The 57,505-nt window shown below is 60.6% G+C and carries 50 protein-coding genes (1 of these 50 only partly in view); 19 read left to right on the top strand and 31 right to left on the bottom strand.

The window, feature by feature from the left end:
* Positions 1–337, bottom strand: the 5' end (the start) of a protein-coding gene (locus M2397_RS24335; protein ID WP_259244619.1) for a D-cysteine desulfhydrase. 659 nt of this gene lie to the left of the window's left edge; the window shows 337 of its 996 coding nt (coding positions 1–337); its start codon is at positions 335–337; its stop codon lies off the left edge, out of view.
* Positions 338–503: 166 nt separating this feature from the next.
* Between M2397_RS24335 and epsC the strand changes: the two genes are divergently transcribed.
* From epsC to mgrA, 4 genes are all read left to right on the top strand, one after another.
* Positions 504–1,430, top strand: a complete 927-nt coding sequence (epsC, locus tag M2397_RS24330; protein WP_145335788.1) for a serine O-acetyltransferase EpsC — start codon at positions 504–506, stop codon at positions 1,428–1,430.
* 383 nt (positions 1,431–1,813) lie between these two features.
* Complete coding sequence (betT, locus tag M2397_RS24325; RefSeq protein WP_167656032.1) at positions 1,814–3,775, top strand: choline transporter BetT; 1,962 nt, start codon at positions 1,814–1,816, stop codon at positions 3,773–3,775.
* A gap of 158 nt (positions 3,776–3,933) precedes the next feature.
* Positions 3,934–5,283 (top strand): OprD family porin, encoded by a 1,350-nt coding sequence (locus M2397_RS24320; RefSeq protein ID WP_259244618.1) that lies wholly within the window; start codon positions 3,934–3,936, stop codon positions 5,281–5,283.
* A 108-nt stretch (positions 5,284–5,391) separates the two neighbouring features.
* Positions 5,392–6,429: an L-glyceraldehyde 3-phosphate reductase gene (gene mgrA / locus M2397_RS24315; RefSeq protein ID WP_053140257.1), complete on the top strand. Its 1,038-nt coding sequence runs from the start codon at positions 5,392–5,394 to the stop codon at positions 6,427–6,429.
* A 65-nt stretch (positions 6,430–6,494) separates the two neighbouring features.
* On the opposite strand, the gene tauD is transcribed toward mgrA, so the two are convergent.
* The 7 genes from tauD to M2397_RS24280 form a co-directional block, all read right to left on the bottom strand.
* A complete protein-coding gene (gene tauD, locus M2397_RS24310) occupies positions 6,495–7,331 on the bottom strand; it encodes a taurine dioxygenase (RefSeq protein WP_259244617.1) in 837 nt (278 codons plus the stop codon).
* A gap of 11 nt (positions 7,332–7,342) precedes the next feature.
* Positions 7,343–8,179, bottom strand: a complete 837-nt coding sequence (gene tauC / locus M2397_RS24305; protein WP_259244616.1) for a taurine ABC transporter permease TauC — start codon at positions 8,177–8,179, stop codon at positions 7,343–7,345.
* The gene (gene tauB / locus M2397_RS24300; protein ID WP_259244615.1) at positions 8,176–8,955 is read right to left on the bottom strand and encodes a taurine ABC transporter ATP-binding subunit; all 780 of its coding nucleotides are present in this window, start codon (positions 8,953–8,955) and stop codon (positions 8,176–8,178) included. The genes tauC and tauB overlap by 4 nt, the downstream gene beginning before the upstream one ends.
* A 17-nt stretch (positions 8,956–8,972) precedes the next feature.
* On the bottom strand, positions 8,973–9,950 hold the full coding sequence (tauA, locus tag M2397_RS24295; protein ID WP_145335798.1) for a taurine ABC transporter substrate-binding protein: 978 nt from the start codon (positions 9,948–9,950) through the stop codon (positions 8,973–8,975).
* A 245-nt stretch (positions 9,951–10,195) separates the two neighbouring features.
* Complete coding sequence (gene gshA, locus M2397_RS24290; RefSeq protein WP_131696978.1) at positions 10,196–11,779, bottom strand: glutamate--cysteine ligase; 1,584 nt, start codon at positions 11,777–11,779, stop codon at positions 10,196–10,198.
* 214 nt (positions 11,780–11,993) lie between these two features.
* Positions 11,994–12,377 (bottom strand): PaaI family thioesterase, encoded by a 384-nt coding sequence (locus tag M2397_RS24285; protein WP_065925818.1) that lies wholly within the window; start codon positions 12,375–12,377, stop codon positions 11,994–11,996.
* Positions 12,377–14,713, bottom strand: coding sequence for a Tex family protein (locus M2397_RS24280; protein ID WP_259244614.1), 2,337 nt, complete (start codon positions 14,711–14,713; stop codon positions 12,377–12,379). Before M2397_RS24280 ends, M2397_RS24285 begins: the two co-directional genes overlap by 1 nt.
* Before the next feature lie 356 nt (positions 14,714–15,069).
* Here M2397_RS24280 and ompR point away from each other — a divergent pair, with 356 nt between their 5' ends.
* Positions 15,070–15,810: a two-component system response regulator OmpR gene (gene ompR / locus M2397_RS24275; RefSeq protein WP_015373500.1), complete on the top strand. Its 741-nt coding sequence runs from the start codon at positions 15,070–15,072 to the stop codon at positions 15,808–15,810.
* A 116-nt stretch (positions 15,811–15,926) separates the two neighbouring features.
* Positions 15,927–17,240, top strand: coding sequence for an ATP-binding protein (locus M2397_RS24270; RefSeq protein ID WP_115487864.1), 1,314 nt, complete (start codon positions 15,927–15,929; stop codon positions 17,238–17,240).
* 95 nt (positions 17,241–17,335) lie between these two features.
* On the opposite strand, the gene rimK is transcribed toward M2397_RS24270, so the two are convergent.
* From rimK to M2397_RS24255, 3 genes are read right to left on the bottom strand one after another with little or no spacing between them, the layout of a single operon-like run.
* On the bottom strand, positions 17,336–18,241 hold the full coding sequence (gene rimK, locus M2397_RS24265; RefSeq protein ID WP_003171022.1) for a 30S ribosomal protein S6--L-glutamate ligase: 906 nt from the start codon (positions 18,239–18,241) through the stop codon (positions 17,336–17,338).
* Entirely contained in the window at positions 18,238–18,702 is a 465-nt protein-coding gene (locus tag M2397_RS24260) for an ATP-dependent zinc protease (RefSeq protein ID WP_174245656.1), read from the bottom strand. Before M2397_RS24260 ends, rimK begins: the two co-directional genes overlap by 4 nt.
* Positions 18,703–18,734: 32 nt before the next feature.
* On the bottom strand, positions 18,735–19,514 hold the full coding sequence (locus M2397_RS24255) for an EAL domain-containing protein (protein ID WP_145335807.1): 780 nt from the start codon (positions 19,512–19,514) through the stop codon (positions 18,735–18,737).
* A 116-nt stretch (positions 19,515–19,630) separates the two neighbouring features.
* Between M2397_RS24255 and M2397_RS24250 the strand changes: the two genes are divergently transcribed.
* A complete protein-coding gene (locus M2397_RS24250; protein WP_131696975.1) occupies positions 19,631–20,038 on the top strand; it encodes an RNA-binding S4 domain-containing protein in 408 nt (135 codons plus the stop codon).
* Positions 20,039–20,101: 63 nt separating this feature from the next.
* On the opposite strand, the gene M2397_RS24245 is transcribed toward M2397_RS24250, so the two are convergent.
* Positions 20,102–20,905 (bottom strand): phosphatase PAP2 family protein, encoded by an 804-nt coding sequence (locus M2397_RS24245; protein ID WP_145335809.1) that lies wholly within the window; start codon positions 20,903–20,905, stop codon positions 20,102–20,104.
* 126 nt (positions 20,906–21,031) lie between these two features.
* Between M2397_RS24245 and hslO the strand changes: the two genes are divergently transcribed.
* Together hslO and M2397_RS24235 are read left to right on the top strand one after the other, a co-directional pair.
* On the top strand, positions 21,032–21,934 hold the full coding sequence (hslO, locus tag M2397_RS24240) for an Hsp33 family molecular chaperone HslO (protein WP_145335811.1): 903 nt from the start codon (positions 21,032–21,034) through the stop codon (positions 21,932–21,934).
* 179 nt (positions 21,935–22,113) lie between these two features.
* The gene (locus M2397_RS24235; protein ID WP_131696972.1) at positions 22,114–23,655 is read left to right on the top strand and encodes a phosphoenolpyruvate carboxykinase; all 1,542 of its coding nucleotides are present in this window, start codon (positions 22,114–22,116) and stop codon (positions 23,653–23,655) included.
* 57 nt (positions 23,656–23,712) lie between these two features.
* Here M2397_RS24235 and M2397_RS24230 read toward each other — a convergent pair whose 3' ends face one another.
* The 4 genes from M2397_RS24230 to M2397_RS24215 form a co-directional block, all read right to left on the bottom strand.
* Complete coding sequence (locus M2397_RS24230; RefSeq protein WP_259244611.1) at positions 23,713–24,576, bottom strand: DMT family transporter; 864 nt, start codon at positions 24,574–24,576, stop codon at positions 23,713–23,715.
* 173 nt (positions 24,577–24,749) lie between these two features.
* The gene (locus M2397_RS24225) at positions 24,750–25,106 is read right to left on the bottom strand and encodes a DUF1493 family protein (RefSeq protein WP_131696971.1); all 357 of its coding nucleotides are present in this window, start codon (positions 25,104–25,106) and stop codon (positions 24,750–24,752) included.
* Positions 25,107–26,186: 1,080 nt separating this feature from the next.
* Positions 26,187–26,786 (bottom strand): putative adenosine monophosphate-protein transferase Fic, encoded by a 600-nt coding sequence (locus M2397_RS24220; protein ID WP_131696968.1) that lies wholly within the window; start codon positions 26,784–26,786, stop codon positions 26,187–26,189.
* Positions 26,786–26,956 carry a YhfG family protein gene (locus tag M2397_RS24215; RefSeq protein WP_131696967.1) on the bottom strand — a complete coding sequence of 57 codons (171 nt, stop codon included), beginning with the start codon at positions 26,954–26,956 and terminating at the stop codon, positions 26,786–26,788. Before M2397_RS24215 ends, M2397_RS24220 begins: the two co-directional genes overlap by 1 nt.
* A gap of 176 nt (positions 26,957–27,132) precedes the next feature.
* On the opposite strand from M2397_RS24215, the gene M2397_RS24210 reads away from it, so the two are divergent.
* The 3 genes from M2397_RS24210 to M2397_RS24200 all read left to right on the top strand — a co-directional run bounded on the left by M2397_RS24210 (position 27,133) and on the right by M2397_RS24200 (position 30,936).
* Entirely contained in the window at positions 27,133–28,308 is a 1,176-nt protein-coding gene (locus tag M2397_RS24210; RefSeq protein ID WP_259244610.1) for a tetratricopeptide repeat protein, read from the top strand.
* 235 nt (positions 28,309–28,543) lie between these two features.
* Positions 28,544–30,481 carry an ATP-dependent DNA helicase RecQ gene (locus M2397_RS24205; protein ID WP_259244609.1) on the top strand — a complete coding sequence of 646 codons (1,938 nt, stop codon included), beginning with the start codon at positions 28,544–28,546 and terminating at the stop codon, positions 30,479–30,481.
* Between the two features lie 23 nt (positions 30,482–30,504).
* On the top strand, positions 30,505–30,936 hold the full coding sequence (locus tag M2397_RS24200; RefSeq protein ID WP_131696964.1) for a thioesterase family protein: 432 nt from the start codon (positions 30,505–30,507) through the stop codon (positions 30,934–30,936).
* A gap of 144 nt (positions 30,937–31,080) precedes the next feature.
* Here the strand turns inward: M2397_RS24200 and M2397_RS24195 are convergent, their stop codons facing one another.
* The 4 genes from M2397_RS24195 to M2397_RS24180 all read right to left on the bottom strand — a co-directional run bounded on the left by M2397_RS24195 (position 31,081) and on the right by M2397_RS24180 (position 35,929).
* Positions 31,081–31,554, bottom strand: coding sequence for a glycine zipper domain-containing protein (locus M2397_RS24195; protein WP_167655972.1), 474 nt, complete (start codon positions 31,552–31,554; stop codon positions 31,081–31,083).
* A gap of 205 nt (positions 31,555–31,759) precedes the next feature.
* Entirely contained in the window at positions 31,760–34,108 is a 2,349-nt protein-coding gene (locus M2397_RS24190; protein ID WP_131696963.1) for an FdhF/YdeP family oxidoreductase, read from the bottom strand.
* Positions 34,105–34,944 carry a formate dehydrogenase accessory sulfurtransferase FdhD gene (fdhD, locus tag M2397_RS24185; protein ID WP_131696962.1) on the bottom strand — a complete coding sequence of 280 codons (840 nt, stop codon included), beginning with the start codon at positions 34,942–34,944 and terminating at the stop codon, positions 34,105–34,107. Before fdhD ends, M2397_RS24190 begins: the two co-directional genes overlap by 4 nt.
* A gap of 97 nt (positions 34,945–35,041) precedes the next feature.
* Positions 35,042–35,929 (bottom strand): LysR family transcriptional regulator, encoded by an 888-nt coding sequence (locus M2397_RS24180; protein WP_048725293.1) that lies wholly within the window; start codon positions 35,927–35,929, stop codon positions 35,042–35,044.
* A gap of 132 nt (positions 35,930–36,061) precedes the next feature.
* On the opposite strand from M2397_RS24180, the gene lysM reads away from it, so the two are divergent.
* A complete protein-coding gene (gene lysM, locus M2397_RS24175) occupies positions 36,062–36,502 on the top strand; it encodes a peptidoglycan-binding protein LysM (RefSeq protein ID WP_053140321.1) in 441 nt (146 codons plus the stop codon).
* A 109-nt stretch (positions 36,503–36,611) separates the two neighbouring features.
* Here lysM and yrfG read toward each other — a convergent pair whose 3' ends face one another.
* Entirely contained in the window at positions 36,612–37,274 is a 663-nt protein-coding gene (gene yrfG, locus M2397_RS24170) for a GMP/IMP nucleotidase (protein ID WP_184745588.1), read from the bottom strand.
* Positions 37,275–37,361: 87 nt separating this feature from the next.
* On the opposite strand from yrfG, the gene nudE reads away from it, so the two are divergent.
* Positions 37,362–37,928, top strand: coding sequence for an ADP compounds hydrolase NudE (gene nudE / locus M2397_RS24165; RefSeq protein WP_131696960.1), 567 nt, complete (start codon positions 37,362–37,364; stop codon positions 37,926–37,928).
* Positions 37,925–38,761, top strand: coding sequence for a 3'(2'),5'-bisphosphate nucleotidase CysQ (gene cysQ / locus M2397_RS24160; protein ID WP_145335821.1), 837 nt, complete (start codon positions 37,925–37,927; stop codon positions 38,759–38,761). Before nudE ends, cysQ begins: the two co-directional genes overlap by 4 nt.
* A 65-nt stretch (positions 38,762–38,826) precedes the next feature.
* On the opposite strand, the gene M2397_RS24155 is transcribed toward cysQ, so the two are convergent.
* Genes M2397_RS24155 through rfbB form a run of 7 tightly spaced genes read right to left on the bottom strand, consistent with a single transcriptional unit; the run spans position 38,827 to position 45,891 of the window.
* Positions 38,827–39,282, bottom strand: coding sequence for a YiiD C-terminal domain-containing protein (locus M2397_RS24155; protein ID WP_167655968.1), 456 nt, complete (start codon positions 39,280–39,282; stop codon positions 38,827–38,829).
* Between the two features lie 26 nt (positions 39,283–39,308).
* Complete coding sequence (locus tag M2397_RS24150; protein WP_259244607.1) at positions 39,309–40,685, bottom strand: sigma-54 dependent transcriptional regulator; 1,377 nt, start codon at positions 40,683–40,685, stop codon at positions 39,309–39,311.
* Positions 40,682–42,490, bottom strand: coding sequence for an ATP-binding protein (locus tag M2397_RS24145; RefSeq protein WP_131696956.1), 1,809 nt, complete (start codon positions 42,488–42,490; stop codon positions 40,682–40,684). The genes M2397_RS24150 and M2397_RS24145 overlap by 4 nt, the downstream gene beginning before the upstream one ends.
* Positions 42,491–42,526: 36 nt before the next feature.
* The gene (gene rfbD, locus M2397_RS24140) at positions 42,527–43,396 is read right to left on the bottom strand and encodes a dTDP-4-dehydrorhamnose reductase (RefSeq protein WP_259244606.1); all 870 of its coding nucleotides are present in this window, start codon (positions 43,394–43,396) and stop codon (positions 42,527–42,529) included.
* The gene (rfbC, locus tag M2397_RS24135) at positions 43,393–43,938 is read right to left on the bottom strand and encodes a dTDP-4-dehydrorhamnose 3,5-epimerase (protein WP_145335831.1); all 546 of its coding nucleotides are present in this window, start codon (positions 43,936–43,938) and stop codon (positions 43,393–43,395) included. The genes rfbD and rfbC overlap by 4 nt, the downstream gene beginning before the upstream one ends.
* Complete coding sequence (rfbA, locus tag M2397_RS24130; RefSeq protein WP_145335833.1) at positions 43,919–44,812, bottom strand: glucose-1-phosphate thymidylyltransferase RfbA; 894 nt, start codon at positions 44,810–44,812, stop codon at positions 43,919–43,921. Before rfbA ends, rfbC begins: the two co-directional genes overlap by 20 nt.
* On the bottom strand, positions 44,809–45,891 hold the full coding sequence (gene rfbB, locus M2397_RS24125; RefSeq protein WP_259244605.1) for a dTDP-glucose 4,6-dehydratase: 1,083 nt from the start codon (positions 45,889–45,891) through the stop codon (positions 44,809–44,811). Before rfbB ends, rfbA begins: the two co-directional genes overlap by 4 nt.
* 153 nt (positions 45,892–46,044) lie before the next feature.
* On the opposite strand from rfbB, the gene M2397_RS24120 reads away from it, so the two are divergent.
* From M2397_RS24120 to M2397_RS24110, 3 genes are all read left to right on the top strand, one after another.
* The gene (locus M2397_RS24120; RefSeq protein ID WP_259244603.1) at positions 46,045–48,945 is read left to right on the top strand and encodes an aminotransferase; all 2,901 of its coding nucleotides are present in this window, start codon (positions 46,045–46,047) and stop codon (positions 48,943–48,945) included.
* Between the two features lie 121 nt (positions 48,946–49,066).
* A complete protein-coding gene (gene aguA, locus M2397_RS24115; RefSeq protein ID WP_259244602.1) occupies positions 49,067–50,173 on the top strand; it encodes an agmatine deiminase in 1,107 nt (368 codons plus the stop codon).
* Between the two features lie 234 nt (positions 50,174–50,407).
* Positions 50,408–50,623 (top strand): hypothetical protein, encoded by a 216-nt coding sequence (locus tag M2397_RS24110; RefSeq protein WP_259244600.1) that lies wholly within the window; start codon positions 50,408–50,410, stop codon positions 50,621–50,623.
* A gap of 77 nt (positions 50,624–50,700) precedes the next feature.
* On the opposite strand, the gene M2397_RS24105 is transcribed toward M2397_RS24110, so the two are convergent.
* Positions 50,701–52,773 (bottom strand): TonB-dependent siderophore receptor, encoded by a 2,073-nt coding sequence (locus M2397_RS24105; RefSeq protein WP_145335841.1) that lies wholly within the window; start codon positions 52,771–52,773, stop codon positions 50,701–50,703.
* A gap of 409 nt (positions 52,774–53,182) precedes the next feature.
* Here M2397_RS24105 and M2397_RS24100 point away from each other — a divergent pair, with 409 nt between their 5' ends.
* Positions 53,183–54,475, top strand: coding sequence for an OprD family porin (locus tag M2397_RS24100; protein WP_259244599.1), 1,293 nt, complete (start codon positions 53,183–53,185; stop codon positions 54,473–54,475).
* 202 nt (positions 54,476–54,677) lie between these two features.
* Here the strand turns inward: M2397_RS24100 and M2397_RS24095 are convergent, their stop codons facing one another.
* Complete coding sequence (locus M2397_RS24095; RefSeq protein WP_259244598.1) at positions 54,678–56,678, bottom strand: M48 family metallopeptidase; 2,001 nt, start codon at positions 56,676–56,678, stop codon at positions 54,678–54,680.
* Positions 56,679–56,919: 241 nt separating this feature from the next.
* On the bottom strand, positions 56,920–57,204 hold the full coding sequence (locus tag M2397_RS24090) for a DUF3077 domain-containing protein (protein ID WP_259244597.1): 285 nt from the start codon (positions 57,202–57,204) through the stop codon (positions 56,920–56,922).
* Positions 57,205–57,505 lie beyond the last annotated feature (301 nt).

Genomic DNA, 57,505 nt, shown 5'->3' with positions numbered 1-57,505 from the left:
TGCCCAGGTAGTTGGGGTCTTCGGTGCCGGTGGGGTTTTCCAGCAGGGCGACGCAGCCCAGGCCGAGCTTGGCGGCGAGGGCGGCGGTCTGGCGTACGTGGTTGGATTGGATCGCGCCGGCGGTCACCAGGGTATCGGCGCCCTGAGCGATGGCATCGGCTGCCAGGTATTCGAGTTTGCGCAGCTTGTTGCCACCCATGGCCAGTGGCGTGGTGTCGTCGCGCTTGACGTAGATGTCGCGTCCCAACCAGGTCGACAGCCGTTCGAGTTTTTCCAGGGCGGTGGCACCGCCGAGCAGTTCCAGGCGGTTAAAACGGTCGAGCTGTTGCTTGATCATGGCTACGCACGGTGGCTAAGGGATGGAGGGACTATAGGCAGGCACTTTTCATCGGGCAACCGTCAATCGCTTATGCCCGATGGTTCTTAGCATCACACCATTGGTTCTTAAGGGCGGCCAGGGTGCATACCGTAAAGTGATGGCCATTACGTCAGGAGTGAATACCGTGAGTGAGCGTTCCAGCCATTGGCAATTACAGACCATCGTCAGCCAACTGCGCGACGCCCGTGACCAGTGGCGAACGCGCAATGGCCGTTTGAGCGGCGAGCATGGCGGCCGTGAATTGCCCTCCCGGGAAGCCGTTGCGCAGATTCTCGAAGCCCTGTGTGGTGCGCTGTTTCCGATGCGCCTGGGGCCGGCGGACTTGCGTGAAGAGAGTGAAGATTTCTACGTCGGCCATACCCTCGACGTCGCGCTGAATGCCTTGCTGGCCCAGGCGCGTCTGGAGTTGCGTTATGCCGCGCGCCAGGGCGGCCAGGATGACAGCCAGATCGACGCCCATGCCATCCGGCTGATCCAGGATTTCGCCCTGGCCTTGCCATCCCTGCGCAGCCTGCTGGATACCGACGTACTCGCCGCCTACCACGGCGACCCGGCCGCACGCAGTGTGGATGAAGTGCTGCTGTGCTACCCGGGGATTCTCGCGGTGATTCACCATCGCCTGGCCCACCACCTGTACCGCGCCGGCTTGCCGCTGCTGGCGCGGATCAGCGCAGAAATCGCCCACTCGGCCACCGGTATCGATATTCACCCCGGCGCGCAGATCGGCCCGAGCTTCTTTATCGACCACGGGACGGGCGTGGTGATCGGCGAAACCGCGATCATCGGCGAGCGGGTGCGCATCTATCAGGCGGTCACGTTGGGGGCCAAGCGCTTCCCGGCGGATGAGGATGGGCAACTGCAGAAGGGCCATGCGCGCCATCCGATTGTCGAGGATGACGTGGTGATCTATGCCGGGGCGACGATCCTCGGGCGCATCACCATCGGCAAGGGGTCGACCATTGGCGGCAATGTATGGCTGACGCGCAGTGTGCCGGCGGGGGCGAATATTACGCAGGCGAATTTGCAGCATGATGATGGGGCGCAGAAGTAGACAACCTGCACCGGTCACCTGTGGGAGGGGGCTTGCTCCCGATGGCGGTGGTTCAGCCAGTGCATCTGTGACTGACAGACCGCTATCGGGAGCAAGCCCCCTCCCACAGTTTGACGGCATTCCACGCGGAGGCCGTATTTCATTCAGCAGTCGCTGAACGATTTCCTTTGCTCACCCGTCATACCACTCAGCCCTGCGATTAGTCCCAAACCGCCTATTTATGTTTAACTTGAACGCTTGTTCAAGTTAAACCCGGTGGTTCGCTGCCCGCTCACAACAGGAGGCTTACCTTTGCTGAGTCCGTTTTATACAGCCACATCCCTCACCCTCGGGGTGCACCGTTCATGAGTGCATCGTCTACCCCATCCAGCGGCCTGGTGCGCATGAATGCGCCGGTTTTCTACTTCGCCGCAACCTTCATTTTGCTGTTCGGCATCATTGTCATCGCTATCCCGCAACAGGCCGGTGCCTGGCTGCTGGCGGCGCAAAACTGGGCGGCCAACACGGTCGGCTGGTACTACATGCTGGCGATGACCCTGTATCTGGTCTTCGTGGTGGTCACCGCGCTATCGGGCTACGGCAAGATAAAACTCGGTGCCGACCACGACGAGCCCGAATTCAGTTACCTGTCCTGGGCCGGCATGCTGTTCGCCGCCGGGATCAGCATCACGCTGTTCTTCTTCTGCGTGTCCGAACCGCTGACGCACCTGGTGCAACCGCCCCAGGGCGAGGCCATGAATGCCGACGCTGCACGCCAGGCCATGCAGGTGCTGTTCCTGCACTGGGGCCTGCACGGCTGGGGCGTGTTTGCCTTTGTCGGCATGGCGCTGGCGTATTTCGCCTACCGGCATAACCTGCCGCTGGCGTTGCGCTCGGCGCTGTACCCGCTGATCGGCAAGCGCATCAACGGCCCTATCGGCTATGCGGTCGATGGCTTCGGCATCATTGCCACGGTGTTCGGCCTTGGTGCCGACATGGGCTTCGGCGTGCTGCACCTCAATTCCGGCCTCGACTACCTGTTCGGCATTGCCCACACCCAGTGGATCCAGGTCGGCTTGATCACCTTGATGATGGGCGCGGCGATTCTGGTCGCCGTCGCCGGCGTCGACAAGGGCGTGCGGGTGATGTCCGACATCAACATGCTGCTGGCCTGCGCGCTGCTGCTGTTCGTGTTGTTCGCCGGGCCCACCCAGCACTTGCTCAACACCCTGATCCAGAACATCGGTGACTACCTGGGCGCATTGCCGACCAAGAGTTTCGATGTGTACGCCTACGACAAACCGAGCGACTGGCTGGGCGGCTGGACGGTGTTCTACTGGGCCTGGTGGATCGCATGGTCGCCGTTCGTGGGCCTGTTTATCGCACGCATTTCCCGTGGCCGGACCATCCGCGAATTCGTGTTCGGCGTGCTGCTGATCCCGCTGGGCTTCACCCTGGCGTGGATGTCGATTTTCGGCAACAGCGCCATCGACCAGGTGCTCAACCACGGCATGACCGCACTCGGTCAGTCGGCCATCGATGACCCATCGATGAGCCTTTACCTGCTGCTGGAAACCTACCCGTGGAGCAAAACCGTGATCGCGGTCACGGTGTTTATCAGCTTCGTGTTCTTCGTCACGTCGGCCGACTCCGGCACCGTGGTGCTCTCTACCCTGTCGTCCAAGGGCGGCAATGCCGACGAAGACGGACCGAAATGGCTGCGGGTGTTCTGGGGCGCGATGACGGCACTGGTCACCAGTGCGCTGCTGTTTGCCGGCAGCATCGATTCGCTGAAATCGGCGGTGGTGCTGACCTCGCTGCCGTTCTCGCTGATCCTGCTGCTGATGATGTGGGGGCTGCACAAGGCTTTCTACCTCGAGTCGCAAAAGCAGATCGCCCAGTTGCATTCGCTGGCGCCGGTGTCGGGCTCACGCAAAGGCACCGGCGGTTGGCGCCAGCGTTTGAGCCAGGCCGTGCATTTCCCGTCGCGGGATGAGGTGTACCGGTTCCTTGAGACCACGGTGCGTCCGGCGATTGAAGAAGTGACGGCGGTGTTTGTCGAAAAAGGCCTCAACGTCGTGACCCAGCCCGACCCGTCCAACGACAGCGTCAGCCTGGAAATCGGTCACGGCGAAGAGCATCCGTTCGTGTACCAGGTGCAGATGCGCGGCTATTTCACTCCCTCATTTGCACGCGGTGGCATGGGTTCCAAACAGCTCAACAATCGTCGCTACTACCGGGCGGAAGTGCACTTGAGCGAGGGCAGTCAGGACTACGACCTGGTGGGCTACACCAAGGAGCAGATCATCAACGACATCCTCGACCAGTACGAGCGCCACCTGCAGTTCCTGCACTTGGTGCGCTGACGCTAAACTCCCCGCAAAGCCCCGTTCTACGGGGCTTTCTTAAACTTAATTTCATCCGTCAAGGCGCTGTTTTGACGCGTAACTGTCATCTGGTCACTGCGTAATTGTGTGAAGCGTTTGACGCTTTCATTTCAGAACAGTGACGGAGACCGGTACCCATGAAGACGTTTTTAAGCCCTGTGGTGGGAGCCGCCATGGCGAGCTTTATGCTGTCCGCCCATGCGGATTTTATCGATGACAGCCACGCCGACGTGACCCTGCTCAACCGCTATCTCAACCAGCAGGGACGTGACGTGGTCGGCAGCAATGCCAAGGCCCATAGCATTCGGGATTGGGGCCAGGGTTTCGAGTTCAACTTCAAGTCCGGCTACACCGAGGGGCCGGTGGGCTTCGGCCTGGATCTGCAGGCGTTCTATGGCTTGAAACTGGATTCCGGCGGCGACCTCAACGACAAGGATCACCAGGGTCGCTATCCCGGCAGCATGTTCCCGCTTGATAACGGCAAATCCGCCGACCAGTTCGGCGTGCTCAGCCCGACCTTCAAGATGCGCTTTGCCAAGGATGAGCTGCGCGTCGGCACGCTGTACGGCAACAACCCGGTGCTGGCCAACACCGACGGGCGCCTGTACCAGCAGACCAACACCGGTGTGCAACTGGTGTCCAAGGACCTCAGCGACTTCACCTTCACCGGCGGTGATATTTTCAAGACCAAGATCCGCAACGAAACCGGCGACCAGGGCATGATCACCGCCGGTGGGACCAAAGAAAGTGACCGCTTCCTGTTTGGCGGTGCGGACTACACCGGCATACAGAACACCACTGTCAGCCTGTGGTACTCCAACCTTGAGGATTACTACCAGCAGTTCTTCCTCGGCGCCAAGCGCCATGACGCCTTGTCGGTCGGTGCGATCGATACCGACGTACGCGTGTTCCGCAGCCTGGGTGTGGGCGGCAACGCCGACGGCGACAAGGACTTTGCCGCCGCGGGCCTGTACGGCGACGGCGTAAACAAGGGCCGCATCAACCAGTCCACCGTCAGTCTGCTGGAAAGCTACAGCCTGGACGGCCATACCGTCGGCCTGGGCCTCCAGAAAAACAGCGGCGACAGCGACTTCCCGTACCTGGATTCCGGCCTCAACAGCGGTGACGCTCGACAAGGCCCAGGCTCGGGTGCCGACACCCCGGCACTGACCAACATGCAGCTGAACAAATTCCAGCATGCCGGCGAACGTACCTGGCTGGCGCAGTACAAATATGATTTGGGCAAACTCGGTCTCAACGGCCTGACGTTCTCCGCTGCCTACGCCCACGGCGATGACATCCGCACCGCCCAGGGCACCACCAGCGAATGGGAGCGAAACGTGGCCGTGGCGTATCAAGTGCCCACTGGTACCCTCAAAGGCCTTGGCGTGACCTGGAAAAATGCCCACGCCAGCCCGGACATTACCGGCGCCACCGTGCAGGATGAAAACCGCTTCTATGTCAGCTATGTCGTTCCACTCTGGTAGGAAATTGCTGTAAAACGGAAGGGCAGACTTAAGCGATTCAGCTGGTTAAAAGGCCTGGGAATATCGTTATTCCCAGGCCTTATTTGCCTACGTCCAAGAGAGGATTCGATGACTTACATTGCTGCCGAAAACCGCTATGAATCTATCCCGTATCGCCGCGTAGGCCGCAGTGGATTAGTGCTGCCGGCACTGTCCCTGGGGCTGTGGCACAACTTTGGCGACAGCACCCCGATCGACACCCAGCGCGCCCTGCTGCGCACCGCGTTCGACCTGGGCATCAACCACTTCGACCTGGCCAACAACTACGGCCCACCCTATGGCAGCGCCGAGATCAACTTCGGTCGCCTGCTGCGCGAAGACTTCAAGCACTACCGCGACGAACTGATCATCTCCAGCAAGGCTGGCTGGGATATGTGGCCGGGCCCTTACGGCCAGGGCGGCGGCTCACGCAAATACGTGCTGGCAAGCCTGGACCAGAGCCTGCAACGCCTGGGCGTCGACTACGTGGATATTTTCTACTCCCACCGTTTTGATGCCGACACACCCCTGGAAGAAACCGCCAGCGCCCTCGCCACCGCCGTGCAACAGGGCAAGGCGTTGTACATCGGTATCTCGTCTTACTCCGGGGTGAAAACCCGCGAAATCGCCGCGCTGCTCAAAGAGTGGAAAGTGCCGCTGCTGATCCACCAACCGGCCTACAACCTGCTTAACCGCTGGGTAGAAAAAGACCTGCTGGACACCACCGAAGAACTCGGCGCCGGCGTGATTGCCTTCACGCCGCTGGCCCAGGGCTTGCTCACCGACAAGTACCTCAACGGCGTGCCGGCCGACGCACGGGTTAACCGTCCGGGGGGTGGTTCGTTGCAGGCCAAGCACCTGTCGGAAGCCAACATCGCCCACGTACGTGCGCTGAACGAAATCGCCCAGCGCCGTGGTCAAAGCCTGGCGCAATTGGCGCTCGCCTGGACCTTGCGCGACCCACGGGTGACCAGCGCGCTGATCGGCGCCAGCCGGCCGGAGCAGATCATCGAAAACGTCGGCGCGTTGAAGAACTTGAGCTTCAGTGCGGAAGAACTGGCGGAGATCGATCGGTTTGCGCAGGAGGGTGGAATCAACTTGTGGGAAAAGCCATCCAGCGCTGAATAACCTGACACCACTGGGTCAATGTGAGAGGGGGCAAGCCCCCTCCCACATTTGATTTGCAGTGTGGTTTAGAACGGCACATCCCCAAGAATTGTCGCCCGATGCATCACCCGCCGTTGCGGCCGGTAGTCATCCACCGCGTAATGTTGGGTCACGCGGTTATCCCAGAAGGCCACGTCGTTCTCCTGCCAGCGCCAGCGGAGGGTGAATTCCGGCCGTGTCGCGTGGGCGAACAGCAGCTTCAGGATCGCTTCGCTCTCCGCTGGCTCCAGCTCATTGATCCTGGTGGTGAACCCATCACTGACAAACAGCGACTTACGCCCGCTGACCGGATGCGTGCGCACTACCGGGTGCGACAGCGGTGGGTTTTTCCTGCGGGTTTCTTCCCAGCGCGCCAGGTCTTCGGCGGTGTTGCCAAAGCGTCCCAGCGGAAAGGATTTGGTGAAGTCGTGGGTGGCCGTCAGCCCATCGAGCAACCGCTTCAACGGCGCGGACAACGCCTCATACGCCGCGATGCCACTGGCCCACAGCGTATCGCCACCAAACGCTGGCAACAGCTTGGCGCTGAGTACCGCGCCGAGCGCCGGGGTGGGCAGGAAGGTCACGTCGGTGTGCCACACGGCGTTGTCGCGCACGTCGGTGACGGCGGTGTCGAGGATCAGCACTTCGGGCTGTTCCGGCACGTTGGGGTAGATCGGGTGGATATGCAGGTCGCCGAAGTTCGCCGCGAACCGCGCCTGCTGCTGCGGGGTGATCGGCTGGCCACGGAAGAACAGCACCGAGTGGGTGAGTAACGCCTGCTCGATGGCATCGCGGTGTTCGGCGCTCAGCGGCTGGGTGATATCGACGCCACTGATCTGGGCGCCCAAGGCGGTGCTCAAGGGGGTAACGGTCAGGCTGCTCATGGGGTTCTCACTCAATGTGCCTGGCCATGCCAAGGCACTAACTTACGCTGCAGGGCGCGCAGGCCCATTTCCATGGCGAAGGCGATCAGGGCGATCACCAGGATCCCCAGCACCACCACATCGGTGACCAGGAACTGCGCCGCCGACTGCACCATGAAACCCAGGCCGCTGGTGGCCGCGATCAGTTCGGCGGCGACCAGGGTCGACCAGCCCACACCCAGGCCGATGCGCACACCGGTGAGGATGTCGGGCAGGGCGCTCGGCAGGATCACATGGCGAATCAGTTGGGCACGGGTGGCGCCCAGCGACTGCGCCGCACGCAGCTTGGCCGGGTCGACGGTGCGTACGCCGGTCGCGGTCGCGATGGCGATGGGCGCAAAGATCGCGAGGTAAATCAGCAGCACCTTGGACAGCTCGCCGATACCGCACCAGATCACGATCAACGGCAGATAAGCCAGGGGCGGAATTGGCCGGTAAAACTCGATCAGCGGGTCGAGAATGCCGCGGGCGATGCGGTTGGAACCGATGGCAATCCCCACCGGCACGGCGGTCAGCACCGCGAAGCCCAGGCCCAGGCCGATCCGGCTGAGGCTCGCGCCCAGGTGCTGCCACAAGGTGGAATCCATATAGCCCGCAGTCGCCAGCAGCCAGCCTTTTTGCAGCACGGCGGAGGGCGGTGGCAGGAACAACGGTTCGATCAGGCCCGTGGCGGTGACGGCCCACCAGAGGGCCAGCAAGGCGATCAGGCTCAACAGGCTGATCCAGCGCGTGCTCAGGCTGCGCCGCACCGGGATAACCGCGTGCGCCACCGGATTGGCAGCGGTGGCGGTGAGTTCGTAGCTGCTCATGCGGACACCTGCCGTTGCGAGAACACTTTGCCCAGCACGTGCTCACGGGTTTCGATAAAGCGCGGGTCGGACTTGATCGCCCGCGCCGACTCGCCGGCCGCGTAGCGCTGGCCGAAGTCCAGGTGCAGACGCTCGACGATCTGCCCCGGGTTGGGCGCCAACAGGATCAGGTCGGTGGCGAGGAACACCGCTTCTTCGATGTCATGGGTAATCAGGAACACCGGCTTGGCCGTGCGTCGCCAGACTTGCAGCAACAGTTCCTGCATCTGTTCGCGGGTGAAGGCATCGAGGGCGCCGAAGGGTTCGTCCATCAGCAGCACGCGCGGGTCGGCGGCCAAGGCGCGAGCCAGGCCGACGCGTTGCTTCTGGCCGCCGGAGAGTTGCCAGATGCGGCGATTGTCGAAGCCGGCGAGGTCCACCAGCGCGAGCATTTCCCTGGCACGCACTTCACGCTGCGCCTTGGGCACGCCGGCCAGTTCCAGGCCGAAACCGACATTGGCCAACACGTCCTGCCAGGGCAGCAGCGCGTCGTCCTGGAACACCACGCCGCGTTCGGCGCTGGGGCCTTTGACCGGTACGCCATCGAGGGTGATGCGCCCGGCAGAAGGCTCGACAAAGCCGGCAATCAGGTTCAACAGCGAAGTCTTACCACTGCCGGACGGACCCAGGGCCACCAGCAATTGCTGGGGCCCCAGGTCGAGTGAAATGTCGAACAGCACCGGTTCTGTGACGCCTGGGTACTGTGCGCTGATGCGCTCCAGCTGTAGCAAGGCCATCGCGATGAACTCCTGGATCAGTGGGTGATGAACTTGGCGCTGACGTAAGGGGCGTAGTCCGGCAGCACGGCGTCGACCTTGCCTTGTTCCTTGAGGAACGCAGCGGTATCGGTCACGGCCTTGGTGGTCGGTGCGCCCAGCAGGGTCACCTGGTCAGCGGCCAGCGGGTAGACGTTGCCTTGCAGCAACAGCGGGATGTCACTGGCTTTGGCGCCGGAGAGCTTCACCAGTTTGTCGACGTTGCCTTTTTCGGCGAGCCAGGCTTGTGGGTCTTTGCGGTACGCGGCGTAGGCATCCAGAGTGACTTTGGCGAAGGCTGTGACGATTTCCGGGTGCTTCTCGGCGAATTCCTTGCGCACGATCCAGGCATCGAAGGTCGGCGCGCCGAACTTGGCCAGCTCGCCGGAGGTGATCAGCACCTTGCCGTTTTCCTTGGCCACGCCCAGTGCTGGGTCCCATACGTAAGTGGCGTCGATGTCACCGCGCTTCCAGGCCGCGATGATCGCCGGCGGGGCGAGGTTGAGGATGGTCACTTTCGACGGGTCAATGTTCCAGTGCTTCAGCGCGGCCAACAGGCTGTAGTGGCCGGTGGAAACGAAGGGCACGGCGACCTTCTTGCCGATCAGGTCCTGAGGGCCGTTGATCCCGGAACCGTTGCGCGCCACCAGGGCTTCGGCACCGCCGATCTGAGTGGCAACCAGGAAGGTTTCCACCGGCACTTTACGGGTGATCGCAGCGGTCAGCGGGCTGGAACCGAGGTAGCCGATCTGCACGTCGCCGGAGGCAATGGCGGCGATGATGTCGGCGCCATTGTCGAATTTGCGCCAGTCGATCTTGGCGTTAGTGGCTTTTTCGTACGCACCGTCGGCCTGGGCAACTTTGGCCGGGTCTACGGTGGTCTGGTAAGCGATGGTCACATCCGCCGCCTGGGCAAACAGGCTGGCACCGGCCAGGGACAACGCGGCCAGGAGGCGCAGAGGGGTTAACAGTTTCAAGGGGAAGCTCCTCAATCAGGCGGCCGAGGGTCGGCGTGTGAGGAGACTAAATGATCTAAGAATTCGAAAATAAATAACATTTTCGAATTAGCTTATGGGCGGAAGGTTGAAGCGAATCTTGAGCTTGATTGCGGGCAAATGTGGGAGGGGGCTTGCCCCCGATGGCGGTAGATCAGTCAGTGATGGGTTGACTGACCCAGTGCAATCGGGGGCAAGCCCCCTCCCACAATGGACCGAGTTCGGTCTTAGTTACTGATCGCCAGAATGCTCGCCTGGTACGACCCGACAAACACATCAAAGTCGCCCACTTCGTTCTGCTCCAGCTCCGCCTGCTGTGCCAGCGATGTGCGCGCCCGCTCTTCAAAGCGTGCTTGTTCCTCAGCCGGCAACGGCTCGCGGCGGAAATACTCGGCATGCACCTCGCTCTGATGCAGGGAGAACTGCGCAAAACTCTCTTTGCGCTCGGCCATCGCCGCCAATACCTGCGCCGAAGGGGTCAGGGACGGGTCCTTGACCTTGGCCAACTGGGCGTCCAGCGCCTGGCTGTGTTCGGTGATGCCGTGGCTTTCATCCAGCAGCGCAGCCAGCGGGGCAATCTTCTCCAGCAGCTCCGTAGCCCATTCCTTCATGTCCACGGCCTGGCCCTTGCGCTGCAATTGCAGGCCCGGGCGCCGGCCTTCCTTGACCACGCTGAGGAAGTTGGACGTGGCGTTGCCGCACTCGTTGTCGGCGAACAGCGGGCTGTCGTTCAGCGCGCAGTACAGCAGGAATGCGTCGAGGAAACGCGACTCTGGCAGGTCGATGCCCATCGGCAGGAACGGGTTGATGTCCAGGCAGCGCACTTCGATGTACTGGATGCCACGGGCCATCAGCGCCTGGATCGGCCGCTCGCCGGTATAGGTCACGCGCTTGGGGCGGATGTTGGAGTAGTACTCGTTTTCGATCTGCAGGATGTTGGTGTTGAGCTGTACCCACTCACCGTCCTTGTGGGTACCGATTTCGACATAGGGCGCGTAGGGCGTTGCCACTGCTTCGCGCAGGCTGTCGGTGTAGCTGGCCAGGTCGTTGTAGCACGGCGTCAGGCCGGCCTGGGCGTTGCTCTGGTAACCCAGGTCGCTCATGCGCAGGCTGGTGGCGTACGGCAGGTACAGGGTGTCGGCGTCGAGTACTTCCAGTTGGTGCGAGCGACCACGCAGGAAACCCGCGTCCAGGGCCGGCGAGGCACCGAACAGGTACATCAGCAGCCAGCTGTAGCGGCGGAAGTTGCGGATCAGCGCGATATAGGCGGTGGACTGATAGTCGCGGTCGGTGCCGACGAAGCCTTCAGTCTCCTTGAGCAGCGGCCACAACGGTTCCGGCAGGGAAAAGTTGTAGTGGATGCCGGCGATGCACTGCATGGTCTTGCCGTAACGCAGGGCCAGGCCCTTGCGGTACACGTACTTGAGCTGTCCGATATTGGAGGTGCCGTAGTAGGCAATCGGAATGTCTTCCTCGGCCGGCAACGGGCACGGCATCGAGGGGCTCCACAGGTACTCACTGCCGAGCTTGGTGTAGGCAAAGCGATGGATCTTGTCCAGGCTGCTCAGGGTATCGGCCGGGTTGGGCAGGGCCGGAGTAATGAACTCCAGCAGCGATTCCGAGTAGTCGGTGGTGATCTGTTCATGGGTCAACGCGGCGCCCAGGGCTTCGGGGTGCGGCGTTTGCGCCAGGCGACCGTCACCGGTGACACGTAGGCATTCACGCTCGATGCCGTGCAAGCACTGTTCTAGCAGGGAGAGGTGTTCGCGCTTGCCGAGCAGGGCCAGGCGGCGGTTGAGAAGTTCGCTCAAGTTGGATTCCTTCACGCGTCAGTCGCCCCAATATGGGGGTGGGCAGGACGGTCTACAAGGGTGAAGTTGAAACTGGCGTGATCGCCTGGTTTTGAGTCGATTTGACCCGCGTTAAAAAAGCCTACTTCACTCCATGAATTGGGCTATAGCGCAGCAAGAAAATTCCGACGCTGTTATCGCAGCGCCGAAATTAACTCAAATCGAGGGCTTGGAGCTATAGGACAGCGAACGTGCCCTGTGCTTTTGCGACAAGTCTTTCGTCCTGATACACATCGGCTTCGACCACCAGTGTGCGCCGACCGGCGTGAATCACGCGGCTGGTGCACAGCACGTCACCGTCTTCCACGGCGCGGATGTAGTTGATCTTGCATTCGATGGTGGCGCTCTGCTGGTCAAACCCATGGGCGCTGGAACAGGCCAGCCCCATGGTGATGTCCACCAGGCTGAATATCGCCCCGCCATGAAGCTTGCCCGCGCGGTTGCGCAGGTGCGGCTCCAGGGTCAGGGCCACTTCGGCAACGCCTTCTTCGAGGCGTTGCAGGCGGCAGCCGATCAGTTCGCTGAACGCGCTCTGGGTCAAGCCGGCGGGTATTTCCATCAGCGTTTCTTCAACTGCTTGGCGTTGGCGAACAGCGAGGCCATGGCGTTGTTGCTTGGCGCTGCGGTAGCGGTTTCCTTGCGCGGTTGACTGTTTTCAGAGCGGTTCTGCGACTGGCGCGGTGCCGAGCCAGGACGTGCACCACGGGCGCCGTCGATTTTTTCGCCTGGGGTGTCGCCCATGCGCATCGATAGGCCAACGCGTTTGCGCGGGATGTCGACTTCCATGACCTTGACCTTGACCACATCACCGGCTTTCACCGCTTCGCGCGGATCTTTGATGAACTTCTCCGAAAGCGCAGAAATGTGCACCAAACCGTCCTGATGCACGCCGATGTCCACAAACGCGCCGAAGTTGGTCACGTTGGTGACCACGCCTTCGAGGATCATGCCCAGTTGCAGGTCCTTGAGGTCTTCCACGCCGTCCTGGAACTCGGCGGTCTTGAACTCGGGACGCGGATCGCGGCCAGGTTTTTCCAGCTCTTGCAGGATGTCGGTGATGGTCGGTACGCCGAAGGTTTCGTCAGTGTACTTCTTCGGATCCAGGCGCTTGAGGAACGCGGCGTCGCCGATCAGCGAACGAATGTCGCGACCGGTTTCGGCGGCGATGCGTTGCACCAACGGATAGGCTTCCGGGTGAACGGCTGACGAATCCAGCGGGTTGTCGCCGTTCATCACGCGTAGGAAGCCGGCGGCTTGCTCGAAGGTTTTTTCACCCAGGCGTGCGACTTTTTTCAGCGCGGCACGGGTTTTGAACGCACCGTTTTCGTCGCGATGAGTGACGATATTCTGCGCCAGGGTGGCATTGAGGCCGGAGATGCGCGCCAGCAACGCCACGGAGGCAGTGTTCACGTCCACGCCCACGGCGTTTACGCAGTCTTCCACCACCGCATCCAGGCCGCGCGCCAGTTTCAGCTGCGACACGTCGTGCTGGTACTGGCCGACGCCAATGGATTTAGGATCGATTTTAACCAGTTCGGCCAGCGGGTCCTGCAGGCGACGGGCAATGGACACCGCGCCACGGATCGACACGTCGAGGTCCGGGAATTCCTTGGACGCCAGTTCCGATGCCGAGTACACCGAAGCACCGGCTTCGGAGACCATCACCTTGGTCATCTTCATGGCTGGGTATTTTTTGATCAGTTCGGCGGCCAGCTTGTCGGTTTCACGGCTGGCAGTGCCGTTGCCGATGGCGATCAGGTCCACCGAATGCTTGGCGCACAGGGCGGCCAGGATGGCGAGGGTCTGGTCCCACTTGTTGTGCGGCACGTGTGGGTACACGGTGGCGTGGTCCAGCAGCTTGCCGGTGGCATCCACCACGGCGACCTTGCAGCCGGTGCGCAGGCCCGGGTCGAGGCCCAGGGTGGCGCGCGGGCCGGCCGGGGCGGCCAGCAACAGGTCGTGCAGGTTGTGGGCAAATACGTTGATCGCTTCGGTTTCGGCGCCGTCGCGCAACTCGCCGAGCAGGTCGGTTTCCAGGTGGGTGTAGAGCTTGACCTTCCAGGTCCAGCGCACGACTTCACCGAGCCACTTGTCCGCAGGACGATTCTGATTCTGGATACCGAATTGTTGCCCGATCATGCCTTCGCACGGGTGCATGGTGCCCGGCAGTTCGTCGCCGACTTTGAGTGCGGAGCTGAGGATGCCTTCGTTGCGACCGCGGAAAATCGCCAGCGCACGGTGGGACGGCATGCTTTTCAGCGGTTCGTCGTGTTCGAAGTAGTCGCGGAACTTGGCGCCTTCTTCCTCTTTGCCGACGATGACGCGGGCGCTGAGGGTGGCTTCCTGTTTCAGATAGTTGCGCAGTTTTTCCAGCAGGTTGGCGTCTTCGGCGAAGCGCTCCATCAGGATGTACTTGGCGCCTTCGAGGGCGGCCTTGACGTCGGCAACGCCTTTTTCAGCGTTGACGAAGCGTGCGGCTTCGGTGTCCGGGGTCAGCGACGGGTCGTTGAACAGGCCGTCGGCCAGTTCGCCCAGGCCGGCTTCCAGGGCGATCTGGCCCTTGGTGCGGCGCTTCTGTTTGTACGGCAGGTAAAGGTCTTCGAGGCGGGTCTTGGTGTCGGCGAGCTTGATGTCGCGTTCCAGCTGCGGGGTCAACTTGCCCTGTTCCTCGATGCTGGCGAGGATGCTGATACGCCGTTCGTCGAGTTCTCGCAGGTAGCGCAGGCGTTCTTCCAGGTGCCGCAGTTGGATGTCGTCGAGGCTGCCGGTCACTTCTTTCCGGTAACGGGCGATGAAGGGCACCGTGGAGCCTTCATCCAGTAGAGCGACGGCCGCTTCGACCTGTTGTGGGCGTACACCGAGCTCTTCGGCGATGCGGCTGTTGATGCTGTCCATAAAACCACCTGAAATTCTGAAAAGCAGCCCGCTGGCCCAAAAAACAAGGCCTTGCGCGGCTGGTTGAGCGGCCCGACTGGCGCCGCTACCTGGGTCAAGAGGCAGCCTATTGACCCTCGAAATCGAAAAAATCACGACAAACGGGTGAAAAAAGCCCGGTATTAAACGGCAACGATCTGACGTTGCCCTGCACGAAGGCGCCGCATTATAACCAGCGTTCTGCCCTTGGGGGGTACTGCGCCAATGGTTGGAAGGGGCGGGTTCGCTGGCAGCAGAGGAAAAATCTGCTAACAATGCACACGGTGCGTATAACGGCAGCTACGCCATAATGCGCGCCGAGATAAGAGGAGCATCCAATGAGCAGCACTGCACAAACTGCTGAAGGCGAAAAAATTCTCATCGTTGATGACGATCCGGGGCTGAGCAGCCTGCTGGAGCGTTTCTTCAACTCCAAGGGCTATCGTGCCCGCGCGGTGCCGAACACCGAGCAGATGGACCGTCTCCTGGGGCGCGAAGTATTCAACCTGGTCGTACTCGACCTGATGCTGCCCGGCGAAGACGGCCTAACCGCCTGCAAGCGCCTGCGCGGCGCGAACAACCAGATTCCAATCATCATGCTTACCGCCAAGGGCGATGAGCTGAGCCGCATCAAGGGCCTCGAGCTGGGCGCTGATGACTACCTGGCCAAGCCCTTCAACCCTGACGAGTTGATGGCGCGGGTCAAAGCCGTGTTGCGTCGTCAGGCACCGCCGGTACCGGGCGCGCCAGGCAGCGAAGACGAAAGCGTTACCTTTGGCGACTACGAACTGTCGCTGGCGACCCGCGAACTCAAGCGTGGCGACGAAGTGCACATGCTCACCACCGGTGAATTCGCCGTGCTCAAGGCCCTGGTGATGAACGCGCGTCAGCCGCTGACCCGCGACAAACTGATGAACCTGGCCCGCGGTCGCGAATGGGACGCCCTGGAGCGCTCCATCGACGTGCAGATTTCCCGTCTGCGCCGGATGATCGAGCCGGACCCGTCGAAGCCTCGGTATATCCAGACGGTATGGGGTGTGGGTTATGTGTTTGTGCCGGATGGCACCGCCACGAAGTGACCGATGATTTGCAGGGCGGGCATCCTGGCGTTTGACTCCATGAGGGTCGACGGGATGCCCGGCGTCTGCAATTCTGCGAGCGCCGCTCGTTCCTGCAAGGTGTCCAGCTGTCTTCTATGAAAACCCCTCTGTGGTTCCCGCAAAGTTTCTTCTCCCGCACCCTTTGGCTGGTGCTGATCGTCGTGCTGTTTTCCAAGGCGTTGACACTGGTTTATCTGCTGATGAACGAAGACGTGCTGGTGGACCGGCAGTACAGCCATGGTGTCGCCCTGACGCTGCGTGGTTACTGGGCTGTAGACCCTGAGAACCGGGAAAAAGTAGCCAAGGCGTCGACGTTGACCCGCGTTGACGGGGCGGGTGTGCCCGAGGGTGAGCAGCATTGGCCCTACAGCGAGATCTACCAACGCCAGATGCAGGCCGAGCTGGGCGAGGACACCGAGGTGCGCTTGCGCATGCATGTTTCACCTGCGCTGTGGGTGAGGGCGCCGAGCCTTGGCGATGCTTGGATCAAGGTTCCGCTGTATCCGCATCCTTTGCGGGGGCAGAAGATCTGGAACGTGTTGGGCTGGTTCCTGGCTATCGGCTTGCTTTCCACCGCGTCCGCGTGGATTTTCGTTCGTCAGCTTAACCAACCGCTTAAACGCCTGGTATTTGCCGCCCGCCAACTGGGCCAGGGGCGCAGCGTGCGCCTGCCGGTCAGCGATACGCCCAGTGAAATGACCGAGGTGTATGGCGCCTTCAACCAGATGGCGGAGGATGTCGAACAGGCCGGGCGCGAACGCGAGCTGATGCTGGCGGGGGTGTCCCATGACTTGCGCACGCCATTGACGCGATTGCGCCTGTCCCTGGAGCTGATGGGCAACCATAGCGACCTCACCGACGACATGGTTCGCGACATCGAAGACATGGACGCGATTCTCGACCAGTTCCTGGCGTTTATCCGCGATGGACGTGACGAGGTGGTGGAGGAAGTCGATCTCACGGACCTGGTGCGTGAGGTTGTCGCGCCCTACAACCAGAATGGCGAGCAAGTGCGCATGCGCCTTGAACCGATCCAGCCGTTTGCGTTGCGTCGGGTGTCGATGAAGCGCCTTCTCAACAATCTGATCGGCAACGCTTTGCACCATGCCGGTTCGGATGTGGAAGTGGCTGCGTATGTGTCCGGCGACAGTGCCGCGCCGTACGTGGTGCTGAGTGTAATGGACCGGGGGGCGGGCATCGATCCGGACGAGCTGGAGGGTATCTTCAACCCCTTCACCCGTGGCGACCGTGCCCGGGGTGGCAAGGGGACCGGTCTGGGGCTGGCGATCGTGCGGCGGATTGCTTCGATGCACGGCGGAAATGTCGAGTTGCGTAACCGCGAAGACGGTGGCCTGGAAGCGCGGGTGCGCTTGCCGCTTGGGCTGATGCTGCCAAGAGATGCGGTATAGAAACAGCTGCAAGTTTCAAGCTTAAAGCCGCAAGAGAAAGGCAGGCAGCTTTTGCCCTTTCTTGCAGCTTATAGCTTGAAGCTAACGCCGCGTCTCTAACCCTTGCCTTTGGTCCTGGTCATATTCGGTCCACCATTCTTCTCCAGATGCTGAATGATGATCCCCGCCACATCCTTCCCTGTGGTGGTCTCGATCCCTTCCAGGCCCGGCGACGAGTTCACCTCCATCACCAGCGGGCCGTGATTGGAGCGCAGGATATCCACACCCGCCACGGCCAACCCCATGACCTTGGCCGCTCGCAACGCGGTCATGCGTTCTTCAGGTGTGATCTTGATCAGGCTGGCGCTGCCGCCGCGGTGCAGGTTGGAGCGGAACTCTCCGGGCTTGGCCTGACGCTTCATGGCTGCGATCACCTTGTCGCCCACCACGAAGCAGCGAATATCCGCACCGCCGGCTTCCTTGATGTACTCCTGGACCATGATGTTCTGCTTGAGGCCCATGAACGCCTCGATCACGGATTCCGCTGCGGTCGCGGTTTCACACAGTACTACACCGATGCCCTGGGTGCCTTCCAGCACCTTGATCACCAGCGGCGCGCCGTTGACCATTTCGATCAGGTCGGGAATGTCGTCGGGGGAGTGTGCAAAGCCAGTGACCGGCAGGCCGATGCCCCGCCGCGAGAGCAGTTGCAATGAGCGTAATTTATCCCGCGAACGTGCAATGGCCACGGATTCATTGAGGGGGAAAACCCCCATCATTTCGAACTGGCGCAACACGGCGCAGCCATAGAACGTCACCGAGGCGCCAATACGCGGGATCACCGCATCAAACCCTTCGAGGGGCTTGCCGCGATAGTGGATCTGCGGCTTGTGGCTGGCAATGTTCATATAGGCACGCAACGTGTCGATCACTACCATTTCATGGCCACGTTCGGTGCCGGCCTCGACCAGGCGGCGGGTGGAATACAGACGCGGGTTTCGCGACAGCACAGCAATCTTCATGCAGCACCTGGGGCAGAAATAGTAGAGACCGGGAACACCGGCTTGTCTTGAACGTACTTGACGCCGGGATTGACCACCAGATGGCCGTCAATCAGCGCCTTGGAACCCAGTAACAGGCGGTAACGCATGGCTTTGCGACAGGCCAGGGTGAACTCCACTCGCCATACCCGATCACCCAGCGCCAGGGTGGTGCTGATCACGTAGCGCACCTGCGCATGGCCATTGGAGCTCTTGATGGTTTTCATCGTCACCAGGGGCGCCTCGCAGCGGCGGTGACGCAGTTGCACAACGCTGCCCAGGTGCGCGGTAAAGCGCACCCATTTCTCACCGTCGCGCTCAAAAGGCTCGATATCGGTGGCATGCAGGCTGGAGGTGCTGGCACCTGTGTCGATCTTGGCGCGCAGGCCCGCCACTCCCAAGTCGGGAAGTGCCACCCACTCACGCAGACCTACAACGGTCAAATGGTCAAATGTCTTCAATTATGGGTAACCGATCAATTCGCCCAGGCTTTCGGTGAAACCTCGGCCAGGGCTTTGAATGCAGGCTTGGCGAACCAGTAGCCTTGCATCAGAAATATTCCACAGTCAGACAGAAAGTCGCGCTCGCCGGCACTTTCGATGCCTTCGGCGATGACAGTAACGTTCAACTGCTCACAGATTGTGACAATTCCCTGGACGATCACCTGACGGACACGATCCTGGTCGACATCGCGGATCAGTGCCATGTCGAGTTTGATCAGGTCAGGTTGGAAATCGGCCAGCAGATTCAGCCCCGAATAGCCCGCGCCGAAGTCGTCGATGGCGGTCTTGAAGCCGAACTCGCGGTATTCACGCAGAATATTCGTCAAATGGCGATAGTTATCTACATGCTCGCTTTCCAGCGTCTCGAAAATCAGTTGGTCCAGCGGAAAATTGTGCGCGCGAGCCGCCTCAAGGGTGCTTCGGATGCACAACTCCGGACGGTACACGGCATTGGGCATGAAGTTGATGGATAGGCGGGTTTGCATCCCCAAGGCTGCAGCACCGGCGATCGCCTGGGTGCGGCAGCGCTGGTCGAAGCGGTAGCGGTTGCTGTTATTGACCTTCTCCAGCACCGATATCGCCCCTTCGCCCTGTGTACCGCGCACCAAGGCTTCGTGGGCATAAATCGAATGGTCCCGAAGGTCTACGATAGGCTGGTAGGCGAAAGCAAAATCGAAACCCAGGGGTTCGCTTTGCTGGCAGCCTGCGCAACGCTGGTCAGGCGAGGTGAGTGAAGTGGGAAAGTCGGTCACGGCGTATCCTCGCGAAAACAGGGTGCTACCTGGCGTATCTTAGGTGAGCCTTGAGGTTTATGCGTCGAAGGGTTTCAACGTTACAGTTGCGACATTTGTCAGAGCGAGGAATTCAAGTGGCTCAAAAGCAGGAAGAGGAAGAAAAGGTCCGTCTGGACAAGTGGCTGTGGGCGGCGCGTTTCTTTAAAACCCGTGCCTTGGCCAAGGCCGCGATTGAGAGTGGCAAAGTGCATCATCGAGGCGAGCGCTGTAAACCGGGCAAAGAGCCACGTGTCGGTGATGAGTTGCAGATTCGGATAGGTTTTGACGAAAAGACTGTCGTGGTGCAGGCACTTTCCATCGTGCGCCGTGGCGCCCCCGAAGCACAGGCGCTGTACACCGAAACCGAAGCGAGCATTGCCAGGCGCGAAAATGCGGCAGCCATGCGCAAGGCGGGCGCCACGGGGATGACCACCGATGGCAAGCCGAGCAAGAAACAGCGCCGCGACCTGTTCAAGTTTCGCGGTAGTGGCAATGATGACTGATTGCGCAGCGGCCCATTCAAGTGTTGGAGGGGGCAAGCCCCCTCCAACATTTGGCCTGCAGCGTTAAGGGGATGTGCGCACGACGCTCAATCCACCGATCACCGGCAGCTTGCCGAGTAGCCCGAAGATCGGCATCGTCACTTGTAACAAAGCGCCCGACACCTTCGCCGCAAACGGCGTGTAATACCCCCAGCCCAACGCCAACAGCGCCAGCAACACACCGCCGATGTAATCGTCCTGCCCCCAATGTGCGCCCGCCACCAGCCGCGGCATCATGAACAACAGCGCCAGGCCCCAGATCACTAGCACCTGGCCGACGCGCTTGGCGAACACGGTCATGAACATTGCCCAGATCAGCAACACCGAGGCGTGATCCCCCGGAAAGCTTTGGCTTGAGCGGTCCTTCAGTTCCCAGGTCCTCTCCAACCCCGGGAAATAGTCACTCATCTGGATAGCCCCGGCGATGACCATCGACGGGCTACTGTGTTGCCAACCCATCTGCGCCGCGAGTTTGGAAAACAGCATGCGGATAAACAGCAGGAGCAACAAAATGCCGACAAAACCTAACAGTGCCTGGCGGACCTGCACGGCCTCGAACACCCAGTCGCCACGAATCAGCAGCATCAGCAGGATCACCCCGACCACTGCATCAAACGGCCGCAAACTGGCCACGGCCCATACGTGCAGCCATGTTGCGTTGCTCGCCAGCGGGTCGTTGAGAAGGTGAAACAGCCACTCGTCGAAAATCACACACAGCATCTGTCCCGTGGGCCACAGCCAAAAACACAGCAGCCCGATAGCGAGTAGATTGCACAGAGCCCATCGCCGGAGGTTCCACTTGGCTTGGAACAAACCCGGATTGTTCATAAACTGTCCCTCTTCGCTCTATATAAGCTCTCTGTTTCCAGGAGAAAGCCGCACCAAGATGGTGCTAAAGCGTTTAATTTTATAAACCTTGTAACCAATTTGTCATCAATTCAGATACCCAGACCTATGACTGATCTACCGGATACCGACTTCACCCAACGCTTCATCTTCGACGAGAGCGACGCCCGCGGCGAAATGGTTTCGTTGGAGCGCAGCTACGCCGAAGTCCTCGCCAAGCACCCCTATCCGGAGCCGGTCGCACAACTGCTCGGTGAGCTGATGGCAGCTGCTGCGTTGCTGGTAGGCACCATGAAGTTCGACGGTTTGCTGATCCTGCAGGCCCGATCCGAAGGGCCGATTCCGCTGTTGATGATCGAGTGCTCAAGCGAGCGCGAAATCCGCGGCCTGGCCCGTTATGAAGACGACCAGATTGCCCCGGACGCCACCCTGGCCGAGCTGATGCCTAACGGCGTCCTGGCGCTCACCGTCGACCCGACCGTAGGCCAGCGTTACCAGGGCATCGTCGACCTCGACGGCAAAACGCTGTCGGAATGCTTCACCAACTATTTCGTGATGTCCCAGCAAGTGGGTACCAAGTTCTGGCTCAACGCCGACGGCAAGCGCGCCCGTGGCATGTTGCTGCAACAACTGCCGGCCGACCGTATCAAGGACGACGAAGATCGCGCTGAAAGCTGGCGGCACTGCATTGCCTTGGCCGATACCCTGAAAGCCGAAGAACTGCTGGGCCTGGACAACGAAACCATCCTGCACCGCCTTTACCACGAAGACCCCGTGCGCCTGTTTGACGCGCAGACTCTGCACTTCCACTGCAGCTGCTCCCGTGAGCGTTCAGGGAACGCCCTGGTCAGCCTGGGCCTGGAAGATGCGCAGAACCTGGTGGTGGAACACGGTGGAAATATCGAGATCGACTGCCAGTTCTGCAACGAGCGCTACCTGTTCGACGCTGCCGATGTAGCGCAATTGTTCGCTGGCGCAGGTATCGACACGCCTTCCGACACCCGCCACTAAAACGTTTAAGCACAGGTAAATCACCTGTCAAATGCCGGATTAGAGGCGTTCTGACGGGAGGGCCCTACTCTTTTTGGGCTTTTCTGGCATAATCCGGCCCACTTTTTTCGCGGTAGTAGTGCGCAACTTTCTACTACAAAACGTTTGGAGCACTCGGCCACAGGCCGACGGGGAACCTCATGACGCAAGCCAATAACGCCGTATACACCGATCTGAGTGTTGACGATCTGGTCAAAGAAGCCCTGCAGCGCGGTGAAGGCGTGCTTGCCGATACCGGCGCGCTGGTCGTCGAAACCGGTCACCGTACCGGCCGTTCGCCAGTCGACCGTTTCATCGTTGAAGAGCCTTCTACCCAGGATTCCATCGCCTGGGGCCCGATCAACCGCAAGTTCCCGGCCGACAAGTTCGATGCCCTGTGGGCACGCGTCGAGGCGTTCAATAACGCGCAAGAGCATTTCGTTTCCCACGTTCACGTAGGGGCTTCCGAAGACCACTACCTGGCCGTGAAAATGACCACCCAGACTGCCTGGCAGAACCTGTTCGGTCGTTGCCTGTTCATCAACCCTGCCCAGTACAACCCGGCCGGTCGTGACGAGTGGCAAGTGCTCAACGTAGCCAACTTCGAGTGCGTGCCGGAGCGTGACGGCACCAACTCCGACGGTTGCGTGATCCTCAACTTCGCGCAGAAAAAAGTGCTGATCGCCGGCATGCGCTACGCCGGTGAAATGAAGAAAGCCATGTTTTCGGTGCAGAACTACCTGCTGCCGGCTTCCGACGTACTGCCGATGCACTGCGCCGCCAACATTGGCGAAGCAGGCGACGTGACCCTGTTCTTCGGTCTGTCGGGCACCGGCAAGACCACCCTGTCCGCCGACGAAAGCCGTTACCTGATCGGTGACGACGAACACGGCTGGGGCGAAGGCGTGGTGTTCAACATCGAAGGCGGTTGCTATGCCAAGTGCATCGACCTGTCCGAGAAGAACGAACCGGTTATCTGGAAAGCCATCAAGCACGGCGCCGTGCTGGAAAACGTCGTGATCGACGACGCCAAGCACGCCGACTATGCCGACGTCAGCCTGACCCAGAACAGCCGCGCCGCCTACCCGCTGGAGCACGTTGCCAAGCGTTCCGAGAAGAACCTGGGTGGCGAGCCAAACGCGGTGATCTTCCTGACCTGCGACTTGACCGGCGTACTGCCGCCCGTGTCCATCCTCAGCGAAGAACAAGCGGCCTACCACTTCCTGTCCGGCTACACCGCACTGGTGGGCTCGACCGAAATGGGTTCGGGCAGCGGCATCAAGTCGACCTTCTCCACCTGCTTCGGCGCACCGTTCTTCCCACGCCCGGCTGGTGAATACGCAGAGCTGCTGATCAAGCGCATCCGCGGCTTCGGTTCCAAGGTCTACCTGGTCAACACCGGCTGGACCGGCGGCGGCTACGGCGTTGGCAAGCGCTTCAACATCCCGACCACTCGCGGCGTGATCGCAGCGATCCAGAGCGGCGCGTTGATCGGTGCTGAAACCGAACACCTCGACACCATCAACCTCGACGTGCCATTGGCCGTACCGGGCGTTGAGACCGGCCTGTTGAACCCACGTAACACCTGGGCTGACAAGGCGGCTTACGATGAAGCGGCGAAGGCGCTGGCTGGCCTGTTCATCGAGAACTTCAAGAAGTTTGAAGTGAGTGATGCGATCAAGGCTGCGGGTCCGAAGTTGTAAGATTCGGTCGCTGTTAAAAAGCCGCCCCTTGTGGGCGGCTTTTTTGTGCGTGAAAGGTTAGTCGACGATATGCAGGACCACCGCCCCGACCAGCACCAGCACAACTCCCTGCACTTGCACCGCCGACAACCGTTCCTTGAAAAACACAAACCCCAGAATCGCCGCAATCCCCCCTGATAACGTACTGATCACCGTCACCACCGACACCGACCCCGCCATCGCTCCCCACGAAAACGCCGAAAATCCACCCAGGTTCATCAGGCTTGCCCCTGTCAGAGTGGCGCAGTTTTTCAGCGGCGGAATCTTCAGGCCGTCCTTGATCTTCAGCACCATCAACACCAGCACGCACAGCCCTACCAGATAGCCGAGCCAGAGCATGGTGATCGGCCCCAGCGCAGGTAGCGTGTAGCGACCTTGCAGCCAGAAACTGGTGCCGTATAGCAAGGCGGCAAGCATGGCGTAGACGATGGAGCGGTTTGAACTGTTGTGCGGGATGCCATTGTCCTTGTGGAGGCTGGAAAGGATCACGCCGATGACGCACAGGGCGATGCAGGCGAGTTGGATCAGGCTCATGTGTTCGCCGCTGGCCCAGGATAGCAGGGTGGTGACGACGCCGTAGGACGTCACCAGTGGCGCCACGATGGCGGCTTTGCCCAGGGCGAAGGCCTTGGACAGGGCAAGGGCGCCGGAGACGGTGAACAGTGCGGCGGCAATGCCCAGCAGCCAGACGCTCAGCGAGGCGTTAAGGGACTTGAACAGCAGGGCCGGGAAGATGGCCAGCAGCAGGGTCATGATCACGAAGCCGAGGGCCTGGCCGAAATACACCGCGCGCTTGACGCCCACGGCTCGGGCGTTGAGACCCACGAGGAAATCCGTACCACCCCAGAGCAGGGCGGCCAGCAGGCCCATTGTTACGTCCATGTAAGGTCCTTGTTGTTTTGAGCGCGGCTTGCCAGGTTAGCGCAGATCCAATGTGGGAGGGGCTTGCTCGCTATAGCCGGGTGTCAGTCATCGATCGGCTGGCTGATACACCGCTATCGGGAGCAAGCCCCCTCCCACATGGGATCTGCGGTGTGCCTCGGGCCGGTGTTCGCTCAGCTGAGGTTCTCCAGCGTTTGTGTGTCCCAGCTGTGAGTCTTGATGGCCAGGTAGAGCATGCCGATGGTCAGCGGGACCTTGTCGGCATGCCCCTTGGCCCGACGTTTAAGGAACACGTCAAAGACCGGTGGGTTGAAGTAACGATAAGTGTCGTAGTCGCCCAGGTCGAGGGCGAATTCCTGCTCCAGCGCTTCCATTAGTTGCTTGGCTTCACTGCCGTCACAGCCCAGGTCGAAATTGAGTGAGGTTTGCAGGCGGATGGTCTTGTGTTTCGGCAGGCCGATTTCTTCGTGCAGCAGTTGCAGAAGTTGCTGCATCACGGGGTCTTCGGGGAAGTTGGGGGCGAGGTTCATGGTGGGGGCACGCAGGAGTGGATGAAGGGGCTGGTTGCGTTGGAAGCGGTATTTGTTTCGAGTGATGAAGAGCGCCAAGCCTATCAAGAATACAAAGACAGGTAGGAGGGGCATTCTGAGGATCACCGCTACATAGGGTAGTAGGAACGTCAAAATAAGGCCTGTTGTAAGAAATGTGACTGCGAAGTGCTTTCTGAGCATTGGGTCTGTGATTTGGTAGTGCAGCACCAAATAGATAATGAGAAAGGAAACGGATTGAAGGTAAGGGACCATGTCACTAAGACTCGTCCGGGTAGACATGCATTGAGAGTGTTGACCGCTGAGGCCCTATGCCTCCTCTCACACTGGCATCCAGACCGATGATGATGTCTCCAGCGTGATATCTACGAAGCTTGCCGGAAATCGTATCTCCAACGAAGCCCGCGGTTACGGTTGAAATGGCAATCCCCGGTGCTTTAACCGCTCCGGAGATTATGTGTTTGATGAGCACGTTTTGGTCGTTTAACCGATCGGCCTGATTCCGTCTCAAAGGATGGGAAATCGCGACCGCCATTTCGCATGGCAAGTCTCTGGCCAGCATTTTTTCGTACAGCCTACGTATCTGATCGCGCACTTGTCGCGCTGCCGTTTTTGTTTCAAGCAGGCATAGATTGGCCAAAGCATGCCGATTGTCAGGCACAACAGTGAAGCGATTCACTGTGAAGATGACGCCATAGTGGCCGATGTGTTGAGCCCTTTCGATGTTCACAGGTTTCTGCCGAGAAAGTTGAGACCGCGCTATTTTCATTCAGCTACGGGTAACTTCTGTAGAGGGTCAAGCGGGTGTTTGGAGCAGTTTGGGAAGGGGATGTCGCGGTGTTTGGAGGTTTCCTACGGCCGTTTCCGGCATTTGTGGCTTGGCAGTGACTTAACAAGCAAAGCTGGTCAATTGTAGGAGCGAACTTGTTCGCGAAAAACTCAAGGACGCCGCGTTTCTTCTGGTTTACCGCGTCGTCGTTGATGATTTTCGCGAGCAAGCTCGCTCCTACAAAGGGTGTTGCTTAGATTTCAGAGCATTCCCACGCAGGGCGTGAGGAATGATCACTGCCCTGCAGGCCTGCTGATACACCGCTCAAAAATCGCCTCCAACCCCCGATAATCACACGCCACCGCGTCAATATTCGCCGGTATCCATGCCGCGTGTTTCACCAGCCACCAGTTCACTGAAAACCCCGCGTTCACGATGATCTGTTCAAACAAAATCCGCTGCGCCCGGCCATTGCCCTCGCGGAAGGGGTGGATGACGTTGAGGTCGCCATAGGCTTCGGCAATCTTGCTTATCAACTCGGTTTGGCTGGCACCAACAAACCAGTTTGCCTCTTCCATCTGCCGGATAATCTTCGCGGCTTCCGGAGGGATGCGCTCCGGGGTGCAGAACAGGGTGTCGCCTTTCTGGATGTTCACGCTGCGCAACTCACCGGCCCAGTCGTAGATGTCACCGAACAGCGTGCGGTGGATGTGTTGCAGGCGGTCGAGGTCGTAGGGCGGGGGGAAGAGCGGGAGGCTGCCTACGGCGATTTCGGATAATTCCCGCTCGGCCTGGTGCAGGCGGGCTTCGTCGAGCAAATCGAGGCGGTTGCGCAGGACGCTGCTATCGGGATAGCAGTACGGATCCTGGCCCACCCCGTATTTGTCGAGCATCAGCGTGGGGTATTGCGGTACTTGGCAAGCACGGATTCGCGGGTCGGCAGGGGTTTGTCGACGTCGGCCGGCTGGGTGTCGAACCCTTCCAGGCGCAGGCTGGCCAGGTAATTGGAACGGCGGATCTTGTGGTAATGATCCTGTTTTTGCTCAAACGTCAGTTCGCTCATCGCAGCGCACTCCTGGGTAGCAAGGTTTGATTGTAGCGCAATGCTTCAACGGGAAGGCGGGATAAAAACCACGTCACATTCTGTACAAAAAATCCGCCGACACCCGGAATTCAGCGTATGTTTCACCGCAAAATCTTGTAGGGCGATTTCCGCCCGCTACTTAAAGGGAGTTAAGCATGGGTTTGCTTCGTGTTGCTTCGGCGGTGTCATTGTGTGCGGTGGCTTTTTCGGTCCAGGCCGGAGAGTTGCCGATCGAAGTGCTCAGTGCGGTGGTCAAGGACCAGAAAATCGCCGATGCCGAAGTGCTGCTGCAACGTAACGGCGCACAGAATGTGGTGGGCCGCACCAACGCGCAGGGCCAAGTGACGCTGACCAGTGAGGCCGCCGATGATGCGAGCAACCTGCTGATCATCAAGAAGCCCGGCTACTCCAACCTGGTGGTGAAGTGCCCATGCGCGGGCATGACCTACGCCATCAGCCCGGTGATGGAAAATCTCGATGGCCTGCGTGTGGTGCTGACCTGGGGCAAGACGCCGAGTGACCTCGACTCCCACATGATTTTCCCCGGCAATAACATCTATTTCGAGAACCAGAAGGGTACCGACGCCGAGTTGGATGTGGATGACACCGACAGCTACGGCCCGGAAACCATCACCCTGCAGAAAAAACACTACGGCGAAAGCTACGTCTATGCCGTGCACGACTACAGCAATGGCGGCAACCCAGGCTCGCGCCAGTTGTCCGACAGCGAAGCCAAGGTGTTCGTGTACATGGGCCAATCGCTGGTGCGTACCTACTACGTGCCTAAGAACCGCAGCGGCAACCTGTGGACGGTGTTCCGCATGACCGGCAGCGGCGACTTCCAGGACATCAACACCTTCAGTGGCGTGACAGTGAATGCCGCCAACGTGCTGAACGAAGTCAAACCGCTGCTGGATGACAGCGTCGCGGTCACCGCAGTCACCGTCAGCTCTTCCGTACAAACCGATGCGAAGCGTCTGAACCTGCAGGGTGAAGCGGCCTACCAGGCCGGCCAGCTGGACCAGGCCATTGACCTGTTCCGCCAGGCCATCGAACTGGACAATGGCTTCGGCAAGGCCTACGGCAACCTCGGCCTGGCTTATCAGAAAGCCGGTAACACTGCCGAGTCGATCTGGGCCAACCGCAAGGCTATCGCCCTTGCCACCGGCGCCAATGCTGCCACCGTGCGTGCAGGTGCCTATTACAACATTGCGCGGATCTACGAAGCGGCGGGGCAGTTCCCGGATGCGTTGCGTCACTACCAGTTGGCCAAGGAGCAGAAGGCCAACCCGGTGTATGACACGGCAATTGAGCGGGTACAGAATCGCTGATTCATCTGTAGCGCAGTTCTGAAATGTGGGAGGGGGGCAATCCCCCTCCCACATTTGGTTTGTGGTGTTCCTACAGCCACAGTCGAACTTGTCGAACTTGTCGAATTTGGCCCAAGGCCATTGCTGCACCCTGTGTATCATCCTGTCTCTTTTTTCCATGCGACCTTTCTCGATTCGCTGAGCTCAGTGGGCTACGTTTTTAGGCCACCTTCAGCGGTCAATGGAGTGACAGCTTATGCACGACACCCTCCAGCAGGTCTTTGGTTATCCACAGTTTCGTTTGGGCCAGGAAGAAACGGTCAGCGCCGTACTGGCGGGTCGTTCGGCTGCGGCCATTTTTCCTACGGGGTCGGGCAAGTCCCTGTGTTACCAACTGTCGGCGGTGTTGCTGCCGCACCTGACACTGGTGGTGTCGCCGCTGCTGGCGTTGATGCAGGACCAGTTGGGCTTCCTGCAACGGCACGGTATTTCGGCGGGCAGTATCGATTCGGCGCAAAGCCGCGAAGACGCCAATGACGTGATGGCCCGCGCACGTTCCGGCGAGCTGAAAATCCTGATGATCTCGGTGGAGCGCTTGAAAAACGAGCGTTTTCGCCACTTCCTGCAAAGTGTGCAGATCTCGCTGCTGGTGGTGGATGAGGCGCACTGTATTTCCGAGTGGGGCCACAACTTCCGCCCGGATTATTTGAAGCTGCCGGACTACCAGCGCCAGTTCAAGATCCCACAAGCGCTGCTGCTGACGGCGACGGCCACGCCCAAGGTGATTGCCGACATGCAGGCCAAGTTCGCCATTGCGCCCGACGACGTGGTCACCACGGGCTTCTACCGGCCCAACCTCAACCTGTTGGTGGAGCCGGTCGCCGGTGCGGACAAACGTCGTCGCCTGGTGCAGTGGATGAGCGAGCGGGCCAACCAGCCCAGCATCGTCTACGTCACCTTGCAGAAAACCGCCGAGCAGATTGCCGAGCACTTGAACCGCAACGGCATCCAGGCCGAGGCGTATCACGCCGGCTTGCCCCACGACAGGCGTGAGGGCATCCAGCAGCGCTTCATGGGTGGGCGCTCCAATTGCATCGTCGCTACCATCGCGTTTGGCATGGGTATCGACAAGAGCGATATCCGCAATGTCGTGCATTTTGACCTGCCCAAATCCATCGAGAACTACAGCCAGGAAATCGGCCGCGCGGGGCGGGATGGGCAGCCCTCGGACTGCCTGGTGCTGGCCAACCGCGACAGCCTCAATGTGCTGGAAAACTTCGTGTATGGCGATACGCCGGAGCAGGACGGCATTCGGCGGGTGCTGGAAGAGTTGCAGGCAGCGCGCAGTGAAGGGCAATGGGAGTTCCTGCTGAGGTCGCTGTCGGACCACAGCAATATCCGCGAATTGCCGCTGAAGACGTTGCTGGTGCAACTGGAACTCAAGGGCGTTATCGCGCCGCGCTACGCGTTTTATGCCGAGTACCGCTTTAAGTACCTGGTCGAGCCCGAGGCCCTGCTGGCGCGTTTTTCCGGCGAGCGCCAGCAGTTTGTCGCGGCGATCATCCAGGTGTGCAAACGCGCAAAAACCTGGGCGACCGTGGATTTTGACGCGCTTTACCAGCAACACAATGCCGAGCGCAGCCGGGTGGTGAAGGCCCTGGATTACTTCCAGGAACAAGGCCTGATCGAGTTGGAAAGCAAGCAGATGACTGAGGTCTACAGTCTGCTGGATACCGACTTTGATCCACAGGTGTTGAGCCTCGAGTTATACACAGGCTTCCAGCAGCACGAGGTGACGGAAGTGGCGCGGATTCACGCCATGCTTGATCTGTTCGCCACCGAACATTGCCTGGGGCAGCGGCTGGCGCATTACTTTGGTGATGAAAACGCACCGCTGCGCTGCGGGCACTGCTCCGTATGCTACGGCCACGTCGCGCATCTGCCGGCACCGCCGAGCCTGCCGCCGCTTGTGGATAAAAACTTCATGGGGCTGTGCGGTGATTTTATCCACAGGCATCATGAGCACACCGGCCAACTGCCAGGCGCTGAGCGACTGACACGTTTCCTGGGCGGTATCAGCGTGCCGTTGTTTACCAAGTTGAAGGCGCGCGGCATTCCTGGTTTTGCTGCGCTGGAGGACTATCCCTACGCCGATGTGCGTGAGTGGGCCCAAGTCCATTTGAATGACCTGTAACCCTACTTTCATGAGACGTGCCCATGCCTGACTCAATGCCGCAACGCGCCGATTACCGTCACTTCCAGCCGATCATCACGCGCTGGCACGACAACGATGTGTACGGCCATGTGAACAATGTCACCTACTACAGCTTCTTCGACACGGCGGTGAATACTTACCTGATCGAACAGGGTGGGTTGGATATTCATGACGGTGAGGTGGTGGGGTTTGTGGTGAGTTCGGCGTGCGATTACTTCGCGTCGATTGCCTTTCCCGACCGCCTGGAAATCGGCCTGCGGGTGGGCAAGTTGGGCAACAGCTCAGTGCAGTACGAATTGGCGGTATTCAAGGCAGGCGAAGAGGAGGCCTGTGCGGCGGGGCGCTTTGTGCATGTGTTCGTGGATCGGGGGACGAACCAGCCGGTGACGATTCCGGGGATGTTGCGCGAGGCGTTGCAGCGGTTGGTGGTCTGACTTCGGCGTTGCAGGCACCACGGAACTCAATGTGGGAGGGGGCTTGCTCCCGATAGTGGTGGGTCAGCCAGTACACGGGTGGCTGACACCCTGCTATCGGGAGCAAGCCCCCTCCCACATTGGTTTTGCGCTGTTTTTTAGCGCTTAGCGGTGACGGTAGTGATGCTTGTTCTTGCGATGCCCGTAGGCATGGCCACGGCCGCGATGGTCATCGCGGTCATAACGGCGGTTATCACGACTACGACGATCATCATCATCGCTCTTGTTGCCCATGTAGTTGCCCAGCGCACCGCCTGCGCCACCGCCGGCCGCTGAACCGATCAGTGCACCGGTGCCGCCGCCGACACTGCGGCCCACCACGTTGCCGCCGGCTGCGCCCAGTGCGCCGCCAATGGCTGCTTCGCCGCGGCTGCGCTTATCGGCGCCGACTGCGCTACCGCCTGCGCCACCCAGGGCCGCGCCGATGGTCGAACCGGTGTTGCCGCCCAACTGCTGGCCGACAACCGAGCCAAGAACCCCGCCCAATGCGCCGCCCACACCGGCTTCGGTGGTGCCACCGGCCATGGCTGCGCCACTGACCAGGCCAAGGGACAACAAGAGAATCGAGGAGAACTTCATAGAGAGACCTCAAGAGGATGACGGCGCGATCCTGAGGCTGTATCGACATGGTTACAATAGAAATCCGACCAGTAACACGAGTTGTACACAATTCTATAAGTTACTGTTTTAACTCGGGAACTTAAGTAATTTTTGCGAGTCTTTAACTACTTCGGAACGGCCGCTTTTATGCAAAAGCGGCCTTTTTTGTGCCCGAAATGATCAGTCAGGCCGAACGCGCCATGATCAGCCCATTGTCACTCGCAGCTTCCAAACGTATCGCCACGAACTTCGACGTCGGTGTATGGCTGCCATCCCCAGTGCTTTCCAACGGCACCAGCGGGTTCACTTCTGGGTAATAAGCCGCAGCCTGCCCCGCCGGAATATCAAACGCCAACAAGGTGAAGCCCTTCACTCGACGCTCACGACCGTCTTCCCACAACGACACGATGTCGGCTTTCTGCCCCGGCTTGAAGCCCAGGCGGATGATGTCGGCTTCGTTGACGAACAGCACGTCACGCTGGCCTTTGACCCCGCGATAACGGTCGTCCAGGCCATAAATGGTGGTGTTGTACTGATCGTGGGAGCGCATCGACTGCATGATCAGGTCCGGTACGCGGCCAGTGGCGTGGGTACGCTCGTGGATCAGGTCCTTGGGCAGGATGTTCGGGCGGAAGTTGGCACGGCCCGAAGGGGTGTTCCAACGCCGTGCACCGGCGGAGTTGCCCAGGTAGAAACCACCGGGGTGTTTGAGGCGTTCGTTGAAGTCCTTGAAGCCTGGGATGGTATCGGCGATCAGGTCGCGAATGCGGCTGTAATCGGCCACCAACCAGTTCCAGTCCACCGGTGTGCTGCCCAAGGTCGCGGCGGCGATGCCGGCGAGGATGGCCGGTTCCGATTTCATCAACTTCGACAGCGGCTGCAGTTGCCCGTTGGAGTCGTGGACCATGCTGAACGAGTCTTCCACCGTCACGGCTTGCGGGCCTTCGGCCTGGATGTCGATGTCGGTGCGGCCCAGGCACGGCAGGATCAGTGCGTCTTTGCCGTGCATCAGGTGGCTGCGGTTGAGCTTGGTGCTGATCTGCACGGTCAGGTCGCAATTGCGCAGCGCTTCGAAGGTGCGCGGGCTGTCCGGCGTGGCTTGGGCGAAGTTGCCGCCCAGGCCGATAAACACCTTGGAGCGACCTTCAAGCATGGCGTGGATCGCTTCCACCACGTTGTGCCCGTTGGTGCGCGGTACCTGGAACTGGAAGCGCCGCTCCAGAGCGTCGAGGAACGCCACCGGTGGGCGCTCGTTGATACCCATGGTGCGGTCGCCCTGCACGTTACTGTGGCCACGCACCGGGCATAGGCCAGCGCCGGGGCGGCCGATGTTGCCGCGCAGCAGCATCAGGTTGGCGATTTCCTGGATAGTCGGCACCGAGTGGCGGTGCTGGGTGATACCCATCGCCCAGCACATGATCACGTTCTTGCCCTTGGCGTACATGCGCGCCGCCTGCTCGATCTCGACCAGGGGCAGGCCGGACTGCGCGACGATTTCATCCCACGACGTATCGTCGATCTGGCCCAGGTAGTCGAGTACGTTGGCGGTGTGTTCATTGAGGAAATCGTGGTCGAATACGGCTTCCTTGCCTTCGGCCTGAGCCTGGCGCTCCCACAGCAGCAGGAACTTGGCCATGCCACGCAGGATCGCCATGTCGCCACCCAGGGCTGGGCGGAAGTACGCGGTGTTGGTCGGCTTGTCGCCGTTGGTGAGCATTTCCAGCGGGTGCTGCGGATGCTGGAAGCGTTCCAGGCCGCGCTCCTTGAGGGGGTTGATGCACACCACCTGGGCGCCACGTTTCACCGCTTCGCGCAGCGGTTCAAGCATACGAGGATGGTTGGTGCCGGGGTTCTGGCCCCAGACGAAAATCGCATCGGCATGTTCGAAGTCATCAAAGGTCACGGTGCCTTTGCCGACGCCCACGCTCTGTGCCAGGGCCACGCCGCTGGCCTCGTGACACATGTTCGAGCAATCCGGGAAGTTGTTGGTGCCGTAGGCGCGCACGAACAACTGGTACAGGTACGCCGCTTCGTTACTGGCACGGCCCGAGGTGTAGAACTCAGCCATGTCCGGGCTGGGCAGGGCGTTGAGGTGTTTGCCGACCAGATCGAAGGCCGCTTCCCAGCTGATGGGGGTATAGCGGTCGGTTTCAGCGTCGTAGCGCATTGGCTCGGTCAGGCGGCCTTGGTACTCAAGCCAATAGTCGCTTTGCTCCAGCAGGGCGGTGACGCTGTGCTTGGCGAAGAATGCCGCATCGACACGGCGCTTGGTGGCTTCCCAGTTGACCGCCTTGGCGCCGTTTTCGCAGAACTTGACCATGCCGCTTTCCGGCGAGTCGCCCCAGGCGCAGCCCGGGCAGTCGAAGCCGCCGTTCTGGTTGGTCTTGAGCATCATGCGCAGGTTTTTCAGCGCGTTGTCGCTGGTCAACCACGCCTGTGCCACGCTGATCAGCGCCCCCCAGCCGCCAGCCGGGCCCTTGTAGGGCTTGTAGCGCGGGGTTGGGGTTTGGTCGGCTTGATGATGATTGCTCACGGCTGTTTCTCCATCGCAGGGCTGTAGACCCGCGGCGCACTTTTCTGCGGCAGGTGGATGAGATTGAGGTTATGCCGGCGGGCCCATTGCAGGGCCAGGCCGGTGGGCGACGACAGGCTGACCAGGGTCTGGATGCCCGCGCGCAGGACTTTCTGGATCAATTCGAGGCTGCAACGGCTGGTGACAATCGCCAGCCCGCCGTCGGTCGGGATCTGTTGGCGGATAAGTGCGCCGATCAACTTGTCGAGAGCGTTGTGCCGGCCGATGTCTTCACGGCCCATGAGCAATTCGCCCTGGTTATTCATGAACACGGCCGCATGCACCGCACCGCTGTACTGGCCCAGGGGCTGGAACGCACTGATGCGCTGGCGCAGGCCGTCGAGCCACTCGGCAGGCGGCAAGGGCGCGCCGGGCAGCACTTGAAGGTCCGGCAGGGCCTGTTCCACTGCTTCCACTCCACACAGGCCGCAGCCGCTGGTGCCTGCCAGCTGGCGGCGCTGCTGCTTGAGGTTCCAGAACGCACGGCTGGAGATCTGCACCTGAGCGTATTGGGTCGAGCCCGAACCGCTGAGTTTCAGATCATAAATATCGCTGACGTCGGCGATAATGCCGCTGCCGATGCTGAACCCGACAATAAAGTCTTCCAGGTCCGTCGGCGTGACCAGCATGACCGCTTGGCTGATGTCGTTATAGGCAATCGCCAACGCCACTTCTTCCGCCAAGGCTGTGCTGGCGACTTCGGTGTGCTCAAGGTTGCAAAACTGGTAGCTCTGGCTGGCGACGGGCGCGGACATTTCCGGAGCAGGCGCCGCGCAGGCTGGGCGCTTGGCGTTCATGGGGCAGTACCACCGGCGGATTGATCAGTGTTTAGACTAGGCGCGACAAAGCGTCGCGTCTAATTGCCAGTACTGATCTACCGATAGATGACGTCGATCAAGACTCTGTTTGCGATTTCTGAAACAGCGCGAAACACGCCTCCGCCAGCGCCGAGCGAGGCGCGCTGCGCCGCATGATCAGGCCCAGGCGCGCCAGGGTGTGGGCGTCTTCGATAGGTTGCAGGCGCAAATGTTCGGTGAGGGCGTCCAGGCCGCCGTCCAGCGGCATGACTGCGCAGCACAGCCCGCCATGCACAGCTTGTAACAACTGATGCACGGCGTCGGTTTGTAACAGCGGCTGCGGGTGCAGGCCCCGGCTGTGGAAGTTGTGGTCGATGGACTGACGGAAGTGCATGCCACTGGTGAGCATGCCCAGGGGCAATTCGATCAATGCCTCCCAGCTCAGCGGCTTGTCGCCAAAACTGAAATAGCGCTGGTCGTAAAGCAGGCCCATGCGGGTTTCGCCGAGGGCCAGGGAGTCGAAGCGCTCGTTGTCCAGGCGGTCGAGGTAGGACACGCCCAGGTCCAGGCGATTGCTCGCCAACTGTTCGAGGATCTGCTCGGAACTGAGGGCCGAGAGCTCAAAGCGCAGGCTCGGATGCTCCTTGTGCAGTTGTTGCATCAACGCCAGTGGATCAAAGCTCGACAACGGCACCACCCCCAGGCGCAACGTACCCACCAGGTTGCCACGACAGGCGGCTGCTTCGGCCTGCAAACCGTCATAGGCCGCCAGCACCGTGCGTGCCCAGGCCAGTACCCGTTCGCCAGGGGCGGTAAAACCTTCGAAACGCTGGCCGCGATTGACCAGCGGCAAGTCCAGCTCTTCTTCAAGGCTGCGCAGACGCATCGACAGGGTGGGCTGGGTGATGTGGCAACGCGCCGCGGCCTGGCCGAAGTGACGGGTCTCGTCGAGGGCGATGAGGAATTTCAGCTGCTTGATGTCCATCTTCGCTCCAGGGCTTATTCCAATGGCGGGGGGATTCTAGCGCGTTTGGGTCTTTGGTCGGGCTGGAACCCAAGCGTTTAGGGTTGGTCTAGTCTTTGGCATCTGGAAATCAAACATCAAGGAGAGCACACCATGAGTCTTTTGAGCTTTGTAAAGGAAGCCGGCGAGAAGTTGATCGATCTGTTGACGCCGGGTAATGCAAACGCCAGTGAGCAGTTGAAGGAACACGTGGCGAAGGTGGGTCTGGGTAATCCGAATGTGCAGACCACGGTGGATGGCGACAAAGTGACCGTAACCGGCGAAGTCGCGACCCAGGAAGAGAAAGAGAAGATTCTGCTGGCGCTGGGCAATATTGCCGGTGTGGCCAGTGTGGATGACCAGATCACCGTATCCGGCCCGGCGGTTGCCGCCGCCCGCTTCGTCGTGGTGAAAAAGGGCGACACCCTCAGCGCAATTTCCCTGACGGTGTATGGCAACGCCAACCTGTACAACAAGATCTTCGAGGCCAACAAGCCGCTGTTGTCCCATCCAGACAAGATTTACCCAGGGCAGACGTTGCGTATTCCTGAGTAATACACAAAGTAAAAATGTGGGAGGGGGCTTGCTCCCGATGGCGGAGTGTCAGTCGACATCAAGGTGACTGATGCACCGCTATCGGGAGCAAGCCCCCTCCCACATTTGCTCAGAGCCCGACAATGAGATCGCGGTAGTCACCAACTGCTGCAAACTCGCCCGTGTCCTTCGGCCCTTTTTTGCTGTCCGGCTCTTTCACCGCCAACAAGTGCCCCACACCAAACGCCTGGGCACTGCGCAGGATCGGCAAGGTATCGTCGATAAACAGGCTGCGCGCCGGGTCGAACTGGATGTCGGCTTGCAAGGCATCCCAGAACTGTGGGTTTTCCTTGGCGAAACCATAGTCGTGGGAGCTGATCAATCGCTCGAAATACGGCGCCAGTTCAATGCGTTCCAACTTCAACGACAGCGAATCACGATGGGCGTTGGTGATCAGGATCACGCGCTTGCCGGCCTGTTTGATCGCCGTCAGGAAGGTGTCGGCATCCGGGCGCAGGGCGATCAGGTGGGCGGTTTCCAGCTTGAGTTCGCGTACCGGGATGTTCAGTTCCGCACTCCAGAAGTCCAGGCAATACCATTGCAACTGTCCGGCGTTACGCTCGAACAGAGGCTGCAACTCCATCTCGGCCATGGCCCGGCTCACCCCGTGCAACTCGGCGTAACGCTGGGGCAGGTGCTCCATCCAGAAGTGGTTGTCGTAATGCAGGTCGAGCAGGGTGCCGTCCATGTCCAGCAGGACAGTGTCGATGGCGTGCCAGGGCAAAGAGGGCATGGTGCGGTCTCATGTAAGTAAAGATATCCGACACAGACAATCGGAAAAGCCACGGTATAGTAACCCGATCACGCCAAGGAGCCGCTTATGCGCCAGAAACCCACCGTCCTCGCCCGCGAAATAGTCGCCAGTAGCCGTTTGTTCCGCGTGGAGGAAGTGCAATTGCGCTTTTCCAATGGCGTTGAACGGACCTACGAGCGCCTGGTAGGCCGCGGTGCCGGTTACGGCGCGGTGATGATTGTGGCGATGATCGACGAGGATCATGCGTTGCTGGTTGAGGAGTACTGCGGCGGCACTGATGAATATGAGCTGTCCTTGCCCAAGGGCCTGATCGAGCCGGGTGAAGACGTGCTGGCGGCGGCTGACCGTGAGCTCAAGGAAGAAGCCGGCTACGGCGCACGGCAGCTGGAGCACATTACCGAACTGTCGTTGTCCCCTGGCTACATGAGCCAGAAAATCCAGGTGGTGCTCGCCACCGAACTCTATGAAGAACGCCTGGAAGGCGATGAGCCCGAGCCGATGCGCGTGGAGCGGGTCAACCTGCGCGAGCTGTCGCAGCTTGCGCAAAACGAGCAATTCAGCGAAGGCCGCGCCCTGGCCGCGCTGTACCTGGTACGAGATTTGTTGATTCAGCGTGGAGCGTTTACCCCATGAGCGAACTGTTTTTAGGCCACCCGTATATCGCCCCTGTGATCGAGCTGGCTCGCCAGGCGGGTGAAGTGATCCTGCCGTATTGGCGCGCCGATGTGGCGGTGACCTCCAAGGCCGATGATTCGCCGGTCACGGCGGCCGACCTGGCCGCCCACCATCTGATTCTCGCAGGCCTTACCGCACTGGACCCGAGTATCCCGGTACTGTCTGAAGAAGACGCCGACATCGACCAGAGCGTACGTGCCGGCTGGCAGCGTTGGTGGCTGGTGGACCCGCTGGATGGCACCAAGGAATTTATCGCCGGCAGCGAAGAGTTCACCGTCAATATTGCCCTGGTCGAACAGGGCCGCGTGGTGTTCGGTGTGGTATCCATGCCCACCAGTGGCCGTTGCTACTTCGGGGGTGCCGGCCTGGGGGCGTGGCGCTCCGATGTGAACGAAGCGCCCAGGCAGATCCAGGTGCGCGAGGCGCCGGCAATGGGTGAGGCGTTTACCGTGGTTGCTAGCCGCCGGCATACCAGCCCCGAGCAGGAGCGTTTGCTGGATGGGTTGAGCGAAGGCTTGGGTGAGTTGAAGCTGGCGAATATCGGCAGTTCGTTGAAGTTCTGCCTGTTGGCTGAGGGCAGTGCCGATTGCTACCCGCGCCTGGCGCCGACTTCGCAGTGGGATACGGCGGCGGCGCAGGGCGTATTGGAAGGGGCGGGCGGCGAGGTGCTGGAGTTGAGTGGCGAGCCGTTCAGCTATCCGGCGCGGGCATCGTTGTTGAATCCGTTTTTCCTGGCGTTGCCGGCGAAGGCGGCGTGGCGTGAGCGCTTGCTGACCTTGGCCCGCTCTTAATACCTCAGCCGATCTAAATGTGGGAGGGGGCTTGCCCCCTCCCACATTTTTTTGTGTATTGGCTTCTAGCGGTGCAGGACGTATTGGCCAGTGAAGGCTACCGCTTTTTCGTCACTGCCCTCATTCACGATCCACGTGTCCAACGTCAGCCGCGCCCGGCCATAGCGCTTGTAGGTCGCTAAAAAGCGCTTCCACACCTTCTCCTCCGGCGCCGCGCAAAGGGCGGTCGCATCTTGCGTCACCGGCAGTGGATAGCTGATCTGCCCTTCCTGAATCACGATATGCCCGTCTTCAATCCCTTCCACGCGCAGTTGCAGGTGCATCCAGCCCCAACCCGCCAGCACCGCACCGCAATAGAGGCTGCCGCCGAACATGGTGCTCTTGTGGTTGATATTGGCTTGCAGGGGCAGGTGCAGCCGCAGTTGCCCGTCTTGCCAGTCGAGCACCTTGAGGCCCATTTCGCGGGTCAGGGGGATGTCGTGGTGGAGGATGGATTCCAGGTAACGGCTGTCGCGGCTCATGGGGGCCTCTTGATGGGTGGGCAGGGTCATTCGTCGTCAGCGCTTTGGTTGGCGAAGTTCAGGCCGTGTTTGCGCAGTTTGTCGTGCAGGGTCTTGCGCGGTACGCCGAGTGCTTCGGCGAGGCTGCGCATGGAGCTGTGGGGGCGGGTCAGTTCGGCGGCGATCAGGCTTTTTTCGAACTGCTCGACCTGCTCGCTCAAGCCGCCCGGCGTGGAAGTCAGCACGCTGCTGGCGGGACTGTCCGGCGTGTTGTCCAGCGCCAACTCCAGACCCAAGGCAAAGCGCTCGGCGGCGTTCTGCAATTCGCGCACATTGCCCGGCCAATTGTGGCGTAACAGCAGCGCGCGTTGGCCCGGTTGCAACTCGTGCAACGGTAGGCCGTGGCGGCTGCTGGCTTCGTCGGCGAAGTGCTGGAACAGCATCAGCGCGTCTTCACCGCGCTCGCGCAGTGGCGGAATGCGCAATGGCGCGACGTTGAGGCGGTAATACAAGTCGGCACGGAAGCGGCCCTGGTCGGCGGCCTGGCGCAGGTCTTCCTTGGTGGCGGCGATGATGCGGATATCCAGCGGGATCAGCTGATTGCCGCCGAGGCGCTCCACTACACGCTCCTGTAACAGGCGCAGCAGCTTGACCTGTACGTCCAGGCTCATGCTTTCGATTTCATCGAGGAACAACGTGCCGCCATTGGCGAATTCGAACTTGCCGATGCGGCGTTTCTGCGCGCCGGTAAAGGCGCCGGGCTCATGGCCGAACAGTTCACTTTCCACCACCGATTCGGCCAACGCCCCGGCGTTTATCGCCACAAACGGCCCGCTGCGCCGGCTCGACAGGTCGTGCAGCGCGCGGGCCACCACTTCCTTGCCAGCGCCGGTTTCACCGAGGATCAGCACATCGGCACGGGTCGCGGCCAGGGCGCCGATCTGCTCGCGCAGGCGCAGCATTTGCGGGGAGTGCCCGACAAGGCGCGTGCTCAACTGCTGGCGGTCACTGAGGGCCAGGCGCAGGCTGCGGTTGTCGAGCACCAATCGGCGCAGGGCCAGGGCGCGGCGCACGCTGTCGAGCAGGGCGTCGCTGGCGAAGGGTTTCTCGAGGAAGTCATAGGCACCCGCGCGCATGGCCTGCACCGCCAGCGGCACGTCGCCGTGGCCGGTGATCAGCAGCACCGGCAGGTCCGGATCCTGGGCGTGCAGCTCGGCCAGCAGCTCCAGGCCGTCCATGCCGGGCATGCGGATATCGCTGACCACCACGCCCGGCCAATCCCGCGACAGGCGCGCGGTGAGGCCGGTGGCTTCGCCCAGGGTCAGGACTTTCAGCCCGGCCAGGTCCAGGGTCTGGCACAGGGCCTGACGCAAGTGTGGATCGTCGTCGATCAACACCACCTGAATCTGGTTATCGATACTCATACACTGCGGTCCTCGGACGGTTGCAGACTGACGCCCGGCGAGCCGGCGCGCAATTTCAAGGTTAACAGCGCGCCGCCTTCCTTGTGGTTGGCAAACAGCAGTTCGCCACCAAAGGCACGCATCAGGGTTTCACAGATCGCCAGGCCCAGGCCCAAGCCTTGGGTGCGCGTCTTGGTGGTGTAGAACGGTTCGCTGGCGCGGCCCAACGCTTCCATGCAAAAGCCTGGACCATTGTCGCGAATGTACAGGTTGACGCCCTGGGCGGTGGTTTCGGCACTCAGCCACAGTTTGCGCGGCGGGCCTTTTTCGGTGAGGGCGTCGAGGGCGTTGGCCAGCAGGTTGCCCAGCACCTGGCGCAAGCGGGTTTCGCCGGCCTGCACCCACAGGGTCGCTTCCGGTAAATCGCGGATCAACTCGACTTCCATCGACCGCCGCCGCTTGGCCAGCAGCGCCAGCGCATCGTCCAGCGCCGGTTGCAGGGCCACGCTTTCCGGGGCATGGCGGTCGCGCCGGGCGAAGGCGCGCAGGTGCGCGATGATCGAGGCCATGCGCCCGGTCAGTTCGCTGATCAGCTTGAGATTGCCCCGGGCATCGCTGGTGCGCTCGTGGTCGAGCAGGATCTCGGCGTTTTCCGCATAGCTGCGAATCGCTGCCAGGGGTTGATTGAGTTCGTGGCTGATACTCGCCGACATGGTGCCCAGCGCCGACAGCTTGCCGGCCTGCACCAGGTCATCCTGGGCGCGCACCAGTTCCTGCTGGGCGTGTTCGCGCTCCAGCACTTCCTGTTTGAGGCGTCGGTTCAGGCCTTCCAGATCGCTGGTACGTTCGACCACACGCATTTCCAGCTCGCGGCGGGCCTTGGCTTCGAAGGCGATACGCTCCAGGTAGTGGCGACGGCGTTGCATCAACAGGCCCAGCAGCAGCATCAACACCAGCAATGTGGCGCCGCCCACGGCGACCACCGTGCGCACCGGGCGGCTGATCAAGGATTGTGGTGCAAGGATCTCCACATTCCAGCCGGTCTCGGCAATGGCGGTGGATTGGCGCAGCCATGCGCTGTTGCTCAGGGTCAGCGGCTGCGGGTCACGTGTGGGGTAGGGCTGGATGGCAATGATGGCCTGGCGCTCTTCGGCGGTCAGCGGCCGCGTGGCACGGAAGCGCCATTGTGGACGCGACGTGAGGATCACCACGCCGTTATGGTCGGTGACCAGCAGTTGCTCGGGCGTGTTGCCCCACAGGCTTTCGGTGTGGTCCAGGTCGACCTTGACCACCAGGACGCCGATTATTTTGTCGCCATCGCGCACGGCGGCGGCGAAGAAATAGCCACGCTTGGCCGAGGTGGTGCCCAGACCGAAAAAACGCCCCAGGCGCCCGGCCATGGCTTCGCTGAAATAGGGCCGGAACGAGAAGTTGCGCCCGACGAAACTGTCCTGCTTGTCCCAATTGGACGCGGCGAGGGTCTTGCCGGTGGTGTCCATCAAATACATCACTTCCACCCCGGCCTGGGCGGCGACGTCCTTGAGCAGCAGGTTGGCGTTGACCAGGTTGGTGCTTACCTGTGGTGCATCCAGCGCCGTGCGCAAGGCCGGCAAGTCGCCGAGAATCTGCGGCAGCACTTCATAGCGATGCAGGGTGCCCAGCAGGTTGGCGACGTACAGGTCGAGGGTCTGGCGGTTTTGCCCGGCCAGTTCGCTGCGATAGTAGCGCTCGGCCAAATGCTCCAGCGGCCACAGCAGCGGTGCCAGGCACAGGGCCAACAGGGCGAGGCTGCGCCAGCGGGGTCTTCGCGGAAGGGGTGGGGTCATGGGAGTCGTGCGCCTGTGGGTACAGGCGCATTATGCCTAGTGCTGCCCGGCAAGACACTCGCGCAGTGCGTCTTGCCACAGCGGCTGAGTGACGTGCCATTGCTGGCGCAGGTGGCTGCAATCGAGGCGTGAGTTCAGCGGGCGCCGGGCGGGCGTCGGGTAGGCGCTGGACGGGATCGCCTCCAGTTCGGCACAGGCACGGCCGCTGGCGCGCAGGTGCTCGCCGATCGCCTGGGCAAAGCCGAACCACGAGGTTTCACCCTCGGCAGTCAGGTGGTAGATGCCCCATTCCCCGGCCTTGCCCGCTTGCCAGCGTTCGATCAGGACCCGCGTACTGGCGGCAAGGGTCCCGGCCCACGTCGGCGCGCCGATCTGGTCGGCGACGATGCGCAGGTGGGGTTTCTCCTGCAGCAGGCGCTGCATGGTCAGCAGGAAGTTCTTGCCGTGGTTGGAGTAGACCCAGCTGGTACGCAGGATCAGGTGTGCGCCGCCCACTGCGGCAATCGCCCGCTCACCGGCCAGTTTGCTCTGGCCGTAGACGCCCAAGGGGTTGGGCGTGTCAGCTTCGGTGTAGGGCGCCGGCTTGCTGCCGTCGAACACGTAGTCGGTGGAGTAGTGGATCAACGGGCTGTCCAGGGCCTTGGCTTCCTCGGCAAGAATGCCAGGGGCGATGGCGTTGATGGCGTAGGCGAGGTCCGGTTCACTTTCGGCTTGATCGACAGCCGTGTGGGCGGCGGCGTTGATGATCAGGTCGGGGCGATGGGCGCGCACCTGCTGGCGGATGTGTTCGGCGTCGGTCAGATCGAGTTGCTCGCGGCCAAGCACAATCAGTTTGCCCAGGCCCTGAAGCCGCGTTTGCAGCGCCTGGGAGACTTGGCCGTGTTGGCCGGTGATCAGGATTTTCATGGGAACAGGTCGGCGTCTTTCAGGCTTTTGCCGCTCTGATCCTTGGAAGACAAGGTTGGAGGCCCCGTCAATTGCCAATCGATATTGAGATCCGGATCGTCCCAGCGGATGCAGCGCTCTGCAGAGGGTGTGTAGTAATCAGTCGTCTTGTAGAGGAATTCGGCGTAGTCGCTGAGTACCACAAAACCATGGGCGAACCCCGGAGGAATCCACAGTTGGCGACTGTTGTCGGTCGATAGCCGAACGCTGGCCCATTTGCCAAATGCAGGTGAACTCTGACGTATATCCACTGCGACGTCTAACACCTCACCGGCGGTCACTCGCACCAATTTGCCCTGAGCGTGTTCCACTTGGTAATGCAGGCCGCGCAATACGCCTTTTTGTGAGCGCGAGTGGTTGTCCTGAACAAACTCTTGCTGCAGCCCGGTTGCTTGCGCAAAGTCCCGGGCATTGAAACTCTCATAGAAAAAACCGCGTTCATCGTCAAAAACCTTTGGCTCGATGATCAATACCCCGGGCAACTCAGTGGCGGATACATTCATATGGATTATCCCCTGCGAGGGTGAACAAGTATTGACCGTAGCCGGTCTTGCCAAAATATCTGGCCCGCTCCAGCAAGTATTCACGGTCAATCCAGCGGTTCTGGTAAGCAATTTCTTCCAGGCAGGCTACTTTCAGGCCCTGGCGGTGCTCGATGGTCTGCACGTAGAGCGAAGCTTCCAACAGGCTGTCGTGGGTGCCTGTATCGAGCCAAGCGAAGCCGCGCCCGAAACGTTCCACATGCAGGTCGCCGCGCTTGAGATAGGCGTTGTTGACGTCGGTAATCTCAAGCTCGCCACGATGTGAAGGTTTCACGGCTTTGGCGATCTCGATCACGTCGTTGTCGTAGAAATAAAGGCCGGTTACGGCATAGGGGGACTTTGGCTTGAGTGGTTTCTCTTCAATCGACAGGGCGCGACCATCCTTGTCGAAGTCGATCACGCCAAATCGTTCTGGGTCTTTCACCCAATAACCAAATACCGTCGCGCCGGAAGGACGCCTGGCTGCAGTCCGCAACTGTTCGCCGAAATATTGGCCGTGGAAAATGTTGTCACCCAGGATCAGGCATACCGGGTCATTACCGATAAATTCTTCGCCAATGATAAATGCCTGGGCCAAGCCATCCGGCGACGGCTGCTCGGCATAGGTGAAGCGCACGCCGAACTGGCTGCCATCGCCCAGCAAGTTACGATACTGCGGCAAGTCCACTGGCGTGGAAATCACGAGGATGTCTTTGATTCCCGCCAGCATCAGCACCGAGATCGGGTAATAGATCATCGGCTTGTCATACACTGGCAGCAGCTGCTTGGACACGCCCAGGGTAATGGGGTGCAAGCGAGTGCCTGAGCCGCCTGCCAATACGATTCCCTTCATCATGCAATCAGATCCTTCATGTCGGTGTTGCCCAATCGTTCGCCCTGATAACTGCCGTCCTGTACCCTGCGGCACCATTCCAGGTTGTCGAGGTACCACTGTACGGTCTTGCGCAGGCCGGTCTCGAACGTTTCTTCCGGGACCCAGCCCAGTTCGCGTTCGATCTTGCTGGCGTCGATTGCATAGCGCTGATCGTGGCCTGGTCGATCTTTGACGAACGTGATCAGGTCGGCAAATTTTTCCACACCGGCCGGACGTTGCGGTGCCAATTCTTCCAGCAGGCCGCAGATGCCTCGTACCACGTCGATGTTTTTTTGCTCATTGTGGCCGCCGATATTGTAGGTCTCGCCGACCACACCTTCTGTTACCACTTTCAGAAGTGCGCGGGCATGGTCCTCGACGAACAGCCAGTCGCGCACCTGCAAACCATTACCATAGACCGGTAATGGCTTGCCCGCGAGCGCGTTGAGGATGACCAGCGGGATCAACTTCTCGGGGAAGTGGAAAGGGCCGTAGTTGTTTGAACAATTGGTCAGCAATACCGGCAGGCCGTAAGTGCGCTGCCAGGCACGCACCAGGTGGTCGGACGCCGCCTTGCTCGCGGAGTAAGGTGAGCTGGGCGCGTAAGGCGTGGTTTCGGTGAAAAGATCGTCAACGCCGTGCAGGTCGCCGTACACCTCATCGGTGGAGATGTGATGGAAACGGAAAGCGCTCTTGGAGGGCTCCGCCAGCGTGTGCCAGTACGCGCGAGTGGCCTCCAGCAGGCTGTAGGTGCCGACGATATTGGTCTGGATAAAATCCGACGGCCCGTCAATCGAACGATCGACATGGGATTCTGCAGCCAAGTGCATGATTGCCTGTGGCTCGAAGCGCGTCAGCACGGCGCTGACGCTCGCCTGGTCAATGATATCGGCCTGTACGAACTCATAGCGGCTGTTGGACGCAATGCTGGTCAGTGATTCCAGATTGCCTGCATACGTAAGTTTGTCCAGATTAAGCACTTCGTGTTCGGTGTTTTGGATCAGATGGCGGATCAGGGCGGAGCCGATAAATCCAGCGCCGCCGGTGATGAGAATGCGCATGTCGGAGGGCCTTTTCCTTAGACGGACATTAAGCGAATGAAGCATAGCTTGAGTTGTGCGGAAGATAGGCGCAAGCGCGGTATGCGTAGGGGGGTTGCCTAACTCACCTGAACAATGGCGATATACACCCCTGAAAAAAACGAGGCCACGCCCATGCTGCTTGCTACGTTGATCCATCGCGCCAATCTACCCTGCCCGCAAGTAGGCCCCGACCAGGCAGCGCAATTGCTCGAGCAGCACTACGGCCTCACGGGCACCCTGCAGTCACTGGGCAGCCAGCAAGACCTCAATTACAAAGTCGACAGCACCCGCGGCCGGTTTGTTCTGAAAATCTGCCGGGGCGACTACGCCGCGGTTGAGCTGCAGGCCCAGCACGCGGCCCTCGACACCCTGCAGGCCGTGCGTGTGCCCAAGGTCATCAAGGCCCTGAGCGGTGAAGAGCTTTTGAGCGTGACGGTCGATGGCCAGCCCCTGCACCTGCGGCTGCTGGATTATATCGACGGCCAGCCGTTGACCCATCTGCCGCATTTGGGGCGCGACGTGATCGCAGGCTTTGGCGACCTGTGCGGGCGCATGAGCCTCGCGCTGGCTGATTTCTCGCACGCTGGACTGGACCGTACCCTGCAATGGGACCCGCGCCATGCTCGGGAACTGATCCCCCATCTGTTGGCCACCCTGGAAAACCTGCCCCACCGCGCCGTACTGGAACAGGTGGCCGAGCAGGTTGAACAGCGCATTCGCCCCCTGGCCGACCGCCTGCCCAGGCAAGCGGTGCACATGGACATCACCGATGACAACGTGGTCTGGCAGCGCGATGCGCAACGGCGCTGGCAACTGCAAGGCGTCATCGATTTCGGCGACCTGGTGAACACCTGGCGGGTTGCCGACCTGTCGGTGACCTGCGCGGCCCTGTTGCACCATGCCGAGGGCGACCCTTTTGCCATCCTGCCTGCGGTCCAGGCCTGCCACGCCGTGACCCCGCTGCAGCGCGAGGAATTGCAGGCATTGTGGCCGCTGATCGTCGCCCGTGCGGCAGTGTTGGTATTAAGCAGCGAACAGCAGCAACGCCTGGAACCGGACAACACTTATCTATTGAAAAACGCCGAGCACGAGTGGGAAATTTTCCATGTGGCGACGTCGGTGCCGTTTGAACTGATGGAGGCTGCGATTCTCAGTAGTGTCGGTGAGACGCTGCCGTCGGTTGCCAGCCAGGACTTCGCGCCGTTGCTGCCGGGCCTGGTGGGGCGTGAGTTCGCGCTGATCGACCTGGGCGTGCTCAGCCCGCATTTCGAAGCCGGCAACTGGGAACTGCCGGGCATTGATCGGCATCTGCTGGATCAGGCGGCAACCGTACATGGGCTGGCGGCAAGTCGTTATGGCCAATATCGGCTGTCGCGTACCTGCCCGGACAGTGCCGCCGAACCGCACACTTTTCCCCTCCACGTAGAGCTGCATTTGCCCCATGGCACGGTGTTGGAGGCGCCTTTCGCCGGAACGCTGCATCAGGACGCCGATGGCCTTGTGAGCGTGCAAGGGGTCGAGCTGAGCGTGCGGCTGTGGGGCGTGAACACCCGGTTGAAGCACGGTTCATTGCTGGTGAAGGGGCAGGTTCTCGGTGAGGTCCATGGGCCGCTGACCGTGCAACTGTGCCGTGCCGACCTCGAACCGCCGCTGTTTTGTACACCGTCCCGTGCCTTGGCCTGGCAAGCCTTGTGTCCATCGCCTGCGGCATTACTGGGACTGGCCTGCGATGCCGAGCCGGAGCTCGACCCCCACGCGCTGCTGGCCCGTCGGGACGCCAGTTTCGCCCGTTCGCAGAAACACTATTACGTCGACCCGCCACGCATCGAGCGCGGCTGGCGCAACCACCTGATCGATATGCAAGGCCGTTCCTACCTGGACATGCTCAATAATGTCGCCGTGCTGGGTCACGGCCACCCGCGCATGGCGGCGGTGGCGGCGCGGCAATGGTCGCTGCTCAATACCAACTCGCGGTTTCACTATGCGGCCATTGCCGAGTTTTCCGAGCGCTTGCTGGCGCTGGCGCCGGAGGGTATGGATCGGGTGTTCCTGGTCAACAGCGGCACCGAGGCCAACGACCTGGCCATCCGCCTGGCCTGGGCCTACAGCGGTGGGCGCGACATGCTCAGTGTGCTGGAGGCCTATCACGGCTGGTCGGTGGCGGCGGATGCGGTGTCCACCTCGATTGCCGACAACCCCCAGGCCCTGAGCAGCCGCCCGGAGTGGGTCCACCCGGTCACCGCGCCGAACACCTATCGCGGTGAATTCCGCGGGCAGGACAGTGCGCCGGACTACGTACGAAGCGTGGAACATAACCTGGCGAAAATCGCTGCGAGCAAGCGCCAATTGGCCGGGTTTATCTGTGAGCCGGTGTATGGCAACGCCGGCGGCATCTCCCTGCCGCCGGGTTACTTGCAGCAGGTGTACGGGTTGGTGCGTGCCCAGGGCGGCGTGTGCATCGCCGATGAAGTGCAGGTCGGCTACGGCCGCATGGGGCATTTCTTCTGGGGCTTCGAAGAGCAGGGCGTGGTGCCCGACATCATCACCATGGCCAAAGGCATGGGCAACGGCCAGCCACTCGGCGCGGTGATCACCCGTCGCGAGATCGCCGAGGCATTGGAGGCCGAGGGGTATTTCTTCTCATCGTCGGGGGGCAGCCCGGTGAGTTGCCGGATCGGCATGGCGGTGCTGGATGTGATGGAAGAAGAAAAATTGTGGGAAAACGCCCAAGTGGTGGGCGGGCATTTCAAGGCGCGGTTGGAAGCACTGATCGACCGTCATCCTCTGGTGGGCGCGGTTCACGGTTCCGGTTTCTATCTGGGCCTGGAGTTGGTGCGTGACCGGCAAACCCTGGAGCCCGCCACCGAGGAGACCACCCTGTTGTGTGATCGATTGCGGGAATTGGGGATTTTCATGCAGCCCACTGGCGATTATTTGAACATCCTCAAGATCAAGCCGCCGATGGTGACGTCCAGGCGCAGCGTGGACTTCTTTGTCGACATGCTGTCGAAGGTGCTGGATGAGCAACTGTAGATAATCGATTGTTATCGGTTATGGGGCTGTCATATTTTTCGGTTAGCCTGTTTGTTCGCTTTTAAAGCCGATTTTTATCCGTTATAAAGTCGGCCCTTACCCATTCGGAGTCCTGATCGCCATGACCACCCTGCACAGCACCCCCCGCGCCGATGGCTTCCACATGCCCGCCGAATGGGCGCCACAAACGCAAACCTGGATGGTGTGGCCCGAGCGCCCGGACAACTGGCGCCTGGGCGGCAAGCCCGCGCAGGCCGCTCACGTGGCCGTGGCTAAGGCCATCGCCCGTTTTGAGCCGGTGACCGTGGCGGTTTCTGCCGACCAGTACGAAAATGCCCGTGCCCGTCTGGACGTGCCGAATATTCGGGTGGTGGAAATGTCCAGTGATGACGCCTGGGTGCGCGATACCGGGCCGACGTTCGTGATCAACGACCGTGGCGAAGTGCGCGGCGTGAACTGGGATTTCAACGCCTGGGGCGGCTTTGACGGTGGCCTGTACTCGCCGTGGAACCGCGACTCGCAGGTGGGCGGCAAGATCCTCGAAATCGAGCGCGCGCCGCGTTACCGCACAGAGGGCTTCGTGCTGGAAGGCGGCTCGATCCACGTCGACGGCGAAGGCACCCTGATCACCACCGAGGAATGCCTGCTCAACCGCAACCGTAATCCGCACCTCGACCGTGCCGAGATCGAAGCGGTACTCAGCGCCAACCTGGCTGTGGATAAGATCATCTGGCTGCCAGACGGCCTCTTCAACGACGAAACCGATGGCCATGTGGATAACTTCTGCTGCTACGTGCGCCCGGGCGAAGTGTTACTGGCCTGGACCGACGACCCGCAAGACCCGAACTACGCGCGTTGCCACGCCGCCATGGCCGTCCTGCAAAGCAGCACCGACGCCCAGGGGCGCTCGTTCACAGTGCATAAAATGCCGATCCCGGGGCCGTTGTATGCCACTGAGGAAGAGTGCGCCGGGGTCGACCCGGTGGACGGCACACAGGAACGTAATCCGACCGTGCGGTTGGCGGGTTCCTACGTCAACTTCCTGATCGTCAACGGCGGCATCATCGCGCCAAGTTTCGACGACCCGTTGGACAGTGAAGCCAAGGCCATCTTGCAGAACCTGTTCCCGCAGCACGAAGTGGTGATGGTGCCGGGCCGTGAACTGTTACTGGGTGGCGGGAATATCCACTGCCTGACCCAACAACAGCCGGCTCCGCATAAAAACTGAGTGCAGTTGTAACAACGCCTTTTCTGCGAACGGGCGCTACTCAGTCTGAGCATTTACAGCGAGCCCACGGCCCAACACGGTCGTGGGCTTTTTTGTGTCCGACCACCTATAAATACGCGACATTGGCATAGCTCTTGTATCGGTGTTGCCCCAGTGGCCCAGGGTGATGACCGCATAGTTCTGTCATAAACCTTGAGTAAGTTAGCCGCTCACGCAGTAGGAGAGAGCGCTGAAATGAATGCCAATATCAACCCGATGTACACGCGCACCTTCCACCCTTCGCGGGTCGACAGTGACGCGATCCATTCGCTGGGGCTCTGGTTGAAGGAAAACGGCTCGCGACAGGTCAGGCAGCAGCCGGATTTGCGCAGTGTGATGAATGAGCGCTACCCGGTGGGGTTGTTCAGCGAGGATGAAATGCACGCGTTGTGCGAGTTGAGGAGTAACTGAAAAAATATCGTTGACCCCGTAGCAGTTGCCTCGCTTGCGCTCGACAGCTGTTACGGGATTGGTGTTTTTGTATCGGGTTAGAAACTGTAGGTCCCCGTCACCACCAGATTACGCGGCTCGCCCGGCTGAATTTGCGCCACGCTGGTCGCCGATTCGTAGTAGTTTTTGTCGGCAATGTTGTTCAGCGCCGCGCGTACGTCCCATTCTTTCTGCCGGAACCCGACCAACGCGTCCCAACGGCCATAACCCGGCAGCACCACGGTGTTGAGGCTGTCGGCGTAACGGTCGCCGACCAACGTCAAACCGGTCTCCGCGTACCAGCCCATCTCCGGTTTCCAGGTGAGGAACAGGCTGCCGTTGCGCTTGGCCACGTCGCTGACGCGCTTGCCTTCAAAGCCATTGTTGTCCTTCTCGACCTTGGCATCCTGCAGGCCGATGCCGCCGCGTACATACCAGTTGCCGACGATCTTACCGGTGGCCGTCAGCTCCACGCCGCGTGAACGCTGCAGGCCGCTGAGCAGGGTGATGGTGCGGTCCAGCGGGTCGCTTGTGCGGCGGTTGTAGAGTTCCAGTTCGTACACCGCCAGGGTGGTGCTCAGGCGGTCGTCGAGCCAGTCGCTTTTCACGCCGATTTCTTTTTGCTTGGTCAGTTCGGGGCTTAGGTCGTTGACGCTGCCGGCGGCGTTCGGGGTAATACCGATCAGGCCGCCACCGGCCGGGGAGAAGGTCTTGCTCCACGAGGCATAGAACGAGTGGTGTTCCAGGGGCGTCCACACCAGGCCAAAGCGCGGGCTGGTGCTGTGGCTTTTGACGTCTTGCCGGGTATTGAGCAGTTTGTTTTTGGTGTCCACTTCGAAACGGTCGTAACGCAAGCCGGCCAGCACTTGCCACTGATCGTTCAGGCGCAGTTGGTCTTGCACATACAGGGCGCGGCTTTCGACTTCGGTGTGGTTGTTACTCGATACGCTCATGCGCCCGGTGTGGCTCAGATTACGGTTGGGCTGGTTGAGGTCCAGGGTTGGCACGGCCGAGACGGGGGCGGTGTACAGCTTTGGATCGCGGCGCTGGCTGCCCAGCTCAAGGCCGGTGAGCAGGCGGTGTTCGAGGCCGAAGGTGCTGAAACCTCCCTCCAACTCGACGTTGTTGAAGACGTTGAGGGTAGTCAGGTCTTGCTGCCAGCGTTGGCGCGTCACCCGATTGGTCGAGGCAACGTAGGCGGTCTGGTAGGTGTTGTCGAAATCGCTGTCGAGCTTGAATACGCCCAAGGTCTGGCGCAGTTGCCAGTTGTCGTTGAGTTCGTAGGCCAGCTTGGAGCGCAGGGACTGGGACTTGTCGTCGATGTAATCGCGGTTGTCACCGTAGGTGGTGCTGCGACTGACGTCGGCGGGGCGGCCGTTGACGCCGGGGATACCGCGATCGGGCGTGCGGTTGTAGCGGCTGTATTCGTATTGCACCAGCCAGTTCAGATCCGGTGTGAGCTGCCAGCTCATGGACGGCGCGAACAGTTGGCGGTTGCCACTGACGCCGTCGCGGAAGCTGTTGTTGTCCTGGTTGCCCATGTTCAGGCGCAGGCTGATGTTATCGCTTGGGTCGGTGCTCAGGTCGGCATACACACTGCGCAAATCATTGCTGCCGCCCTGGGCTTCGATGCTCGACTTATGCCCGGCCGTTGGCAGTTTGCTCACGCGATTGACGATCCCTCCCTGGCCGCCTCGCCCGTAAAGCACCGCTGCCGGGCCTTTGAGCACTTCGATACGCTCGATGTTGTGCAGGTCGCGTACGTACTGGCTGTCGTCGCGAATGCCATCCAGGTAGAAGTCGTTGCTCGCGTCGAAGCCACGGATGCGCAAACTGTCGAAGCGCGTATCGGCACCGCTGCTCACATTGGGGATGCCGCTCAAGGCCTGGCCCAGGTCGTTGGTGCCGTAGGAGCGCAGGCTTTCGGTCTTCACCGAGTCGATGGCCTGGGGCACATAACGCACGGGGGTAGCGGTGCGAGTAGCGGTGCTGGTTTCCTTGACGCGCGGGTCGTCTTCGTCAGCTTCGGCGCTGATCGAGGTTTCGGGCAAGGTGGTGGCCGCACAGGCAAAACCGGCAGACAGCAGAACAGAAAGCCCAAGGGTCATGGGCGTCAGGCGAAGGGCAGGCATGGTGAAATGCATCCAAAGTGTTTGGCAGGAAAAGCGCGCTAATGGTAATGCTTTGCATTTGCGCGCGTTATCTATTACCAAACGTATCGACTTTGAAATGTGTTACTAGATGTGTTTCCGGGGTCGCTGAAGGCAGAATTTGGTCGTTTTCAGAAAGGCCGTAGGCCGTTGCTTAGAATTATTTCGCCTAAATACAGACGATTCACGAAATTGACACATAGTTCAACGCGCGACTAGGATTGCGTCCAACGCCTGTGGCTAACCGCCATGACTCATCCAATAAGAAAAGGCCCGCGGCATGTTCACTCGTCCGCGGGCCTTCTTTTTTCGGAAAAAGTCGATACCAGAAAAGCGACATGGAGCCTGGTGTCATAGCGCGTACTCAACCCGTAATAAGGAATACAAAAAAATGTTGAAGCAACGGATGAGTCTGATCGCTCTGGGGATTTTGAGCGCATCGACCGCAATGGCAAACGACCAGGAGCAATCCAAGGGTTTCGTTGAAGACAGCCACCTGAACATCGCAGCCCGTAACGCCTACATCAGCCGTGACTATAAGAACGGCCAGCAAGACAAAGCCGAGTGGGGCCAAGGCTTCATCGGCAAGTTCGAGTCCGGCTTCACCCAAGGCACCGTCGGTGTGGGTGTGGACGTGATCGGCCAATATGCTATCCGTCTGGACGGTGGTAAAGGTCGCAGCGGCGCTGGCGGCATTAACTTCTTCAAGCAAGGTGACAGCGGCGCAGCAGCTGACGACTTGGCCAAAGGCGGCGCGGCGGTGAAGTTCCGCGTATCGAACACCGTGCTCAAGTACGGCGAGCAAATGCCTGCCGTTCCTGTACTGCAGTACGACAACTCTCGTCTGTTGTCGGAAACCTACACCGGTACCTCGATCGTTTCCAAAGAGATCGAAGGTCTGCAACTGGATGCAGGTCGCTTCACCAAGGAAGCCCAAAAAGGTGCTGAAGGCACCGACAGCGGTAACCTGAAGAACATCAGCTACCTGGGCGGCAGCTACAAGTTCACCGAAAATCTGTCGGCTGCGCTGTACGCTTCCGACATGGAAGACGTGCTGAAGAAGCAATACGTCAACGTCAACTACGTACTGGCCCTGCCAGAGAAACAGTCGCTGACCTTTGACTTCAACGGCTACAAAACCAAGCTGGACAGGAGCTTCGCCGAGCAACGCGGTAATGGCGACGCGCGCGACAACAAAATCTGGAGCCTGGGCGCTACATGGGCTGTTGGCGCGCACAGCTTCACCTTGGCCCATCAGCGCAGTACCGGCGATACCGGTTACCTGTATGGCGGCTACCGTGACAATACCGCGGACACCGGCATCGGCGACGGTGGCAACACCATCCTGCTGGCCAACTCCTACTGGTCCGACTTCAACGGCAAGGACGAGCGCTCCTGGCAAGCCGGCTACGGTCTGGACTTCAGCACCTTCGGCGTGCCTGGCCTTACCTACAACGTGGCCTACGTGCGCGGTACTAACATTGACGACGGCAGTGGCCGTGGCAATGGCACCGAGCGCGAGATCTTCAACCAGTTCAAATACGTCGTTCAGAGCGGCCCGGCCAAAGACCTGAGCCTGCGTGCTCGTGCCTCGTGGTTGCGTGTTTCCAACAACGCCAGCAACTACAACGTTGGCGGTAACGAACTGCGTCTGTTCGCTGACTACCCGATCAACGTTTTCTAAGTGATCGCACCTCGCGCCTGATTCCAGGCGATAAAAAACCCCGACTGGTTCGGGGTTTTTTTATGGGTGCGCATCAGTCCTGGCGGCTCTGCAAAATCTTGCGCGCCAACGCTGCATTCTTGTAGTCGAGCATCAAGGACAACCCCTCGTAGGGTTCGATCTTTTTATTGTCGATACACAGCTGTGCCATCAGCAGCAGCACCTAGCGTTTCTTCTTGTTGATCCGCACGCCGGGTACGCCGAACGCCGTCTTGCGCGTTGCGGGTAATGGCGCCTCGGGCGTCAGTTGGACGGTTACCCAGATGCCCTGGACAAACTGCAACGTGATCTCCTCGATATGTTCGATGGGCAGCGGTTGCGCCAGGTTATTGAACACAAAATGCTCCGGCGTCAGGCGCAACGCGGTCTGCGGCGCACGCTTGAATCGACGGATGCCCAGCCATAGCAGGCCCAGCCCAATAATGCCGAGACACGCGCCTGCACTGACTGCCGACAGCGGTGTACCTTTCAAACGCTCCGGGGCGAGCCAGACTCGACTCAGGATAAACAGCGCAGCCAGCACAAAGGGCAGGCTCGACACGGCCATCAGTACCCCGCGCCACTGGCCGCCTTCATGCAAGCTGCGCTCACCCTCGGCCGAAGCGGCCAAGGTTTCCAGCAGATGGGTGTGCGCGGTGTTCTCCGACACGGCCACGTCCATCACATCCCGAGACAGTCGCTCGCGCAGTGCCTGGGGTGCGCTGAAATAGGCGTCCATCTGCGCATTCGCTACGTCGCGATCCACCGCGCGGGTGGCACCGCGCAGGGTATCGTCCAGTGGCACGTCGAGCGCCTGCAGACGTTCGCCATTGGAGGGGTGGGAGTCGGTGGGATGCGGTTGATGAATCTCCAGGGCTTCGGGTGATGGTTGCAATTCACACTCACGCAAGCGCGCGAACACGGCGTCGGGCAGGTCTGTAGCCGAGCCTGCTTCACACACTGCTAACAAGGCATCCTCAACGTGCGTCTGCAACACCGACACCCGCAACAACGCTGACGCCGCCGCAGCAGGGCACGCCAACTGCGCGCCGGCAGCGTCCGCCAGCAATTCGCGCTCACGGCTCCAGTGGTTCACCGCGTCATCAAAGCGCTGCATGAAAAACACACCGAACATGAACGACGGCCGCATCAGCCGTCCCTGGATAAAATCGCTGGCCAGCATCGTATTCAACAGCGCTTCCAGGCTGCGATTAACCCCATCGTAGATCGGCAAAAAGCGCAGGCTGTATTCCGTGTCCTGCCCCACAAAGTGCGCCAGCTCATGGCCGATCACCGCGCTGATTTCTTCACGGCTCAGCAGGCCCAGATACAGCAGCGGCACATGCAAGGTGCGCCCCTGCAGCGAAGTATTCGCCGGTTGCACAGTAGCCGCGCTGGACGTCACGTAAAAGCCCTGGGCCAGGCTCACCACGATGTGGTCCGGTGGCAGCGCGCTGAGCCTACCCGCCAACTCGTCCACATGGCGCCACAACCCTGGAGCCTGCGCGGGCGTCACCAGCTGGCCGAACATCTCCAGCGGCTCGGGCTTGAACATCCCCAGCATAGGGCGCAGCTGTCTAAGCAACTGCCAGATCGAATACAGACAAAACGCCGCGACCACCCCCAGCACCGCCATCAGCTTGACTTCGCCACTGCCCAGCCGGCCGATATGCCACATCGCCAAGCCTTCGAAACTTAACGCCAACGCGACGGCCGCCGCCACCGCCACCACATGGCCCACCAGCACGTAGGGCAACAGGCGGCTGCCCAGGGAGAACACCTGCAATAACCTCTCCCGTGACTGCCGTGCCCGCCGCCCCGCCCAGTACGTACCCGCCAACGCAGCCACACCAATCAACGCCGCCAACAGACCCAAGCCCATCACCCACGGCGCCAGGGCCCGCATCGCACGGTTCACGCGGTGTGCGGAGGGTAGTTCAGCTTCGATTTTTTCCAGACGCGAGAGGGCTTCCGCAACGCTGATGACGCCATCAGGCAGGTCGACACTACTCGCGGGCTGTCTGGTTGCCAGCGCTTGCAACGGGTGCTTGGCTTTATCAAGGTTGAGGTGGTAATCGACCAACGCTGTGGTTGCGTCCTCACCACGCTGACGCTCCCAGCCGCCGAGGGTGACCAGCAGCAGCGGGAAAATCACCAGCAGACAGATCAGTTTCAGAGCGTTCATGGGAGTCCGTTCACAACGCGGGGGTGTGCAGGTTTATACCGAAAAAAGCGCCCCATGCCGAGGCGCGCTACTGTGGGAGCCGGAGCGGCCCTGGGTATCTACACCACTTTCAAATTCGGGCACACAACTCTGTGGTGAGCGGGCTTGCCCCGCGCCGGGCTGCGCAGCAGCCCCAATAAAGACACTGAGATTTTGCTGTTAAAACTAAGCGCCTGGTTTTGGGGCCGCTTCACAGCCCTACTTACAGCCCGGTATTCCCAGGCGACTCCAACACCTTCACCACATCATCAATCACCGCCTTGCTCATCTCCTGCAAATAATGCGACGCCCAGGCATAACGGTCCGTCTCCTTCGTCATCGCTGCATCTTCGGCGAGCAGCTTGGCAACGTGGAGCAAGTCGGAAACGTGATGTAAGGCTTCATGCAGGGAAACACCGCTGTTGACGCGGAACAGAGGTTGGTCGGAGTGAAAGGAGAACGGGGTGACGCCGAGGGTGGTTAACGCAGAGGGATTTGGAGCGGTCATCGGTAAAACTCCCATATCGAGTGAGAGCTACCACATTCGTTATCAGGCGAATTGGGTGGCAGCTGTGCGCAGGCTGATAAACCGGAGATACAGGAACCCGGCAGACCCGGAGGTCTCCCACGCACAGCCGCCATTGCACGAATTTTCAGGCGAAAAAAAACGCCTTCAAAATCGGGTGTTGGGGGCGCTAGGTGCGCCTGCATCTTGCCGGGTTATCAGGCCCGATCGCTGAATTGGCAGCGACGGGGGGAGGTTAGCGTGGTGAGAGGTGAGGAGCAATCGGGAAAATGGATTGGTTGAT

Origin of the sequence: Pseudomonas sp. BIGb0381, assembly GCF_024809815.1 — a bacterium.
In the GTDB taxonomy this organism is placed as follows: Bacteria; Pseudomonadota; Gammaproteobacteria; order Pseudomonadales; family Pseudomonadaceae; genus Aquipseudomonas.
Note: the sequence above shows the minus strand (reverse complement) of the source record. Positions and strands in the feature narration are given on the sequence as shown.

Excerpts from the sequence above, each read along its gene's own strand:
- lysM (WP_053140321.1), top strand. The coding sequence starts at position 36,062 with ATGAGTCTTTTGAGCTTTGTAAAGGAAGCCGGCGAGAAGTTGATCGAT.
- yrfG (WP_184745588.1), bottom strand. The coding sequence starts at position 37,274 with ATGCCCTCTTTGCCCTGGCACGCCATCGACACTGTCCTGCTGGACATG.
- M2397_RS24120 (WP_259244603.1), top strand. The coding sequence starts at position 46,045 with ATGCTGCTTGCTACGTTGATCCATCGCGCCAATCTACCCTGCCCGCAA.
- M2397_RS24320 (WP_259244618.1), top strand. The coding sequence starts at position 3,934 with ATGAAGACGTTTTTAAGCCCTGTGGTGGGAGCCGCCATGGCGAGCTTT.
- M2397_RS24220 (WP_131696968.1), bottom strand. The coding sequence starts at position 26,786 with ATGCTCGACAAATACGGGGTGGGCCAGGATCCGTACTGCTATCCCGAT.
- rfbD (WP_259244606.1), bottom strand. The coding sequence starts at position 43,396 with ATGAAAATCCTGATCACCGGCCAACACGGCCAAGTCTCCCAGGCGCTG.
- M2397_RS24245 (WP_145335809.1), bottom strand. The coding sequence starts at position 20,905 with ATGAACAATCCGGGTTTGTTCCAAGCCAAGTGGAACCTCCGGCGATGG.
- tauB (WP_259244615.1), bottom strand. The coding sequence starts at position 8,955 with ATGGCCTTGCTACAGCTGGAGCGCATCAGCGCACAGTACCCAGGCGTC.
- M2397_RS24235 (WP_131696972.1), top strand. The coding sequence starts at position 22,114 with ATGACGCAAGCCAATAACGCCGTATACACCGATCTGAGTGTTGACGAT.
- fdhD (WP_131696962.1), bottom strand. The coding sequence starts at position 34,944 with ATGAACGCCAAGCGCCCAGCCTGCGCGGCGCCTGCTCCGGAAATGTCC.
- M2397_RS24180 (WP_048725293.1), bottom strand. The coding sequence starts at position 35,929 with ATGGACATCAAGCAGCTGAAATTCCTCATCGCCCTCGACGAGACCCGT.
- tauC (WP_259244616.1), bottom strand. The coding sequence starts at position 8,179 with ATGAGCAGCTACGAACTCACCGCCACCGCTGCCAATCCGGTGGCGCAC.
- M2397_RS24200 (WP_131696964.1), top strand. The coding sequence starts at position 30,505 with ATGCCTGACTCAATGCCGCAACGCGCCGATTACCGTCACTTCCAGCCG.
- M2397_RS24155 (WP_167655968.1), bottom strand. The coding sequence starts at position 39,282 with ATGAGCCGCGACAGCCGTTACCTGGAATCCATCCTCCACCACGACATC.
- betT (WP_167656032.1), top strand. The coding sequence starts at position 1,814 with ATGAATGCGCCGGTTTTCTACTTCGCCGCAACCTTCATTTTGCTGTTC.
- M2397_RS24210 (WP_259244610.1), top strand. The coding sequence starts at position 27,133 with ATGGGTTTGCTTCGTGTTGCTTCGGCGGTGTCATTGTGTGCGGTGGCT.
- M2397_RS24095 (WP_259244598.1), bottom strand. The coding sequence starts at position 56,678 with ATGAACGCTCTGAAACTGATCTGTCTGCTGGTGATTTTCCCGCTGCTG.
- M2397_RS24150 (WP_259244607.1), bottom strand. The coding sequence starts at position 40,685 with ATGAGTATCGATAACCAGATTCAGGTGGTGTTGATCGACGACGATCCA.
- cysQ (WP_145335821.1), top strand. The coding sequence starts at position 37,925 with ATGAGCGAACTGTTTTTAGGCCACCCGTATATCGCCCCTGTGATCGAG.
- M2397_RS24195 (WP_167655972.1), bottom strand. The coding sequence starts at position 31,554 with ATGAAGTTCTCCTCGATTCTCTTGTTGTCCCTTGGCCTGGTCAGTGGC.
- M2397_RS24205 (WP_259244609.1), top strand. The coding sequence starts at position 28,544 with ATGCACGACACCCTCCAGCAGGTCTTTGGTTATCCACAGTTTCGTTTG.
- mgrA (WP_053140257.1), top strand. The coding sequence starts at position 5,392 with ATGACTTACATTGCTGCCGAAAACCGCTATGAATCTATCCCGTATCGC.
- M2397_RS24230 (WP_259244611.1), bottom strand. The coding sequence starts at position 24,576 with ATGGACGTAACAATGGGCCTGCTGGCCGCCCTGCTCTGGGGTGGTACG.
- rfbC (WP_145335831.1), bottom strand. The coding sequence starts at position 43,938 with ATGAATGTATCCGCCACTGAGTTGCCCGGGGTATTGATCATCGAGCCA.
- M2397_RS24090 (WP_259244597.1), bottom strand. The coding sequence starts at position 57,204 with ATGACCGCTCCAAATCCCTCTGCGTTAACCACCCTCGGCGTCACCCCG.
- hslO (WP_145335811.1), top strand. The coding sequence starts at position 21,032 with ATGACTGATCTACCGGATACCGACTTCACCCAACGCTTCATCTTCGAC.
- M2397_RS24105 (WP_145335841.1), bottom strand. The coding sequence starts at position 52,773 with ATGCCTGCCCTTCGCCTGACGCCCATGACCCTTGGGCTTTCTGTTCTG.
- M2397_RS24215 (WP_131696967.1), bottom strand. The coding sequence starts at position 26,956 with ATGAGCGAACTGACGTTTGAGCAAAAACAGGATCATTACCACAAGATC.
- aguA (WP_259244602.1), top strand. The coding sequence starts at position 49,067 with ATGACCACCCTGCACAGCACCCCCCGCGCCGATGGCTTCCACATGCCC.
- M2397_RS24110 (WP_259244600.1), top strand. The coding sequence starts at position 50,408 with ATGAATGCCAATATCAACCCGATGTACACGCGCACCTTCCACCCTTCG.
- nudE (WP_131696960.1), top strand. The coding sequence starts at position 37,362 with ATGCGCCAGAAACCCACCGTCCTCGCCCGCGAAATAGTCGCCAGTAGC.
- M2397_RS24285 (WP_065925818.1), bottom strand. The coding sequence starts at position 12,377 with ATGGAAATACCCGCCGGCTTGACCCAGAGCGCGTTCAGCGAACTGATC.
- M2397_RS24145 (WP_131696956.1), bottom strand. The coding sequence starts at position 42,490 with ATGACCCCACCCCTTCCGCGAAGACCCCGCTGGCGCAGCCTCGCCCTG.
- rimK (WP_003171022.1), bottom strand. The coding sequence starts at position 18,241 with ATGAAGATTGCTGTGCTGTCGCGAAACCCGCGTCTGTATTCCACCCGC.
- rfbB (WP_259244605.1), bottom strand. The coding sequence starts at position 45,891 with ATGCGCATTCTCATCACCGGCGGCGCTGGATTTATCGGCTCCGCCCTG.
- tauD (WP_259244617.1), bottom strand. The coding sequence starts at position 7,331 with ATGAGCAGCCTGACCGTTACCCCCTTGAGCACCGCCTTGGGCGCCCAG.
- M2397_RS24225 (WP_131696971.1), bottom strand. The coding sequence starts at position 25,106 with ATGAACCTCGCCCCCAACTTCCCCGAAGACCCCGTGATGCAGCAACTT.
- M2397_RS24280 (WP_259244614.1), bottom strand. The coding sequence starts at position 14,713 with ATGGACAGCATCAACAGCCGCATCGCCGAAGAGCTCGGTGTACGCCCA.
- M2397_RS24270 (WP_115487864.1), top strand. The coding sequence starts at position 15,927 with ATGAAAACCCCTCTGTGGTTCCCGCAAAGTTTCTTCTCCCGCACCCTT.
- ompR (WP_015373500.1), top strand. The coding sequence starts at position 15,070 with ATGAGCAGCACTGCACAAACTGCTGAAGGCGAAAAAATTCTCATCGTT.
- rfbA (WP_145335833.1), bottom strand. The coding sequence starts at position 44,812 with ATGATGAAGGGAATCGTATTGGCAGGCGGCTCAGGCACTCGCTTGCAC.
- M2397_RS24100 (WP_259244599.1), top strand. The coding sequence starts at position 53,183 with ATGTTGAAGCAACGGATGAGTCTGATCGCTCTGGGGATTTTGAGCGCA.